General features: G+C 63.2%; 59 protein-coding genes (2 of these 59 running past the window's edge). 15 read left to right on the top strand and 44 right to left on the bottom strand.

Annotation, left to right across the window (positions count from 1 at the left end; genetic code table 11):
- Positions 1–216 carry the 3' portion of a hypothetical protein gene (locus JAB4_RS13585; RefSeq protein ID WP_070224840.1) on the top strand. The gene continues 237 nt to the left of window position 1, outside the view, so 216 of the gene's 453 nt are visible here — the last part of the coding sequence; the start codon falls outside the window, past its left edge; its stop codon occupies positions 214–216.
- Positions 217–334: 118 nt separating this feature from the next.
- Positions 335–2,509 carry an EAL domain-containing protein gene (locus JAB4_RS13590; protein ID WP_343216283.1) on the top strand — a complete coding sequence of 725 codons (2,175 nt, stop codon included), beginning with the start codon at positions 335–337 and terminating at the stop codon, positions 2,507–2,509.
- Here the strand turns inward: JAB4_RS13590 and JAB4_RS13595 are convergent.
- The 14 genes from JAB4_RS13595 to flgB all read right to left on the bottom strand — a co-directional run bounded on the left by JAB4_RS13595 (position 2,494) and on the right by flgB (position 14,635).
- Positions 2,494–3,594: a glycosyltransferase family 9 protein gene (locus JAB4_RS13595; RefSeq protein WP_070224841.1), complete on the bottom strand. Its 1,101-nt coding sequence runs from the start codon at positions 3,592–3,594 to the stop codon at positions 2,494–2,496. The genes JAB4_RS13590 and JAB4_RS13595 overlap by 16 nt on opposite strands.
- A 45-nt stretch (positions 3,595–3,639) precedes the next feature.
- Positions 3,640–4,608, bottom strand: coding sequence for an IS1595 family transposase (locus JAB4_RS13600; protein ID WP_070308439.1), 969 nt, complete (start codon positions 4,606–4,608; stop codon positions 3,640–3,642).
- A 170-nt stretch (positions 4,609–4,778) separates the two neighbouring features.
- A complete protein-coding gene (locus tag JAB4_RS13605; protein WP_070219884.1) occupies positions 4,779–5,822 on the bottom strand; it encodes a hypothetical protein in 1,044 nt (347 codons plus the stop codon).
- A 5-nt stretch (positions 5,823–5,827) separates the two neighbouring features.
- Entirely contained in the window at positions 5,828–6,739 is a 912-nt protein-coding gene (gene flgL / locus JAB4_RS13610) for a flagellar hook-associated protein FlgL (RefSeq protein ID WP_070219886.1), read from the bottom strand.
- Positions 6,740–6,749: 10 nt separating this feature from the next.
- Complete coding sequence (gene flgK, locus JAB4_RS13615; protein WP_070219888.1) at positions 6,750–8,111, bottom strand: flagellar hook-associated protein FlgK; 1,362 nt, start codon at positions 8,109–8,111, stop codon at positions 6,750–6,752.
- 81 nt (positions 8,112–8,192) lie between these two features.
- On the bottom strand, positions 8,193–8,582 hold the full coding sequence (locus tag JAB4_RS13620; protein WP_070219914.1) for a rod-binding protein: 390 nt from the start codon (positions 8,580–8,582) through the stop codon (positions 8,193–8,195).
- Entirely contained in the window at positions 8,582–9,694 is a 1,113-nt protein-coding gene (locus JAB4_RS13625; RefSeq protein ID WP_070219890.1) for a flagellar basal body P-ring protein FlgI, read from the bottom strand. Before JAB4_RS13625 ends, JAB4_RS13620 begins: the two co-directional genes overlap by 1 nt.
- A gap of 9 nt (positions 9,695–9,703) precedes the next feature.
- Positions 9,704–10,366, bottom strand: coding sequence for a flagellar basal body L-ring protein FlgH (flgH, locus tag JAB4_RS13630; protein WP_070219892.1), 663 nt, complete (start codon positions 10,364–10,366; stop codon positions 9,704–9,706).
- Positions 10,367–10,377: 11 nt separating this feature from the next.
- Positions 10,378–11,166, bottom strand: coding sequence for a flagellar basal-body rod protein FlgG (gene flgG, locus JAB4_RS13635; RefSeq protein ID WP_170909686.1), 789 nt, complete (start codon positions 11,164–11,166; stop codon positions 10,378–10,380).
- A 32-nt stretch (positions 11,167–11,198) separates the two neighbouring features.
- Positions 11,199–11,927: a flagellar basal body rod protein FlgF gene (locus tag JAB4_RS13640; RefSeq protein WP_070219896.1), complete on the bottom strand. Its 729-nt coding sequence runs from the start codon at positions 11,925–11,927 to the stop codon at positions 11,199–11,201.
- Positions 11,928–11,953: 26 nt separating this feature from the next.
- A complete protein-coding gene (locus tag JAB4_RS13645; RefSeq protein ID WP_070219903.1) occupies positions 11,954–13,132 on the bottom strand; it encodes a flagellar hook-basal body complex protein in 1,179 nt (392 codons plus the stop codon).
- 58 nt (positions 13,133–13,190) lie between these two features.
- The gene (locus tag JAB4_RS13650) at positions 13,191–13,844 is read right to left on the bottom strand and encodes a flagellar hook capping FlgD N-terminal domain-containing protein (RefSeq protein WP_070219904.1); all 654 of its coding nucleotides are present in this window, start codon (positions 13,842–13,844) and stop codon (positions 13,191–13,193) included.
- A gap of 3 nt (positions 13,845–13,847) precedes the next feature.
- Positions 13,848–14,264, bottom strand: a complete 417-nt coding sequence (flgC, locus tag JAB4_RS13655; protein WP_034757795.1) for a flagellar basal body rod protein FlgC — start codon at positions 14,262–14,264, stop codon at positions 13,848–13,850.
- Between the two features lie 8 nt (positions 14,265–14,272).
- Complete coding sequence (flgB, locus tag JAB4_RS13660) at positions 14,273–14,635, bottom strand: flagellar basal body rod protein FlgB (protein ID WP_034758109.1); 363 nt, start codon at positions 14,633–14,635, stop codon at positions 14,273–14,275.
- A 281-nt stretch (positions 14,636–14,916) separates the two neighbouring features.
- On the opposite strand from flgB, the gene flgA reads away from it, so the two are divergent.
- Positions 14,917–15,537: a flagellar basal body P-ring formation chaperone FlgA gene (gene flgA / locus JAB4_RS13665; RefSeq protein WP_227742151.1), complete on the top strand. Its 621-nt coding sequence runs from the start codon at positions 14,917–14,919 to the stop codon at positions 15,535–15,537.
- A gap of 7 nt (positions 15,538–15,544) precedes the next feature.
- Here the strand turns inward: flgA and JAB4_RS13670 are convergent, their stop codons facing one another.
- The 17 genes from JAB4_RS13670 to JAB4_RS13750 all read right to left on the bottom strand — a co-directional run bounded on the left by JAB4_RS13670 (position 15,545) and on the right by JAB4_RS13750 (position 29,260).
- Positions 15,545–16,297, bottom strand: coding sequence for a glucosaminidase domain-containing protein (locus JAB4_RS13670; RefSeq protein WP_070219908.1), 753 nt, complete (start codon positions 16,295–16,297; stop codon positions 15,545–15,547).
- Complete coding sequence (gene flgN, locus JAB4_RS13675; protein ID WP_083287147.1) at positions 16,284–16,724, bottom strand: flagellar export chaperone FlgN; 441 nt, start codon at positions 16,722–16,724, stop codon at positions 16,284–16,286. Before flgN ends, JAB4_RS13670 begins: the two co-directional genes overlap by 14 nt.
- The gene (gene flgM / locus JAB4_RS13680) at positions 16,721–17,011 is read right to left on the bottom strand and encodes a flagellar biosynthesis anti-sigma factor FlgM (protein WP_034757812.1); all 291 of its coding nucleotides are present in this window, start codon (positions 17,009–17,011) and stop codon (positions 16,721–16,723) included. The genes flgN and flgM overlap by 4 nt, the downstream gene beginning before the upstream one ends.
- A 16-nt stretch (positions 17,012–17,027) precedes the next feature.
- Positions 17,028–18,089 (bottom strand): flagellar motor protein MotB, encoded by a 1,062-nt coding sequence (locus JAB4_RS13685; RefSeq protein WP_070219910.1) that lies wholly within the window; start codon positions 18,087–18,089, stop codon positions 17,028–17,030.
- Positions 18,016–18,930 carry a flagellar motor stator protein MotA gene (gene motA / locus JAB4_RS13690; RefSeq protein WP_034757817.1) on the bottom strand — a complete coding sequence of 305 codons (915 nt, stop codon included), beginning with the start codon at positions 18,928–18,930 and terminating at the stop codon, positions 18,016–18,018. The genes JAB4_RS13685 and motA overlap by 74 nt, the downstream gene beginning before the upstream one ends.
- A gap of 56 nt (positions 18,931–18,986) precedes the next feature.
- Positions 18,987–19,730, bottom strand: coding sequence for a FliA/WhiG family RNA polymerase sigma factor (locus JAB4_RS13695; RefSeq protein WP_046684903.1), 744 nt, complete (start codon positions 19,728–19,730; stop codon positions 18,987–18,989).
- Positions 19,731–19,763: 33 nt separating this feature from the next.
- Positions 19,764–20,228, bottom strand: coding sequence for a flagellar basal body-associated FliL family protein (locus JAB4_RS13700; RefSeq protein ID WP_329957619.1), 465 nt, complete (start codon positions 20,226–20,228; stop codon positions 19,764–19,766).
- 11 nt (positions 20,229–20,239) lie between these two features.
- Positions 20,240–21,403: a flagellar hook-length control protein FliK gene (locus tag JAB4_RS13705; RefSeq protein ID WP_070308440.1), complete on the bottom strand. Its 1,164-nt coding sequence runs from the start codon at positions 21,401–21,403 to the stop codon at positions 20,240–20,242.
- Positions 21,400–21,678: a hypothetical protein gene (locus JAB4_RS13710; protein ID WP_227742152.1), complete on the bottom strand. Its 279-nt coding sequence runs from the start codon at positions 21,676–21,678 to the stop codon at positions 21,400–21,402. The genes JAB4_RS13705 and JAB4_RS13710 overlap by 4 nt, the downstream gene beginning before the upstream one ends.
- A gap of 31 nt (positions 21,679–21,709) precedes the next feature.
- Positions 21,710–22,099: a flagellar export chaperone FliS gene (fliS, locus tag JAB4_RS13715; RefSeq protein WP_070219791.1), complete on the bottom strand. Its 390-nt coding sequence runs from the start codon at positions 22,097–22,099 to the stop codon at positions 21,710–21,712.
- Positions 22,100–22,150: 51 nt separating this feature from the next.
- Positions 22,151–23,578 (bottom strand): flagellar filament capping protein FliD, encoded by a 1,428-nt coding sequence (gene fliD / locus JAB4_RS13720; RefSeq protein ID WP_070219793.1) that lies wholly within the window; start codon positions 23,576–23,578, stop codon positions 22,151–22,153.
- 89 nt (positions 23,579–23,667) lie between these two features.
- Positions 23,668–24,105: a flagellar export protein FliJ gene (locus JAB4_RS13725; RefSeq protein WP_070219795.1), complete on the bottom strand. Its 438-nt coding sequence runs from the start codon at positions 24,103–24,105 to the stop codon at positions 23,668–23,670.
- Positions 24,106–24,113: 8 nt separating this feature from the next.
- Positions 24,114–25,424, bottom strand: a complete 1,311-nt coding sequence (gene fliI, locus JAB4_RS13730; RefSeq protein WP_070219797.1) for a flagellar protein export ATPase FliI — start codon at positions 25,422–25,424, stop codon at positions 24,114–24,116.
- On the bottom strand, positions 25,421–26,110 hold the full coding sequence (gene fliH, locus JAB4_RS13735) for a flagellar assembly protein FliH (protein WP_070219799.1): 690 nt from the start codon (positions 26,108–26,110) through the stop codon (positions 25,421–25,423). The genes fliI and fliH overlap by 4 nt, the downstream gene beginning before the upstream one ends.
- Complete coding sequence (locus JAB4_RS13740; RefSeq protein WP_070219807.1) at positions 26,107–27,147, bottom strand: flagellar motor switch protein FliG; 1,041 nt, start codon at positions 27,145–27,147, stop codon at positions 26,107–26,109. Before JAB4_RS13740 ends, fliH begins: the two co-directional genes overlap by 4 nt.
- Entirely contained in the window at positions 27,125–28,861 is a 1,737-nt protein-coding gene (fliF, locus tag JAB4_RS13745) for a flagellar basal-body MS-ring/collar protein FliF (RefSeq protein WP_121669191.1), read from the bottom strand. The genes JAB4_RS13740 and fliF overlap by 23 nt, the downstream gene beginning before the upstream one ends.
- A 60-nt stretch (positions 28,862–28,921) precedes the next feature.
- Entirely contained in the window at positions 28,922–29,260 is a 339-nt protein-coding gene (locus tag JAB4_RS13750) for a flagellar hook-basal body complex protein FliE (protein ID WP_034787870.1), read from the bottom strand.
- A gap of 550 nt (positions 29,261–29,810) precedes the next feature.
- Here JAB4_RS13750 and JAB4_RS13755 point away from each other — a divergent pair.
- From JAB4_RS13755 to JAB4_RS13785, 7 genes are all read left to right on the top strand, one after another.
- Positions 29,811–30,689 carry a FliM/FliN family flagellar motor switch protein gene (locus JAB4_RS13755; protein WP_070220028.1) on the top strand — a complete coding sequence of 293 codons (879 nt, stop codon included), beginning with the start codon at positions 29,811–29,813 and terminating at the stop codon, positions 30,687–30,689.
- Between the two features lies 1 nt (position 30,690).
- Positions 30,691–31,056 carry a FliM/FliN family flagellar motor switch protein gene (locus JAB4_RS13760; protein ID WP_070220030.1) on the top strand — a complete coding sequence of 122 codons (366 nt, stop codon included), beginning with the start codon at positions 30,691–30,693 and terminating at the stop codon, positions 31,054–31,056.
- A complete protein-coding gene (fliP, locus tag JAB4_RS13765; protein WP_070220032.1) occupies positions 31,053–31,823 on the top strand; it encodes a flagellar type III secretion system pore protein FliP in 771 nt (256 codons plus the stop codon). The genes JAB4_RS13760 and fliP overlap by 4 nt, the downstream gene beginning before the upstream one ends.
- A 3-nt stretch (positions 31,824–31,826) precedes the next feature.
- Positions 31,827–32,099, top strand: a complete 273-nt coding sequence (locus JAB4_RS13770) for a flagellar biosynthetic protein FliQ (RefSeq protein ID WP_034757874.1) — start codon at positions 31,827–31,829, stop codon at positions 32,097–32,099.
- 11 nt (positions 32,100–32,110) lie between these two features.
- A complete protein-coding gene (locus JAB4_RS13775; RefSeq protein ID WP_070220034.1) occupies positions 32,111–32,908 on the top strand; it encodes a flagellar biosynthetic protein FliR in 798 nt (265 codons plus the stop codon).
- A gap of 137 nt (positions 32,909–33,045) precedes the next feature.
- Positions 33,046–34,185 (top strand): flagellar type III secretion system protein FlhB, encoded by a 1,140-nt coding sequence (locus JAB4_RS13780; protein ID WP_070220036.1) that lies wholly within the window; start codon positions 33,046–33,048, stop codon positions 34,183–34,185.
- Positions 34,182–36,269, top strand: coding sequence for a flagellar biosynthesis protein FlhA (locus JAB4_RS13785; RefSeq protein WP_070220038.1), 2,088 nt, complete (start codon positions 34,182–34,184; stop codon positions 36,267–36,269). The genes JAB4_RS13780 and JAB4_RS13785 overlap by 4 nt, the downstream gene beginning before the upstream one ends.
- 94 nt (positions 36,270–36,363) lie before the next feature.
- Here JAB4_RS13785 and JAB4_RS13790 read toward each other — a convergent pair whose 3' ends face one another.
- The 12 genes from JAB4_RS13790 to JAB4_RS13845 form a co-directional block, all read right to left on the bottom strand.
- Positions 36,364–37,470 carry a hypothetical protein gene (locus JAB4_RS13790; RefSeq protein WP_070220040.1) on the bottom strand — a complete coding sequence of 369 codons (1,107 nt, stop codon included), beginning with the start codon at positions 37,468–37,470 and terminating at the stop codon, positions 36,364–36,366.
- A 40-nt stretch (positions 37,471–37,510) separates the two neighbouring features.
- Complete coding sequence (locus JAB4_RS13795; protein ID WP_070220043.1) at positions 37,511–38,365, bottom strand: flagellin; 855 nt, start codon at positions 38,363–38,365, stop codon at positions 37,511–37,513.
- A gap of 191 nt (positions 38,366–38,556) precedes the next feature.
- On the bottom strand, positions 38,557–39,408 hold the full coding sequence (locus JAB4_RS13800; protein ID WP_070220045.1) for a flagellin: 852 nt from the start codon (positions 39,406–39,408) through the stop codon (positions 38,557–38,559).
- A 165-nt stretch (positions 39,409–39,573) separates the two neighbouring features.
- Positions 39,574–40,593 (bottom strand): Rieske 2Fe-2S domain-containing protein, encoded by a 1,020-nt coding sequence (locus tag JAB4_RS13805; RefSeq protein WP_070220047.1) that lies wholly within the window; start codon positions 40,591–40,593, stop codon positions 39,574–39,576.
- A complete protein-coding gene (locus JAB4_RS13810; RefSeq protein WP_070220049.1) occupies positions 40,590–41,222 on the bottom strand; it encodes a NeuD/PglB/VioB family sugar acetyltransferase in 633 nt (210 codons plus the stop codon). Before JAB4_RS13810 ends, JAB4_RS13805 begins: the two co-directional genes overlap by 4 nt.
- Before the next feature lie 8 nt (positions 41,223–41,230).
- Positions 41,231–41,989: an SDR family oxidoreductase gene (locus JAB4_RS13815; RefSeq protein ID WP_070220051.1), complete on the bottom strand. Its 759-nt coding sequence runs from the start codon at positions 41,987–41,989 to the stop codon at positions 41,231–41,233.
- Between the two features lie 3 nt (positions 41,990–41,992).
- Positions 41,993–43,048, bottom strand: a complete 1,056-nt coding sequence (locus tag JAB4_RS13820) for a ketoacyl-ACP synthase III (RefSeq protein WP_070300386.1) — start codon at positions 43,046–43,048, stop codon at positions 41,993–41,995.
- A 2-nt stretch (positions 43,049–43,050) separates the two neighbouring features.
- Positions 43,051–43,269, bottom strand: coding sequence for a phosphopantetheine-binding protein (locus JAB4_RS13825; protein WP_070221569.1), 219 nt, complete (start codon positions 43,267–43,269; stop codon positions 43,051–43,053).
- A gap of 44 nt (positions 43,270–43,313) precedes the next feature.
- Entirely contained in the window at positions 43,314–44,330 is a 1,017-nt protein-coding gene (locus JAB4_RS13830; RefSeq protein WP_070221568.1) for a ketoacyl-ACP synthase III, read from the bottom strand.
- Between the two features lie 43 nt (positions 44,331–44,373).
- Entirely contained in the window at positions 44,374–45,489 is a 1,116-nt protein-coding gene (locus tag JAB4_RS13835) for a DegT/DnrJ/EryC1/StrS family aminotransferase (RefSeq protein WP_070221567.1), read from the bottom strand.
- Positions 45,486–48,698, bottom strand: a complete 3,213-nt coding sequence (locus tag JAB4_RS13840; RefSeq protein WP_070221566.1) for a tetratricopeptide repeat protein — start codon at positions 48,696–48,698, stop codon at positions 45,486–45,488. Before JAB4_RS13840 ends, JAB4_RS13835 begins: the two co-directional genes overlap by 4 nt.
- Positions 48,699–49,012: 314 nt before the next feature.
- The gene (locus tag JAB4_RS13845; protein ID WP_175444748.1) at positions 49,013–50,689 is read right to left on the bottom strand and encodes an electron transfer flavoprotein-ubiquinone oxidoreductase; all 1,677 of its coding nucleotides are present in this window, start codon (positions 50,687–50,689) and stop codon (positions 49,013–49,015) included.
- Positions 50,690–50,953: 264 nt separating this feature from the next.
- Between JAB4_RS13845 and JAB4_RS13850 the strand changes: the two genes are divergently transcribed.
- The 3 genes from JAB4_RS13850 (at position 50,954) to JAB4_RS13860 (ending at position 53,236) form a co-directional block, all read left to right on the top strand.
- On the top strand, positions 50,954–51,730 hold the full coding sequence (locus JAB4_RS13850) for an SDR family oxidoreductase (RefSeq protein ID WP_070221564.1): 777 nt from the start codon (positions 50,954–50,956) through the stop codon (positions 51,728–51,730).
- 103 nt (positions 51,731–51,833) lie between these two features.
- Positions 51,834–52,412, top strand: a complete 579-nt coding sequence (locus tag JAB4_RS13855) for a methyltransferase domain-containing protein (RefSeq protein WP_070221563.1) — start codon at positions 51,834–51,836, stop codon at positions 52,410–52,412.
- An 8-nt stretch (positions 52,413–52,420) separates the two neighbouring features.
- Entirely contained in the window at positions 52,421–53,236 is an 816-nt protein-coding gene (locus JAB4_RS13860; protein ID WP_070221562.1) for a phytanoyl-CoA dioxygenase family protein, read from the top strand.
- Positions 53,237–53,245: 9 nt separating this feature from the next.
- Here the strand turns inward: JAB4_RS13860 and JAB4_RS13865 are convergent, their stop codons facing one another.
- Complete coding sequence (locus JAB4_RS13865) at positions 53,246–53,812, bottom strand: LuxR C-terminal-related transcriptional regulator (RefSeq protein WP_070221561.1); 567 nt, start codon at positions 53,810–53,812, stop codon at positions 53,246–53,248.
- A gap of 147 nt (positions 53,813–53,959) precedes the next feature.
- Between JAB4_RS13865 and JAB4_RS13870 the strand changes: the two genes are divergently transcribed.
- Both JAB4_RS13870 and JAB4_RS13875 read left to right on the top strand, forming a co-directional pair.
- Entirely contained in the window at positions 53,960–54,658 is a 699-nt protein-coding gene (locus tag JAB4_RS13870) for a CoA transferase subunit A (RefSeq protein ID WP_034752348.1), read from the top strand.
- Positions 54,659–54,679: 21 nt separating this feature from the next.
- Positions 54,680–55,267: the 5' portion of a CoA transferase subunit B gene (locus JAB4_RS13875; RefSeq protein ID WP_070221586.1), read on the top strand. It continues 63 nt past the right edge of the window; the window shows 588 of its 651 coding nt (coding positions 1–588); the start codon lies at positions 54,680–54,682; the stop codon falls past the right edge of the window.

A 55,267-nucleotide genomic window follows, 5' to 3' on the forward strand; every position in this document is an offset into this window, starting at 1 on the left:
GACGGCGCCGTCGTGCTCGACGTGACGCCGGACGCGGCGTGGGTGACTCCCCTGATCAGCGCCGCCACGGGCTGCGAGACGCCCGTTTCGTCCTTGTGGATATTGCCTGACGATAAGCTGATCCAGCTGATCGTGGGGCTATCGAGCCTGGTGGCCAGCACCTTGCTGGTGGTGGGCCATGATTTCGGCTTGCGCCGGCACCGCATGGGTCGCTGAATCGGCCTTGTTGCGGAAACGTTATCTGCGGCAGGCATGGCTCGACACTGCGCGTGACGCGTGCTAGTCTCGCTACTGCACCCACCTGTTTGCCAAGGCGGCCGTGCAAAGGACAGCCATGGATACAGCACCGCAAGCGGTACCTGCTCTGGATTCCTCCCCGCTCGGCCGCGACGGCGTGCCGCGCCATGTCGCGCCCCTGCTTGACGATGGCGTCTTCAGTCCGGAACGGATGAAGGCCGAACGCGAACAAGCTTATTTCAACGATTTATACCTGCTGGCGCCCGTCGCCTATTTCGTGCTCGGTCTCGATGGCGTGATCCTGCAGGTCAACCTGGTGGCGGCCGAACTGTTCGGCCTGGCGCGCGGACATCCCGGCCACGTGCTGTTCCGTTCCTTTGTCCACGAGGCGTTCCGCCACGATTACGACCAGTTCGTGCAGCGCGTGCTCAACAGCAGTGAACCCGAGCGCATCCAGCTGCAGGTACAGCTGCCGCCGCCGCGTCCCGGCACGCGCGAGGCCGGCTTGCCCGTCAGCCTGCTGGGCAGCGCCGATCCGAACGGCCAGGCGCTGCGCCTGGTGCTGGAGCAGGCCGAAGGCAAGCTGGCCGCGCTCGAACGCAGCGAAGAGCGTTTCCGGCGCATCGTGCACAGCGCCGAGGAGGGCATCTGGGAAATCGATGCGCAGGCGCTGACGAGCTTTGTCAATCCGAAGATGGCGCAGATGCTCGATTGCCAGATCGAGGATATGCTGGGCCAGCCGCTGGCCGCCTTCATGGATGAGGAGGGGCGCGCCATCCTGGAGCGCAATATTGCGCGGCGGCAGGACGGCATCGTCGAGCGCCACGAATTCAAGTTCCTGCGGCGTGACGGCAGCACCCTGTGGGCCACCCTGGCCACCAATCCCATCTTCGACTCCGCCGGCACCTACCTGGGCGCGCTGGCGCTGGTCAGCGACATCACGGCGCAGCGCGCGGCGTCCGAGCGCATCTGGCGGCAAGCCAATTTCGACCAGCTGACAGGCTTGCCGAACCGCCACATGTTTCTCGACCGCTTGCAGCACGAGGCGGCCCATGCCAAACGCGAAGGCGCTTGCCTGGCCCTGCTGTTCATCGACCTCGACCATTTCAAGCAGGTGAATGACCGCCTCGGTCACGAGAAGGGCGACATGCTGCTGCGCCAGGCGGCGCACCGCATCAGCGAGCGCGTGCGCGCCACCGATACGGTGGCACGCCTGGGCGGCGACGAATTCACCGTCATCCTGGCCGGCGTGGGGCAGCTGGGCGGCATCGAGCGCGTGCTGCAGGAGCTGACGGCCGCGCTGGCCCTGCCGTTCATGCTCGACGGCGACACGGCGCAAGTGTCGGCCAGCGTGGGCGTGGCCCTGTATCCGGCCGACGCCGAGGCGCCGGACACCTTGCTGCGGCATGCGGACCAGGCCATGTATGCGGCCAAGAGTGCGGGGCGCAACGGCTACAGCTATTTCACGCCGGCCTTGCAGCAGGCGGCCGAATTACGCCGCAGCACGGTGCGCGAGATGCGCCTGGCGCTGGCGCAGGACCAGTTCGAAGTGCATTACCAGCCCATCATCCGCCTGCGCGATGGCGCCATCGAGCGGGCCGAGGCGCTGTTGCGCTGGCGACATCCGCTGCGCGGCTTGCTGGTGCCTGCCGATTTCATCGCCTTTGCCGAGGCGAACGGTCTGATCATCGATATCGGCGAGTGGGTGTTTCGCCAGGTCGTGCGCCAGGCGCGCAAGTGGCAGGACGAGCATGGCGCTCCGTTCCAGATCAGCATCAACAAGTCGGCCATGGAATTTCGCTGCGACGCCGCGCTGTACCAGGACTGGGGCGGGCATCTGGCGCGCCAGGGGCTGGCGCCGGGCGCCATCGTCATCGAGACGAGGGAAGCGGTGCTGCTCGACGAGGGGCGCCAGGTGGTCGACCGGCTGCGCCAGTTCCGCGCCATGGGCCTGGCCCTGGCGCTCGATGATTTCGGCAGCGGCCAGGTGTCGCTCGCGTGCATCAAGAAGGCCGACATCGATTTTCTCAAGATCGGCCGTTCCCTGGTTGGCGAGCTGGGGCGCGATGGCGACGGGCAGGGCCTGTGCGAGGCGATCATCGCGCTGGCGCAGCGGCTGGGGCTGAAAGTCGTGGCCGAAGGCGTGGAGACGGCGTCGCAGCGCGACCTGCTGCGCGCCGCCGGGTGCGACTATGCGCAAGGGTACTTTTTTTCGCGCGCGTTGCCGGCGGGACAGATGGACCGCCTGCTGGCGTCTCAGCCGGCGGCCTGAAGCGTTTCCTGCGCCTGTCCGCCGCCTTCCATCAGCTCTTCCACGGCGGCCAGCGTCTCGGCGGCGCTGACCGAGGCCAGCGTCAGGCCCGGCGCCAGGATGACGCGGTAATGGCGGCTGGCCGGATAGAACCAGCGGTAGTTGTCGGTGCGTATGTAGTAGCCGACGATTTTCTTGTCGTATGCCGAGGCGATGTGGATCACCGACGTGTCGGGCGACAGCACCAGTTCGCAGCGGCGGATCAGGGCCGCCAGCTCCAGGATGTGGCCCGTGGGTGGCGCGCTCATCACGTTGGCATGGCCGGCGCCGCGCACGATTTCGGCGGCGCGCGCCTCGGTGCCCGGCGCGGCGATTACCAGCAGCGCATGGCGCGGATAGCGTGCCGCCAGGGCCGCGCAGCAGCGCTGGGCGTCGGCCACGCTGACCGTGCGCTGCGCATTGCTGCCCTGGAAATTGAGGCAGAACAAGCCTTCATGTGTACGCAGCAAGGTGTCGCAGGCGGCGTCGACCCGGGCCGCGTGCGCATCCACGCCGAACAGTTCATAGCGCGTATCGATGTCGCGCAAGCCAAATTGTTCGAAGGTGGCGAAAAAGCTGTGCAGGATGTGGCGGCTGCGGTCGCAGGGCACGGTATGGTCGAACATGCCCAGCTTTGCCGTCGAGGTGCCGTACTTGGGAATGGCAAAGCCCGTCAGATAGCGCGCACCGAGCCATTTGATACGCAGCAGCAAGGGAATCGAAAAGCGGTTGTAGGGATTGAAGATGACGTCGTAGCGGCGCCGGCGCAGCTCGGCGATGGTGCTGCGCAAGTCGCGCAGCAGCGGCTGCTTGTCCCAGATCAGGATTTCGTTCACATGCGGGTTGTCGGCGATGACATCGCGGTTGGCGCTGCTGGCGGCCACGTCGATCTGCCAATGCGGATAGTTTTTCTTCAGCTCGCGCAGCAGGGCCGAGGTGACGATCATGTCGCCGATCTTGTCGTTGCGCAAAATCAGTACCTTGCGCACCTTGGCGATATCGAGGGGCTGCTTGCCGGATTTGCCCAGCAGGGCATAGCTGATCAGCCGGGCGGCGGTTTTTATCAAGGAAACTCCGGAAGTAGATGGCGACAGCAGCATCTTACGGATTGGCTATGTCACCGTCAAATGTGGGAACTCGCCCAATGTTGCCTTCAATAATGTTTCCGGGGAGCGGATGCGCCCGGCGTCCAGTATCCAGCGCCACCCCAGGTAATTCGGCAGATAACGGCTGGCCACCCCCTGGAAGATGCGCAGCCAGCCGCGCAAGCGGCTGTGATACGCGTTGACGTTCTGCACGTGGGCAGCGCCCTGCACGCGGATGCCGGCGCGCACATTGACGGCCTGGTGGCTGATCCCCGCTTCCTTGGCAAAGGCGCGATAGGCAGCGTGGCCGTCGGTGACCAGCAAGATGTCCTTGTCGATCACCGGTGGCAGGCAAGCATGCAGCTGCGCCTTGGTCAGCGCCCCTTTTCCCGCGACGAAATCGCGGGTTTGTCCCGTGCGGTCGCGCGCCACCAGGATGCAGACCTGCTCATTGGAAATGCCGCGCTTGTGGGCATGGCTGCCACGGCGGCGCGCCGGACGGGTCAGATGCCGCGATCCCTTTTCCGATTCCAGCACATACAGCTCATCCGCTTCGGCGATGCCATGCAGGCAATGGGGCCGGTCCGTCTTGGCCAGGCTTAAAAACCGGTGGCGCCAGCGAAAGGCGGTGTTGCGGTGCACGCCCAGCTGGCTTGCCGCCTTGCGCACGGAAGCCGATTCGAGCAGGCAATCGGCGTAGTCGAGCCACAAGGTCTTGTGGCGCAAGCGCGCCAGCGGCGTGCCGGTGAGCGCATTGAAGGTGCGCCCGCACGGCACGCAGCGGTAGCGCTGCAGTCCGTGCGCATGACCGTGCCGGTGCGCATGGCTGCTGTTGCAGGCGGGACAGTGTAACCGCTGCCGGGCCACGCTTTCGATCAGTGCCACGGCGGCGTTCTGCGATCCTGCCCCGCGCAGCAGAGCAGTGCTCGCCAAACGCTGGCGACGGCTCAGTGCGGCAAACTGGGTGATGAAGGTTTTCCATTCGGCTGGCTGCATGGATGGCTCCCGTTTGTCTGCGATGCACAGTCAGACAGCCGGGCCTGGGGAAGATTCCTTGAGTTCCCCTATTTGTCGGGGACAGAGCCTACGGATTTCCACCGTCCTGAGCTAGGGGGCGTGCCCCATTATTGCCGCGTGCGCCAGGGCGGCGCACGCGCGGGGAGCGATTATTCGAGGCCCAGCAGGGCGACGACTCTCTCGCGGCTGATGCCGACCAATGCCGAGCTGATCGCCAGCAGCGATTCATAGCCGGGCTCGCTGGCCTTTTGCGTGAAGTTTTCCGCCAGGGTATCCATGCTGACGTGCACCTGCACCGGTTGAGCGCGGGCAACTCGTCCCGTCGCTTGCGCCAGGGCCAGACTGACGGAGCTGCGCGCCGCCTGCAACTGCGCCAGCGCCTGCACCACTTGCTGCAAGGTGGCGCGCAGGGCTTCCACGTCGCCGGTATGCCATTCTTCCGGGGCGATGGCGGCCGGCTCCGCATCCGTGCGCACGCGGCTCATCTGGCCGGTCGGATAGCGGATGCCGCTGCCGCGCACGGACAGGCTGTCGCGCACGTTGGCCCAGGCCGCTTCCGACGTGCTGAACACCAGTTCGCCATTCTCGCCCAGTTTGACGCCGATACCCGATGGCATCAAGGCGCGGTCGAAGCGCGAGACGATTTCGTTCGCGCTCAGGCCAGGTTCGATATTGACCGAGCGCAATGCCTGGTTCGCGCCGCCGACGGAAAACGCCAGCACTTCCTGCGGGCCTTCCTGCAGGCTGGCCATGGTCAGGCCGCGGATGCTGAAGTTTTGCTGTGCCGCGCGCGGGCTGGTATAGCTGAGTTGTGCGTCGAGCGTGCCGCCCGAGGCGCTGGCGCGCTGGCGCCAGGTATTGCTGAACTGGCGTACTCTCGCTTCGACTTGCCCTTCGCGGCCCTGGCGCGCGGCCAGCTTGGCCGCCAGCTCGCTTTTCAGCGCTTGCAACTGGCTGCTGCTGCGTTCCAGGTAGTCGAGCGTTTGCTGCGCGTTGGAAATCTCCCCCTGCAGCTGGTGATCCCAGTTGCTCAGGCCGCGTTGCAGGCTCGCCGTCGACCTCTTCGCCGCCGGCGCATCGCTGCGCGCGCTGGCGCTGCCGTTGATGGCGGCGGACGCGTCATCGACGACGCGGGCTGTGCCGGCGCCTTTGGCATTGACGCCGGAAGAGGAGGGAGTCTGAACGATTTGCATGATGGTCAGAGAAGATCAAACAGGGAAATGGTGCCAACCTTGGCGTATGCCTTGTATGTTGCCTGCAGGGCTGTCTGGTAGCCGGTCAGTTCGATGGCCGCCGCGCCCATGTCGGTCTTTTTCAGGTCCAGCAGGGCCGAATCGTTCGACAGCGAGACATTGGCCAGGTTGCCGGACAAGGTGGACAGAATGTTCTGCGCGCCGCCGAAGATGGCGATCTTGCCCGAGAGCAGATCCATGCCGTCGTCCGTGCCATTCAGGCCTGCGCCCACCACGGCCCGCACGGCCGGGTCATTCGGGCTGACGCCCGGCGTGCCGAGGGTGGTGATGACCTGGTCGATCTTGTTGAGCCATACTTCCAGATTCTTCACGTCGACGTTGGCCGCCTGCGTCACGCCATTGCCCACCACCACGGTCTGCGTGTCGGTATTGCCGATGTAGCTGTAGCGCGAACCGGCAGCCGCCGTCGCGTCGTACTTGATCGCCGGCTGGTCGGTGGCGGTGCCGGAAAACATGTAGCGGCCTTCCTGGTCCTTCAGGTTGGCCGTGTACAGCACGCTGTCTCGCATGGCGACCAGCGATTGCGTCATCGCATTCAGGTCGTCGGGGGCGTTGCTGCCGTCGGCCGCCCACACGAGCAGGTCGCGCGCCTGGCCCATGTCGGTAACCATGCTCGACAGGTAGTTTTCGTTTTTCAGCAGGCGCACTTTGACTGTGGCGATATTGTCCTGGTACTGGGTGACCATGGCTTGCTCGCGCGTCAGGCGCGAAATGCGCACGTTGCCGATCGGGTCATCCGACGGCAGCTGGATGCGCAAGCCCGATGCCATCTGCTGGGTCAGGTAATTGATGCGTTCTTGATTTTGCTGAAGAGAAATATTAATCAGCGATTGGTACTGGCTACTGGCAACACGCATGATCTTCTCCTTAACCCATCATTTGCAAAGTGGCGTCAAACAAGGTATTCGCCACGGAAATGACTTTCATGTTTGCCTGGTACATATTCTGAAATTCGACCAGGTTCATCGCTTCTTCGTCCTTGTTCACGCCGCTCGTGGATTTCCAGTCGTCGATCGCTTGCGCGCGCACCGTGCTGGCCGTTTTCAGCAAGGCCTGGTTCTGCTGGCTGTAGATCGCCAGCTTGCCGACCAGCTGCGTATCCGCGTCGCTCATCAGGACGGAACCCACCCAGCTGACGTTGATCGGTTGATTCTTGATGTCGATCAGTTTCTGCAAGTTGCCGCTGTCGCCGGCCTGGCCCGTCAGCGACAGGGCCAGGTCCTTGGCGTTGAAGCCAGGGGTAATGCTCAGCTTGCCATTCGCGTAGGCCAGCAGGGGACCGCCGGCCGTGCCGGCCATGGTTGTTCCCAGCGCCAGTTGCGCGTTGACCTTGCTGGTCAACTGGGTGGCCATGTCCTGCAGCGACTGCTGCAGCGGTTTCAGGGTATTTTTTTCGAATTCGCCCAGGCCGCCCATCTGGCCGCCGATGGCGACCAGATCGAGCGTGTACGAGGACTTGGCGAAATCGAGGCTCAGCGTCTGGTCGCCCGTGTTCGTCATGGTGCTGCTCAGGGTGCCGGCCAGGCTGCCGATGACCAGAGGCTGGCCCGACTTCAGCGAGACATTGCGCGAGCCGTCCGGCTGGTCGAGCACCTCGATGCCCATTTGCGAGGCCAGGCCATCGATCAGCTGGTCGCGCGCATCCATCAGCGACGACACGTTCGTGCCCGACGCCGTGGAGGTGCTGATACGCTGGTTCAACGCGGCGATATTGGCCAGGGTGGTATTGGCTTGCGGCACAATCGCTGCCCGTTGTTGCTGGACCGACAGCAATTGGTTGCCCATGACGGTGCTGATGCTGTTGAAGCGCTGCGCCATGGCATCGGCGGAAGTGACGATCTGCTGGCGCAGCGGCGTCGACGTCGGGTCGACGGCGGCCGCGTTCAGGGCCTTGAAGAAACCGTCGATGCCATTGCTGATGCTCGACGCATCGTCGCCCATCACGCGCTCGAGCTGGGTCAGGTAAGGCTGGGTCTGCGAGCGGGCGCCCTGGTCGGACGCGGCACGCCACATTTGCTGGCTCTTATAAGCATCGGCAAAACGCAGCAAGGCGGACACTTCCACGCCATTGCCGGCCGAACGCACGCCGGCGGTGGCGCCAAGCGATGACAGCAGCACACCCTGGCGCGTGTAGCCCGCCGTTTGCAGGTTGGCGATGTTCTGGCTGGCCGCATTGAGTGCGGCCTGGGCGGCGATGCTGCCTGACAATGCATTGCTGATGATGCTCATTGGGCAAGTTTCTTTCGTGAAGAGTGTGGCGCGTGCGGGTGGGCAGGCACTGAATCGTTGTTACCTTGTACAGGCGACGCTTCAGACGGATTTATTAAGCGGCGCCGCAATATTGTCGGTCTTGACAGCGCCACGGGCTGTCACCGGGGCGCCGGCAGGCGGCAGCAGCTGGCGCAGAATGGCGTCGGCGATGCCGAAGGCGCGCTGGCCGGCCATCTTGTCGGCCACCAGGTTATCAGCCATTTCCAGCATGTCGCTGTTGACCGGGTCCTTGAAGACGCTGTCTTCGCCCGCCATCTCGCGCGTGCCCGAACGCATCTGGCGCAGCATGTGCGAGATGAAGAAGGCTTCGAACTTGACGGCCGCCTCGGTGGCCTTGGCCGCATAACGGGGATCGGCAGGCGTGGCCGCGGCGGGCGTCTTGTCGTCGAGCGCCGAGGGCAGGGCGCCGCTGCTGTCGTTGATATTCATCATATGACCACCAGTTCGCCTTCGATGGCCCCTGCTTGGTCCAGGGCTTGCAGAATTGCCATGATGTCATCGGGCGAGGCGCCCAGGCTGTTGACCACGTCGATAATCGACTGCAGCTTGGCACCGGCCGGCCATTTGAACATATTGCCATTGCCCTGGTCGACGGACACTTTCGACTGCGGCGTAACGGTGGTCTGGCCGCGGCCGAACGGCGCCGGCTGGCTGACGGCCGAACTTTCGGAAATGACGACCTTGAGCGAGCCGTGCGTGACGGCGGCCGCCTTGACGCGCAAGCCTTCGGCGATGACCACGGTGCCGGTGCGCGAATTGAAGACCACTTTCGGCGTATCGACGCCGACATCGACGGAGAGCGCTTCGAGCTTGGCCATGAAGGCCACGCGCTGGGTCGGGTTTTCCGGCGCCAGTACTTCCACGCTGGTGGCGTCGCGCGTGGTGGCGACGGCGCCAAAGCGGCGGTTGACGGCTTCGACGATATTGATGGCCGTCTCGAAATGCGGGTGGCGCAAGTTCAGGGTGACGGTCGGCTTGGTCGAGAAATCGCTGAGGATTTCGCGTTCGATGTTGGCGCCGTTGGGAATGCGGCCTGAGGTCGGCGTGTTGACGGTGACGGACGAGCCGCTCTTGCCGGTGGCGTTCAAGCCGCCGACGACGACGTTGCCTTGTGCCAACGCATACGTTTCATTGTCGGCCGCGCGCAATTGCGTCAGCAACAAGGTGCCGCCGCGCAAGCTCTTCGCATCGCCCAGGGACGACACGGTGACATCGATGGCCTGGCCACGGCGGTATCCTGGGGGAAACACGGCACTGACCATGACGGTGGCGACGTTCTTGCTTTTTGCTTCGGCGCCGTCGGGCATCTTCACGCCGAATTGCTTGAGCATGTTGACCACGGACTGGCTGGAAAACTTCACCTGGGTGGTGTCGCCGCTGCCGTTCAGGCCCACGACGAGGCCGTAGCCGACCAGCGGGTTGTCGCGCACGCCCTCGATACTGACCAGGTTGCGCAGCACTTGCGCGGCGCTGGCGGGCAGGGCAAAGCCGGAGAGCGCGGCCAGCATGGCTGCCAGGGGCAGGGCGGAACGAAATTTCATGAGCTCACCTTAAAACGGCATCCATGGGCCGACGAAGAAGCGCGTCAGCCAGCCTGGTGTATTGGCTTCGGCCAGGGTGCCCTGGCCGGAATAGGCGATCTGTGCATTGGCGATGCGCAGGGACGAGACCTGGTTGTTCGAATCGATGTCGGCCGCGCGCAGGTAGCCGCGCAGGCGCACGAATTCCTCGCCCTGGTTCAGGGTCAGCGTTTTCTCGCCCTGCACGCGCAGCAAGCCGTTCGGCAGCACTTCCTGCACGATCACGGTGATGGCGCCGGACAGCGCATTTTGCTGCGTGCTGGTCGAGTCGCCGGCGAAGTTGCGGTCGGCCGACAGGTCGATGCCCGTCTTGGGTAAGGTCTTGCCGAGGATGTTGGCCGCATTCACGCCGACGGACGAACCTTTGTTGAACGAGGTGCCGGCCTTCTTGCTCGCCTGCGTGGTTTCCTGCAGGGCCACCGTGACGACATCGCCGACGCGGAAGGCGCGGCTGTCCGAAATCAAGTCCAGGCCCGCGTCGGGATTGAAAACGCCGCCGCCCACGCCGCCGCGCGCAGCGCTGCGCGGCGCCACGGGCAGCGGCGTATCGGAAAAGCTGGGCGCCACCGGCGCGGCCGGCTGGCTGGCGCAACCGGCCATCAACACCAGCAGCATGGCTGCCGTGGCTTTCATGGCGATTCTCATCAGCGTGCCGCTTGCGCCAGGTATTGCAGCATATTGTCGGCGGCCGACAGCACCTTGGTGTTCATTTCATAGGTGCGCTGGGCAGCGATCATGTCGACCATCTCTTCGACCACCTGCACGTTCGAGCCTTCCAGCGCGAACTGTTTCAGCTTGCCCAGTGCGCCTTCGCCGGGACGGCCTTCCGTCGGCGTGCCGCTCGATGCCGTTTCCTGGAACAGGTTTTCGCCCAGTGCCAGCAGGCCCGTCGGGTTGACGAAGCTGGTCAGGTTCAGCTGGCCCAGCTGGGTGCCGTTGACATTGCCCGGCACGGTGGCCGTGACCATGCCGTTTTCACCGATGGTGATCGCCGTCGCATTGTTCGGCACGGTGATCTGCGGCACCAGCGGCAAGCCCTGGGCGTTGACCATCACGCCGTTTTCATTGATGCCGAGCTGGCCGGCGCGCGTGTAGGCCGCTTCGCCGTTCGGGCGCAGCACTTGCAGGAAGCCGTTGCCGGTGATGGCGACGTCGAATTCGCGGCTCGTCGTTTGCAGGCTGCCGGTGGTAAACACCTTTTGCGTGCCGACCATGTGCGTACCGTTACCCAGCTGCACGCCCGATGGCGACAGGGTATTGTCGGCGCGCTGCGTGCCCGGCTGCTGCTCGACCTGGTAAAACAGGTCTTCAAAGACGACGCGGTCGCGCTTGAAGCCAACGGTATTGACGTTGGCCAGGTTGTTCGCGATGGCTTGCAGCTTGGCGTCTTGTGCCTGCACGCCGGTCTTGCTGATCCACATTGCTGGATTCATGATTTACTCCTGGTAATTGGTTGGCGTTGGGCTCAAGCGCCCAGCAGGCGGTTGCCGGACTCGGTCATCGCGTCGCTGGCCTTGAAAATTTTCATTTGCATTTCGAAACTGCGGTTCAGGCTCATGGTGGCGACCATTTCCTCGACGGCCGACACGTTGCTGCCTTCCAGGTGACGGTCGCGCAGGCGCACCGCCGGGTCGGCCTGCAAGTCTTCGCCGCTGCGTGCCACGATCAGGCCCGCCTCGTTCTTCGTCAACTCGCCCGATTCCGCATTGACCAGCTTGAGCTTGTCGACGGTCTGCATTTGCGCCGTTCCTGGCACCTGGATGGAAATCGTGCCATCGGCGCCGATCGACAGGCTGGTGTGCTCGGGAATCGTGATCGGACCGCCTTCGCCCAGCACGGGCCGGCCGTTGATGGTCAGCGCGCCCGTTTCATCGAGGTCCATGGCGCCGGCGCGCGTGTAGGCTTCACCGTTTTGCCATTGCACAGCGAGAAAGCCGGGGCCCGTGACGGCCACGTCGAGTTCGCGTCCCGTTTCCTTGATGGCGCCCGTGCGCGTGCCGACGGCGCTCGACTGCGTCTGCGTCATGTGGCGGTCGTCGTAGCCATAGCCGTTTTGCAGCGGCTGGGCAGTGGACACTTCCAGGTTGGCGCGAAAGCCGCCCGTCTCGATATTGGCCAGGTTGTTGGCGTGTACCTGCTGTGCCCGCAGGGCACGGTCGGCCCCGCTCATGGCGGTATAAATCAGCGCATCCATTGCTTTTTACCTTTGCGTATCGTGGATTACAGCGCTTGCATCAGCGATTGCAGCATGGCGTTCTCGGTCGAGATGACCTTCGAGTTCGCCTGATAGTTGCGCTGCGACGTCATCAGGCCCACCAGTTCGGAGGTGATGTCGACGTTCGACTGTTCCAGCGAGCTCGTCACCAGTTTGCCGGCCATGCCGACGCCCGGACGGTCATAGATGGCGGTGCCGGAGGTGGTCGAGGCGACCCAGCTGGTATCGTTGACGGCCGTCAGCCCGCCTTCGTCAGGGAAGGTGGCCAGGGCGATCACGCCGATGCTTTGCTTCTGGCCGTTCGTGTATTTCGCCACGACGGAGCCGTCGTCGGCCAGTTCCACGCCCGTGTAGGTGCCCGAGGCATAGCCGTCGGCGCGGTCGGTCGAGGTGGTCGCTTCACCGGCGAACTGGGTCGTGCCCGTGTAGTCGATGGCGATCGACAGCGCTGCGGCGCCAGGCGGCGTCGGGAACACCGGCGTGGCGGTCGTTCCGGTCACCAGCTTGCCGTTCGTGTCGAAGGTCATGCTCGTCACCGGCGTCACATCGGTATTGTCAAAGGTGTAGTGCACGTCCACGCCCGTCGCCGTCTTGACGAAGTACTGGCCCAGCGAGTGCTTGGCGCCCAGCGAATCGTAGACGATCGAGGACTTGGCGCTGTTGTAGCTCAGTTCGTTGGTCTTGTTGAAAGGCACAGCCTTGATGGTCCATTCGGACGACATGTTGGCGGCATATGCCAGCTTGGTCGATGCCACGGCGGGAATCTGGCCCGTCGGAATGTTCATGTCGCCCATGGTGCCCAGGGTGGTGCTGCCTTTGACGGCGGCATAGCCCTGTACCAGGCGGCCGTTCGAGTCGATCAGCTTGCCATCGCTGCTGGCCGAAAAGATGCCGACCCGGCTGTAGCTCATGGTGTTTTGCGCATCGCGCGCGACGAAAAAGCCGCGGCCGTCGATGGCCGCGTCGAGCGCGCGGCCCGTGTTCAGCACGCCGCCAGTGAGCGACATGCTTTGCGTGATCGAGCCGATTTCCGTGCCCGTGGCGCGCGAACCGGCATACATGGCCGAAAAGTTGGCGCGGCTGCTCTTGAAGCCGTAGGTGCCGGCATTGGCGATATTGTTACTGGTGCTGTTCAACTGTTGGTTGATGGACTGGATACCGGACAGCGCGATGTCGAAACTCATGTTGACTTCCTTTAGTGAAGGACGAGATTAGTGTTCAGGAAACGAAGGGGCGAGCGGATCAGGCCGTCTTGCCGTTGAAGCCGGTGATCGCGCCAGGGTTGACTTCGCCCAGGTTCGACACGCTCAAAATCATGCTGCCGCCGGACGACAGGCGCACGCTGTTGAGCTTGCCCGCGATGTCGACCGATGGTTTTTCGGTGCCATTGGTGGTGACCGCCATGGTGTACGTGCCTGCAGGCAAACCCAAGGCGACGGGATCGATGGTGAACGGCACCGTGCCGGCCGACTTGGCGCCCAGTTCGATCTTGTATTCCTTGTCGTCGATGCCTTTCAGGGTCACGGTGGTCTTGGTGGTGCCGGCCGCCAGCGCGATGCTGCCGCTGACCTTGCTCTTGTCGAGCTGCACCGTTTCGCTGTTGACCATGACTTCGGAGCCTACTTGCGCGCCCAGGGCCAGCACCTGCATCGATTGCAGCACGCTGGCATTGGCGCTGGTCAGCGTCGACAGGTTTTGCATCGCTTCCGTCTGCGCCTGCTGCGTCAATTGATTGACGAACTGGCTCGGATCGGTCGGCGCCAGGGGATCCTGGTTCTTGATCTGCGCGACCAGCAACTTGGTGAACATATCCTGGGTGGCATTGTTTTGCGATTTGACGGCATTGTTGTTGCTGCCGCTGCCGCTGGTGTTGTTTGTAAAGAGATTGGTTTCCATGGATTATGCTTCACCTAATTTGAGGAGCGATTGCTGCATCGACTTGATGCGGCCCAGAACTTCGACATTGGTTTCAAACGCGCGCGAGGCCGACATCATGTCGGTCATCTCGGCTACCTGGTTGACATTGGGGTAGAACACCATGCCGTCGGCGTTGGCCATCGGGTGGCCCGGTTCATACACCTTGCGCAGCGGCTCATCGCTTTGCACCACGTCGAGCACCTGAACGCGTCCGCCGGCGCCGCTGGCGCCCGGTCCATCCATCACGGCCGCAAACACGGGTTTGCGCGCGCGGTAGGTTTCGCCTTCGGAACCGGCAACGGAATCGGCATTGGCCAGGTTGCTGGCGATGGTATTGAGGCGCACGGTCTGCGCCGCCATCGCCGAACCGGCGATCTTGGAAATATCCTGGAAGCTCATGCTGATCCTTATTGTCCGGAAATGGCCTTGGACAGACCCTTCAGTTTCATGTTGACGAAAGTGAGGCTGGTCTGGAAGTCGGTGGCATTCTGCGAGAACGCCGCCTGCTCGACGCCGATTTCGACGGTATTGCCGTCGCGGCTGGGGTGGTAGGGTACGCGGTACAGGGCACTGGCATCGTCATCGGTCGACAGCAGGCCGGCCTCGTTATCCTGCAATTGTTGCAGGGCGCTGCCGAAATCCATGTCCATGGCCTGGAAGCCGGGCGTGTTTTCATTGGCGATGTTGGCCGCCAGCACGCGTGTACGGTCGGCACGCAGTGCGAGTGCATCGGCATGCACGCCCAGCGCATCCTTGAAATTAATCCCCATGGTCATCCTTTGTGTTGAATTCGATCGTGCTTTTTGCGGTTTGGTCCAGAAAACAAGTGGTGCAGAGGTAAAATCCCAGCCAAGTCATGTTGACGCATGGTAAGGTCATGCCGCTTCAGTATCTTTGATTAAGGTTAGCAATGATTTACTTTGAGAACTATTCCGTGATGTGGAACAAGGCGCAATGTCGTCACATACTGCTGCCAAGCCTATTTTTACTGACCAGCCTATATAGTAGTGCAGGTCGCGCAGAATTGCCAGCCGACAATATATTTTCACGTGTGGAACAGCTAGCTCGCGAGCAATTGACACAGCAGGCGGCCACGGCGGGACTGCTGGAACCCCAGTTTCAGGTGACCGTCGTGAAAAGCACGCGCCCCATGCCGGCGTGCGCCGCGCCCGTTGCGCTGGAAACGGCGGACAGCCGCTCGGCGCAGCGCATGCGCTTTGTCGCAGTGTGTCCTGGAAGCAACGGATGGCGTTACGAAATGCTGGCGCGCGGCAGCATCACGGCGCAAGTGGCCGTCACCAGCGCCCCCGTCACGGCCAATACGCCGTTGCAATCGGGTGACGTGGTGCTGGCGCGGCGCGACGTGACGATGGTGCCGGACAGCATTTCTGCCTTGCCTGGCGCGATTGGCCTGTCGAGCCGGCGCAGCTTGCGTGCCGGCGAAGTGCTGCGCCAGGGACAGCTGGCCTCGCCCGTGCTGATCAAGCGGGGCAGTGCGGTCAACATCGTGGCGCGCAAGGAGCAGGTGGAAGTGAGCATGGCCGGCGAGGCGATGGATCCGGGCGCGCTTGGCGAGCTGATCCGCGTGCGCAACGCCACCAGCGGCACAGTGATACGCGCCAGGGTGGTCGATGCGGGCGTGGTGGAGCCGGCCGAACTTCCCGGCCGTTAAAGGGAACTTACTCGGCGGCGGCCGTGCGCTGCAGACGTGTCGCCAGTTGGGTCAGCTTGGCGGCATAGTTGGGGTCGGTGGCATAGCCGCCGCGCGCCAAACCCTGCGCGAAGGCGCCTGCGTCGGCGCCCGTGTTGAGGGCGGCGCGGTAGCGTGGATTGTCGAGCAATACTTGCGCATAGTCGCGGAAGGCGCTGGCCTGATCCGGGTAGCTGCGGAAGCGCTCGGTTTTCTTCAGCGCCGTGCCGCTGCCGGCCTCGTATTCGGTCGTCAGGTTGCTGGCCACGTCGCCCTGCCATTTGCCGCCGGCCTTGATGCCGAACAGATTATTGGTGTCCGCGCCCGTGCCCTGGCGCAGCGGACGCTGGCCCCAGCCCGATTCCAGCGCCGCGTGGGCGGCGACGATTTCCGGCGCCACGCCCAGGCGCGCGCCCGTTTCTTCCGTCCATGGCTTGATCGAGGCGAGGAATTGCTGCTGCGTTTCGCCGATCTCGCCGCCCTGACTGATGGCGCCCAGCACATTGACGGGCTGGCTTTGCTCCAGGTAGGCGCGTCCTTGCGGGCTCAGGTTGGTGGCGTTGCCGCCGCCCTGTTCGATGAAGCGGGCCACTTCGCCCTGTACTTGCCGGAACACGCTGCCAAAGCCGCCGCTGGAGGCCGTGGATTCGGTGGCGCGCATATTGCTCTGCACGGCATGGGTCGCCGCCGTCGATGGCGTCGCCGCCGTGGCGCGGGTGGTCAGGAAATCAGCCTGGCGCATACGTATCTTCCTCGCCATGCAGCACGCGCTGCATGATGCTGTACTGCTCTGTTAATAAATCGCTGTTGCGGGCATTCAGGCGCTTGCATTCGAGCACCATCTGCTCGAGCGCGGCCCAGTCGCGCTGGGCGGTGGCACGCGCGTCTTCTTGTAACAGCGCAAACAATTGGGGCATGTCGCCTTGCGGGCCCAGCAGGGCGGTGACGAGACTGACACGCTGGCGGCGGCGTGCGTCGAGTGGCTCGACGGCGGCGACGACCTGGTCGGCCAGCGCCGTCAGCCGGGTGCTCTGGTGGTGCAAGGTGGCCTGAAATTGCTCTTCCAATAAGGTTTGCAGCGCGGCATAGCCGGCGCGGTCATCCGTCATGCCTTGCAGCACGCGGCGCACGGCTTCCTGGCGCGTGATGCCCTTGCGCGGCGCGGTCACGATTCGCCGCCGTGGAAACGCTGGATCAGGCCCGCCAGTTTCGATGGATCGAACGGCAACTCGCCCTTGGCCAGCGCATCGCGCAGCATGGCCACTCTTTCATGGTCGATCTCGGGCATGGCGCGCAGGGCGGCCATGGCCGGCTGCAGCACGGCCGATTGCAGTTCCGCCCCGGCCGACGAGCCTCCCATGGCGCCGGCGGCGCCCGCGTTCTCGGCGATCGCCTCGGCCGGCGCGACGGCGCTGCTGCGCACGGCAGCACCGGTGTTGCCGGAGGAGATTTTCATACGTTGTCCCTTGCCCTTAATTTGCATGCTCTTCCCGATCTTTCTTTGCGGGCAGGCCCAGTTTTTCGCGCAGGCGTTGCAGGGTGCCGGAGTCCGGTTCACCCACCTGCAGCTCGTCGCCTTGCGGCTTTTGTCCGGCCATGCCGAACATGGCGGCGATGCTGTCGGCCTGGCCACGCGTCAATATTAACAGTTCGATGCGGCGATTGATGCCGGCGCTGGCATTTTTCACGTCCAGCGGCGCGCGGTCGGCCATGCCGACCACTTGCAGCACGCTGTCCGGACTCATGCTGCCGATCAGCAATTGCGCGCGCGCCGACATGGCGCGGTTGGCCGACAGGGTCCAGTTCGAAAAGCCTTCATAGCCGGTATTGGCGTATTGCATCGAGTCCGTATGGCCGACGATCAGCATCTGGTTCTCCATTTGCGCAAACACGGGCCCCATCTGGCGCAGCAGCTTGCGGAAACGGTCGGTCGGCACGGCGCTGCCGCGCACGAACATGCCTTGCTTGTCCGTGTCGTGCAGCATGACGCGCAAGCCGTATGGCGTGATCACCGATTGCAGGTTGCTCTTCAGTCCCGCCTCGTCGCTGAGCTTGTCGAGCGCGCGCGACAGGGACAGCAAGTCTTCCGGCGACTGGTAGCTGACCTTGGTCTGGTTTTGCGGCGCGGCGCCAGCCTTGCCGTCCTGCGTCTGTTTGCCTTCCGTGCGCGTGTCGCCCGTGCCCTTGCGGGGCATGGGGAAGCGCTCGATCAGGCTGCCGCGCGGGCCGCCTTTCTGTTCCGGCATGACGCCCTGGCCTTCGCCCTGGCGGCTGCCTGCCGATGCGTCCATCATGATTTCCTTCATCGCCTGCTGCTCGCGCGCGGCCATCAGCCACAGCACGAGGAACAGCGACAGCAGGGCCAGGCAAAAGTCGGCAAACGCTACTTTCCAGGCGCCGCCATGGCCATCGTCGTCATGCTTGCGGCCGGCACGCTTGATGATGGCCTGTTCATGTTTCTCATGCGGCTTTAGCACGGCGGCCTCCCCGGCCTTGGCCTTGCTCTTGTTCGGCGCCGCCATCTTCCAGCGCATTGATCCAGCTTTCCAGCTGGGCGAAGCTCGGTTTGATGTTCAGCTGCACCAGGCGGCGGCCCGCATCGATGGCCAGCAGCGGCGGTTTGCCCGCCACGTGCGTGACCAGCACGACCTTCACGCATTCCATGGTCGAGCCTTCCTCGCCCACCAGCTGTTTCATCATGTTGCACATCGGATCGAGCACGCCGTAGCAAAAGAAGATGCCGATGAAGGTACCGACCATGGCAGCGCCCACTTTTTCCGAAATTTCCGCCGCGTCGGCGCCGTCGGCCACGGAATTCATGGCCATCACGATGCCGAGCACGGCAGCCAGAATACCGAAGCCGGGCATGGCTTCGGCGATCTTGTGCAGGGACTTCGACGGCTGCAGCAATTCGTCGTGGATGGCTTCGAGTTCCTGCTCCAGCACGCCTTCGAGTTCATGCGCGTTGATCTTGCCCATCGCCATCAAACGGAAGTTGTCGACGATAAAGGCCAGCAGCTTCGGCTCTTCCAGCACCAGCGGATAACGCTGGAACAGGGCGCTTTCGCGCGGCGCCTCGACGTGGGCGTCCAGCGCCTTCAGGCCGCCGGCGGCCGTTTGCAGCAGTTCATACATCAGCAGCAGCAACTGGCGCTGGAATTCCGAGCCTTGCTTCTTGTGCGTGACGATCTTGCGCATCTGGTGCAGCATTTCACCGAGTACATGCTTCGGGTTGCCCAGCACCAGGGCGCCGACGGCGGCGCCGATGATGATGATCAACTCGACCGGTTGCCAGATCGCGTGGACGGTGCCGCCCATCAGGGCGAAGCCTCCGAATACACACCCCATCACGATTAAGATACCGATAATTACCATGTCAACTGCCTTTCTGCGTCATTGTGCTGCGTCAATTTGATGGATAGTGCTGAAACTTATGCGTCTTGCAGCATGGCTTTCATCTTGCCCAGCGCCGTCTTGTTGAGCTGGCAGACGCGGGCGTCGCTCAGGTCCAGTACGGCGGCTATTTCCTTGTAGCTCAGTTCGAATTCGTAATACATCTGGATCACGCGCTGCTCGCGTTCGTCGAGCGCGCGCAGCGCCTGCTCCAGGCTGCGCCGCACCATCAATTGCTCTTCCGGGCTCGGTGCGCTGTCGGCCTGTCCCAGGCTTTCCTGCAGCACTTCATCGAAACTGGCGATCAGCTCGGCGTTTTCCGCCAACTGGTATTCCTGGAAAGCTTCCGGCGTCAGCTTCAGCGCGGCCATGATTTCCGCGTCCAGCGGCTCGCGTCCGAGGCGGCGGGTCAGGGCGCGCACGCTGTCGCGCAGACGGTGGCTTTCCTGGCGCACGGCGCGCGGGCGCCAGTCCTGGCGCCGCAGTTCATCGAGGATGGCGCCACGGATGCGCAGGCTGGCATAGCTGCCGAAAGACTGGTCCGGCACGCCGTAGCGGCGCAAGGCTTCGAGCAGGCCCATCAGGCCGATCTGTTCCATGTCGTCGCGGTCGATGGCGCCCGACACCTGCGAATTGAGCTGGCGCACGATGCGTTTCACCAAAGGGGAGTACGCCACCAGATGTTGTTGCTCTTCAGCAACGCTGAGCACGGCCGCGCAAGCGCTGGCGGCGGCATATTCGCCGGCGCCATACGCTTCCTGGTATTGCTCTACATAGGCCAAGGGATCTCCCACTAGGTCGGCTGGCGTGTTGGCTTATTCAATGATCAGCTTGCCGACCATGACTTCCGTGAACGGTTTTTCCATCTGTTCACGCTCGTAGCTGACATTGAAGGCTTTGTTGATCTGCTCGGCATATTGTTCCACGGTCATGGTCTGCGCCTTGTCCAGCGGAAAACTCGACAGGGTGCTGACGGCGATCGAGCGCATCAGCGGCAAGTGATCCTTGGTCAGCTTTTCCTTTTCCTCGGTGGTGGCGATCACCAGGTCGGCCGACAGGTAATGCGTTTCGCCTTCGCCGGGGCCGCGGCGCAACATCACGATGACTTTGTCCAGCGTGAGGAACTTGCGCGCCTTCTTGCCCGTGGCGGGCGGTGGCGGGGCTTTCGCTTCGGCGACTTCGGCATGGCCGGCGACCGGCTTGGCCAAATACCAGATGGCGCCGCCAGCGGCGCCGGCGGCCAGCACGGCCACGCCGACAAAGCCGGCTATCAGTTTCATTTTCATATTCATCAGGCGGTCTCTCGCTCGTGGCTGGCGTATGTGGTAGCGGCGGTGTTGCCGTCGGACAGGGCGCGTCCCGGCTCGGCGTCGTCCTGCTGGCGGCCCGGCTGACGCTGGCCGCGCGCATCGCCTTCGGCGAACGCCTGGGCAGCGGGGCTGCGCGGGGTGGCACTGATATTGACGGCCACATCGGTGTACTGGCGCTGCGCCAGGTCGCTGCGCATGTTCTCGCCGATGCCTTGCAACTGGCGCAACACTTCCGAATTCGACGCCGTGACGTTCACCTGCAGCGCGCCGGCCGTATGGCGGATGGAAATTTCAATGCGTCCCAGCATGGGTGGCTCGAGGCGGATCGTCGCGTGTTCGCTGTTGCGCCCGATCTGCGTCTGCAGGCGTTCGCCCAGCGCTTCGCGCAGCGGTTCCTGCCATTGCTGGGCTGGGCCGTTGAGCTTGATGGTGTCGCCGGCCGGGGCCGCTGTGGCCGTATTGCCGACCGCGCCCGTCAGGCCCAGGTTGGGCGTGGCCGGTGCCGGCGTCGCGGCGCCACGTTCGCCTTCGCGCGCGGCAACGGCAGGCGCGGCAACGGCGGTTGCCGGAGCGCTTTGCTGCAGCAGCGATTCGAACGGCTGTGCCGGCGCGCCGCCCTTGGCGGCCGTCGTCGGGTTGGCGGCGGCCAGCGGCTCGCGCGTGTCGCGGCCTGGCGCTGGCGCCGCTGCCGGCGCGTTCAGGGTGACCGCCGACGGATGCAGGCTGATGTTGAGTGCCGGATTGGCTTGCGCCGCATTCGCCTGCACCTGTGTCTGCGCTTGTGTCTGTACTTGCGCCTGGGCGGCGGCACGCGCCTCGGCTGCGGCCGCGTCCGTTGGCGGCAGCATGGTCACCGGCAAGCCGATAACGGGGGCGGCCATGGCCGGCAGGCTGCTGTCGGCCTGGCTGTCGCTGTCGCTCTCCTTCGCGGGAGCGGGCGTGTCGGCGTCGGCCGTTTCCACGCCCGTCACGTCAAGCACCTGCGCAAACAGGGGCAGGGCGGAGGGCACGGCGCCAGTAGCGGCATAGCCTGGTGTGCCGGGCAAGGCGGCGGCCTGTGACGGCGCTGCCGCCGGTGCTGGTGCAGCTGCCGCAGGGCTCGCCGGTGCCGGAGCGGCCGGCGCCGTGTTGAAGTTCATGATCATGCTTGATTCCCGTCCGAGTCGTATTCGCCGAGCGCGGCGTAGGCGACCCAACCTTCCTTATTTGCCTGTAATGCACCCAGGTGTTGACCCAGGCGTTCTTTTTCCTCAGAGCAAATTTTAACCGCTTGCGCGTGATTTTTGCGCAATTGCAACAATTCTGTTTGTTCCAGCGCACTCCATGCGCCCCGTTCGGCCAGCAGGGGGATGTTTTTCGCCAGGCTGGCGGACAGTTTTCCCATTGCTTCCCAATCCGCTTGCGCGATGGCGGCGCTCAATTGCCGGTTCAGCTGTTGCAGGATGCCGCGCCTAGGCATTGTTGGCCTGGACGCCCACCCAGCCGCGCTTGATGGTGGTCATCAGGGTCGTCACTTCGTCGATCAGGGTCGGGTCGAGCTTGATGCCGGCCGTGTACAGGCGCGCCACGCAATAGTCGTACAGGCGGGCCAGGTTGACGACCACTTCGCCGCCATTGTCGAAATCGAGCGAGCTCGACAGACCGTTGATGATCTGCGTGCATTTATCCAGGCTGATGGCCTTTTGCTCGTAGCGCTTGCCTACGATATGCCCGCGCGCGCGCGCCAGTTCTTCCAGCAGGCCGTCCGTCAGCACCAGTACCAGCTCGACCGGTGTGGCGCGGGCGGTCTGGGCATCCAGGTTGACGGCATGGTAGTTGCCGTAAGCTTCATTGTTTAACATGTCTTATTTCTCACTGTCTAAACTTGCGGCGGCGCGGCAGGCACGCTCGCCTTAGGATTTGTCGTTGCCAAACATGGCGTCGAACATGTCGACCGTCTTGTACATCTGTTCCTGCATGACTTGCAGGCGCGTATATTGATCCAGGAAACGCTTGTAGGCCGTGTTGTACTGGCTCGTCAGCAGGTCGGTGCTTTTGCTCAGCGACTTCTGCAAGCTGGTATTCGCATCGAGACGCTGCACCAGCTGGCCCTTGGTGATATTGCTCCATTGGCCCAACGCCTTGTCCAGGCCGCCTAACACGCCCGATGGGGCCGACAGGCTGTTGTTGCCAAACAACTTGTCCAGGTCGCCAGGGTTCGATGCCAGCTTGGCGGTCAGCTTGGCCGTATTCAGGCTCAGCGTGCCGTCGCGGTTGGCGGTCACGCCGTAGGAGACCAGCGAGACGCCGCCGACGCTCTGGCGCAGCAGATTGTTCAAATTGCTGCGCAGGGCGTTCAGGCCGGAATCGTGGGCAAAGATGCCGGCCGCGACGTTCTTGTCCGGGTCGCCGGAACTGGCCAGGCCGTCCAGCACGCTTTTCAGCTTGTTGTAGGCATCGACGAATGCCTGCACATTGGTTGCCGTGCCGCCGCTGTCGGTTGCCACCGTGACCGTCACGGGCGCGTCGCCCGTGTTCATGGCCTTGGTGAAGGTCATTTTCACGCCCGTCACGTTGGTAAAGGTATTCGACGCCTGCGTGATTTGCGTGCCGGTGTCCTTTGCGCCCAGCCAGACGATGGCGTCCTGCGCCTTGACGACTTCCTTGATGTTGGTGGCCGCATCCGTCACCAGGGCCTTGGTCAGCGCGGTATTCGTCACGCTCGACGCGTCCAGCGTGACGGCGTTTTCCTTGCCAGTCAGGTTCGATGTCAATACCAGCTGCGCCTGGTTGCCGATGGTGACGATGGAAGCCGTCACGCGCGAATTGTTCTTGCTGTTGCCATTGATGGCGGCGGCGATTTCCTGCGGCGTCAGGTTGCCGTCGGCATCCTTGTCGGCGGCGCTCAGGTCGATGTCAAAGCTGTTGTCTGCGGTGACGGGGGCCAGCGGATCGCCGATCCGCACGGCTAGCGTGCCGCTGCCGGCGGCGGGGCTGCTGGCGAGGCCGCTGTACGAAGTCTGGCTGGCTGTGGCCAGTTGCTGCACGAAAAAGGAATAGCTGCCGGCAACTGCCGTGGCATCGGCCGTGCCGCTGCCATAGGCGGTATTGCTGAAGGTGGCGGACTGGCTCAGCAGCGACTTGCTGCTGCTGCTCATGGTCGTCATCGTACTTTGGAAGGCGCTCATGGCCAGCTTCAGGTTGTTCAGCGCCGCGGCCGTGGTGTTGGCCAGTGCGGTTTGCTTAGTCAATTTGTCCTGCTGCGCCGCGACCGACTTGGTAGCCAGGTTTTTTGCAGTGACGAGCGGATCGTATTGCGGTGCAGTAATTACGTTTGCCATGCCAGACTCCTGAATAAAGGGATATACCGGTACAAGGCGACCCCCATTCCCGTTTTGTGAAGTTTTCCTGAAAGAAACTTACACCAACCTCATTTTACCTGTCCGCGGAACCAGAATTGCGTCGCCAGCTCGTCTTGCCGCTTGGCATCGACACGTTGTTGCTCATTTGCAACATATTTTTGTTTTTGCGTCAGCACCTGGTCCAGCACTTCGCGCTTGGCCCAGGCCGTATTGAGCGCGCGTTGCGAGACGGCCATGTTGGCCTCGTGCAAATGCAGGTCGGTACGGTGCTGGTCGGCCATCTGCATGACGGCTTGCTTGAAGTTGCCGCAGTTGACGGACAGCGCCAGGGGCAGGGCGCCACTGGGGCCGCTATCCGTGTACAGGCCCGTCAGGCGCTCCAGGTTTTTCTGGTAGCGCTCGCGCACGGCCGTCTGCGCCGCCATTTCGCCTTGCAGGCGTTCCACTTCGGTGCTGCGCAGGCCGACCAGGGTGGTCAGGTTGCGGATGGTATGCGAGTCGCTCACGTATGCTCCTAGGCCATGATCTGTTCAAGTTGTTCGATGCACGGCCCCATCGGCGCCTCTTCCTTGGTGCCCTGGCACAGGAAGGCTTCGATGGGCGCGTGCAACTGCACGGCGCGGTCGGTGATCGGGTCGGCGCCGGGCACGTAGGCGCCCAGCGGGATCAGGTCGCGCACGCGCGCATGGCGCGCCATCGATGCTTTCAGCGCGCGCGCCGCCTGCATGTGGGGGGGCGTGATCACCTGCGCCATGCAGCGGCTGATCGAGGCGGCGATATCGATGGCGGGGTAGTGGCCCCGCTCGGCCAGTTCGCGCGTGAGCACGATGTGGCCGTCGAGAATCGCGCGCGCCGTATCGACCACGGGGTCCTGCTGGTCGTCGCCTTCGGCCAGCACCGTGTAGATGGCGCTCATGCTGCCTTCCGGATGGGCGCCGTTGCCGGCGCTTTCCACCAGTTGCGGCAGGTTCGAAAACACGGACGGCGGGTAGCCGCGCGTGGCCGGCGGTTCGCCCAGGGCCAGCGCCACTTCGCGCAAGGCCATCGCATAGCGCGTGAGCGAGTCGACCAGCAGCAGCACGTGCTTGCCCTGGTCGCGGTAATGGGCGGCGATCGAATGGCACAGCTCGGTGGCCATGATGCGCATCAAGGGCGATTCGTCGGCCGGCGCGATCACCAGCACGGCCTTTTTCAAGCCTTCGGCGCCGAGCGACTTTTCCACAAATTCGCGCACTTCGCGGCCCCGCTCGCCGATCAGGCCGACGACGACGACATCGGCCACGGTCTGGCGCGTGATCAGGCCCAGCAGCACGCTCTTGCCCACGCCGGAGCCGGCCATCAGGCCCACGCGCTGGCCCTTGCCCAGGGTCAGCATGCTGTTAATCGCCCGCACGCCCACGTCCAGCGGTTCGACCACCGGTTGTTTCTTCAGGGGATTGATCTTCGGCGGCGTCACTTCCAGGATGTGTTCGCCGCCGAGGCGGCCCAGGTCGTCGATCGGCTCGCCCAGGCCATTGACCATGCGGCCCAGCCACGACGGGCCGATCTGCAGGCTGGCCTTGTCGGGCAGGGGCAGGACTCTGGCACCCGTGGTCAGGCCCGTCGCCTTCTTGAACGGCATTAAATACGACAGTTTTTCGCGGAAGCCGACGACTTGCGCATCGAGCCATTCGCCATTGACTGTTTCAATTTGACAACGCTGGCCCGTGTGCAGGCGGCAGCCGGCGCTTTCCAGCAGCAGGCCGGAGGCGCCGACCAGGCGGCCGGTGGGTGTCGCGACCGGGATGTCGCCGATCTCGAAGCTGCGCAGCGTGTCGGCGATCATGCAGGCGCGCCGTGGTCTGCGTGTTCGGCGGCCAGCGCCAGGTGGCTGCTGACCTGCTCCATGCAGGCCGACAGGCGCTGATGGCAGCCCGCATCGACTTCATTGTCGCCGGCCTTGATGCGGCATTCGCCCGCGTCGAGGCGCGCGTCGGCGATCAGGTTCCAGCGCTTGGCGCGCTTCGGATCGAGTTCGCTGATGCGTTTGAGTTCTTCCGGATTGAGGAAGACGTCGATTTCCTCGCGCGTGGGCGGCATCGAGGCTAGGGTCTCGTCGACCAGGGCCAGCAATTGCACCGGCTGCAGCGCCAGTTCCGCGCGGATCACCTGGCGCGCCACCTTGGCCACCAGGTCGACCACTTCCTTGCGCTGCGCTTCGCGGTAATCGGCGCGCACTTTTTTCAGGTCGCGCAAGATGGCGTCGACGGGGCGGGCCAGGCGGTCCAGCGCCACCAGCGTTTCATTGCGGCCTTCTTCGCGGCCCTGCGCCATGCCATCGCTGCGCCCGGCGTCGTAGCCATCCTGCTGGCCTTGCACCAGGCCCACTTCGTAGCCGTCGCGCTGGCCCTGCTCGAAACCTTCCGAGACGGACGCCTGCCACTGGCCATCCGTGTCCTCGTTGGAGGCACGCTGGCCGGCGGCGATGAATTGCGACAGCGGCGGGAAACGATACGAGCGGAAGTGTTTCATTCGATCACCGCTTCGGCAAACAGTTGCACTTCGATCTCGCCCGCATCGGCGAGGCCTTTGACGGTGGCCATGATTTCCTGACGCGTCTGTTCGATGCGCGACAGGGGCACGGGGCCGGAGCGGCGCATCATGTCTTCGAAACTCTGCGCCTGGCGGCGCGGCATGGTTTTCAGCACGGCGTCGCGGATCGACGGTTCCGCGCCCTTGAGGGCGATGGCCCACTGTTCCATCGGCACGTCTTCCAGGATGCGCGTGAGCGTGACATCGCTCTGCGTGGCCAGGATCAGGAAGTCGTACATGCTCAGTTCGATTTCCGACACGACGTCCGGGTCGTGCGCGCGCAGCAGTTCGACCAGCGCGGCGCGGTTGCCCGGCATGCGGTTGAGAATCTCGGCCGCCTGGCGGATGCCTTCCACGCTGGTGCTTTGCGTGTCGAGCGCGCCCAGGCAGCGGCCCACCAGTTCGTCGAGCTCGACCAGCAGGTCGCGGTCGATCTCGTCCAGGCGCGCCAGGTTCAGCAAGACCAGGTCGCGGCCTTCGGCGGGCAGGGCGTCGAGGATCTGGCCGGCCAGCGCGGGCGGCAGGAAGGCCAGGAACACGGCTTGCATCTGCACGTGCTCGTTGACGATGTATTCGGCCAGCCATTTTGGCGAGGCCCATTGCAGGCGCGCCATTTTGGGGCGGATGGCGTCTCCGTAAATGTTGTTGAGCACGCTATTTGCGATATCGCTGCCCAGCGCCATGTCCAGCGAGCGCTTCAGGTAGCTGCGCGAGGCGCCGTGCACGCCGCTTTGCTGGCGGTAGTCGTCGAAGAAGGTCTGCATGGCCGTTTTCACGGATTCGACCTTGATGCCGCTCATGCGCGACATTACTTGCGTGACTTCCAGCAATTCTTCGCGCGACAGGCAGCGCAGCACATTGGCGGCCTGTTCTTCGCCGATGCTCAGCAGCACGATGGCGGCCTGTTCCACTGGGTTCAGGCTGGCGCTTTCGTATTCGGCGCCGTCGGAGGGATTATTGTTGTTGAGTTCGGCCATTTTTCTGCATCCATTGTTTGACGACTTCGGCGACACGCTCGGGTTCTTTTTCCGCCAGCACTTTCAGGTGGTCGACCATCACGTCGACCGCCGAGCCTGGTGGCGGCAAGTCATAATTTTCCAGCAGCGGCACGACCGGCATGGCGTTGCCGGCGGCGGCTTCGCCCTCGAGCGCCAGCGGGCTGCCATTCACGCCCAAGGCCGGCGCGCCGGCGGCGGTCACGCCATTGGCGCCGGCGGCGGCGTTGCTGCCGCCCAGCGCCAGGGCCGGATCGAGCTGTTTCAGTGCCGGCGGCGCCAGGCGCGTGGTCAGCAGGCGCAGCAGCGGACGCAGGATCAGGAAGTAGCCGAGCACGGCGCCCAGGGCGTACAGCAGCCAGCTGCTGAAATCGACGACGGTGTCGCGCTCTTCCCACCACTGCGCCACGGGCGGCTTGGCAGGGAAGGGCAGCGCCGTCAGGCTCAGGCTGTCGCCGCGCTGGGCGTTGATGCCCAGGCCGCTGTTGAGCATTTTTTCGATATTGCCCAGTTCGGCTGGTGTCCAGCCCGTTTTCGGGTTCGGTGCGGCGGCGCTGTTGAGGACGACGGCGACGCTGAGTTTTTCCAGGCGGCCACGGCTGCGCTTGATTTGCGTGATGCTGCGGTCATACGCGTACTGGCGCGTGGTGGCGTTCTTGCGGGCCGTGCCGTCATCGGACGGCTTCGGCGCGCCATCGGCGGGCGCGGCGCCGGCGGCGTCGGCCGGTGCCGGCACGGCGGCCGCTGGCGGACGGTTCGACAGGCTGCCGGGAATGCCGGCCACGGTGCGGTTGCGTTCCTGCTCTTCGCGCATCGCTTCGCTCGTCACTTTCGGCGCTTCGCCGTATTTTTCCAGCGTTTCGTCCACGCGGTCGTTGTTCACGGCGGCCGTCACGCTGAGCTTGAAGTTGTCTTCGCCGATGACGGGGCCGAGCAAGCCCGTGACGTTGCGGCGGATTTCATCCTGAAAGCGTTTCGCGCCTTCATTGCCGGCGGCCGACGCATCGAAACCGTCCGTCAGGTCGACGTGCGAGGACAGCAGGTTGCCGCCCTGGTCGACCAGGCTCACGCGCGTGGGCGCCAGGCTGGCGACGCTGCCGGCCACCATGTTGATGACGGCGGCGATCTGTTCCGGCGCCAGGGTGCGGCCCGGTTTCAGCGCCACGACGATGGAAGCCGACGATTTGTCGCCGTCGCTGGCGACGAACGACGTCGACTTGGCAATCGACAGATGGACGCGCGCCGAAGCGATCGCGTCCATCGTCATGATGCTTTGCGCCAGCTCGCCTTCCAGGCCGCGGCGGAAGCGCACGTCCTGCACGAATTGCGATACGCCCAGCGGGTCATTCTTGTCCATCAGTTCCAGGCCGGCCGGCAGCTGCGCCGTCACGCCCTTCGAGGCGAGCAGCATGCGTACCTTGCCCAGCATGGCGTCGGGCACCAGCACCTGGCCGCTGTCCGGATGCAAACGGTAGGGGATGTGTTCGGCGTCCAGGGTGGCCATCATGTCCGTCACGGCCACTTTTTCGCGCGCGCCAAACACCGGCTTGTAGTTGGCCTGGTCGCGCCAGGCATACATGGTCACCATGGCGGTGATGCCGATGGCCAGCACGACGATGGGAACCAGGTTTTTCAGCAGGGCGGGCGGGATGGCGGGCTGGGCGCCAGGGCGCCAGCGCGCAAATGCGGACTTCATGGTGGTAATCACTTGGGGTAACTTTCGCTGGGAGGCTGGGCGTGGATCAGGACGTGAAGATTACAGAGGCAGTTTGATGAGTTCGTCGACCGCGCCCATGACCTTGTTGCGCACTTGCATCAACATGGAAAAGGACAGGCTCGCTTCCTGGCTGGCCAGCATGGCGCCGACCATGTCGTCGCTCTTGCCGCTGTCGACGTCGCTCATTTTTTGTGCAGCCATGCGGTCATCGCCGTTGACCTTGCCGATGGCGTCTTTCATGCTTTGCGCAAACGAGAAGCCGGATTGTTCCGGTGCGCCGAACTGGGCGGCCGGCGCGATGCTGGCGCCCAGGGCGCGCGCGTCATTGCTCAGTGCTGCCAGATCGGCCTTGATCAGACCTGCGAGTTCGTTGCTCATCTTGCCCTCTACTTTCAATATGCGGTGACGTATCAATCAGAAATTACTGGTGTTGCCATTCCGGCAGGCATTACATCCAATGCCATCTTGCCCGGCCCAATTGACAGGGCCCATCAGTTTTATCAGTTGCCACACCATCCGCTCAAGCAGATTCAACAAACCCGGCAGAACCGCGCCGAATGATTTACATGGCCATGATAACTAATAATTATCTGATAAAAGTTTCTTCTGGTGGCAATAAGAGGGGCTGGAAACTGCCATAAAAACCGGAATCAGGTAAGCGGAATGGCGCACTGCAAATCACTTTTTTCTCGCTATAAGCTTACCTCGAGGCAACTATAAAGTAAAGAGAGGATTGCCTCAAGGAATATTGATACATGGCAATATTTTGCTTTTTCATGTATTGTTCAGCACCGTAGTCATCCAGCATGCGATACGATGCGCAATCGTTTGCTCGCCGGCCGGTTGGCAAGGCCAAGATGATGCTGTATTTAATTTCGGGCGATCCGTATAATTTGTTCTGCCACCGCAATACCGACATGACCACTACATGACAATCATTACCAAGACAGATCAAACTGCGCGCCATCAAGTCCTCGATTCCTGTCTGCTTGGACGTCCTGTCCATTTGCTGCATGTATTCGGCGCCCAGCTGCGCGACGACCTGGCCGTGGCCCTGCGCCAGCCGATGAGCCGGCGCTACTGGGGCAATTTCCAGATCGATGCCGTGACCTTGTCGCGCGTGGAGAGCGAGGACAGCGCGAATCGCTGGCTGAGTTTTTCCACGCCGGCCGGTCAGCCGGGCTTTGCGCTCGAACGGCAGATCCTCTTGAGCGTGCTGAACTATCGCTACGGTAGTGCCGGCGCCAAGGGCGCGCTGCCCGATCCGGCGCAAGTGCGCGTGACGGCCACGGAAGAGCGCCTCGCTGTGGTGCTGGGACAACAGTTGGTGAACAGTTTGTTCACGCGCATCCACAAGAATCTGCAAATCCTGGGCAAGAGCAGCGACATCGACACCAGTGCCGAGGTGGCCGTGCAGTCCGGCGTGCACCCGGCGCGCGGCAGCTGGATCGTCACCGTGTCGCTCAGCGACGTCGAGGCGGGGCAGAGCGGCCAGTTCTGGTTCTCGCTGGACAAGCGCCTGATGGCCGATGTGCTGCGCGGCCTGCTGCCCGAACGCGCGCAAGCGAAGAAAGCCTTGCGTGGCAGCGTGCGCCCGCTCGCTTCGCGCCTGCAAGTGACCCTGGAAGGCCGGCTCGTCAGCAAGCAGATGCAGCTGGGCGCCTTGTTCGACCTGCGCGTGGGCGACGTGATTCCCGTCAGTCTGAGCCGTACTGACGTCATGCTGGACGACTCCCGTTTATTTACAGCGGCTGTTTCCGAACACAAGGGCAAGCTCTGTTTAACCTCATTTGAAGATGTCGAATAATATGAATATGACCGATACCAACCAGAGCGAAACCCTGCTGGAAGACCTGGGCGATGACATGATCATCGACCAGGGCGACGTTGCCGACGTGGCCAGCACCCGGGCGCGCCGCGACATTCCGCAGATGATGCGCAAGATTCCCGTCACCCTGACCCTGGAAGTGGGCTCGGCCCGCATTTCGCTGGAAGAGTTGATGGCCATCGGCCCGGAAAGCGTGATCGAACTCGACATGCTGGCCGGCGAACCGCTGGTGATCAAGGTCAATGGCACGCCGATCGGCCGTGCCGAAGTGGTGGTGGCCGGCGAGAACTATGGCCTGAAAGTCATCGACCTCGACGGCCTCAATCTCGACCTGATGACAGCATGAAGCTGGCGGTACCCGGCTTGAGCCGGCGCCGCGGCGCGCTGGCTGCCGCGCTGGCTGTCCCTGTTCTGATGCTGTGCTGCAGCGCCGCCGGCGCGCAGGACCTGCTCGCCGGCGTGGTGCCGGGCGCGAAGACCGACTTGTCGGTGAAGATGCAGATCCTCGTCGTCATGACCCTGCTCGGGCTGCTGCCCGTGATGGTCATGATGATGACCAGCTTTACCCGCTTCGTCATCGTGCTGTCCCTGCTGCGCCAGGCCCTGGGCCTGCAGCAGGGCTTGCCCAACCGTATCGTCACCGGCATCGCCCTGATTCTCACCTTGCTGGTCATGCGCCCCATCGGCGACCAGGTATGGAAGGACGCGTTCGTGCCTTACGACCGCGACCAAATCGGCATGCAGGAAGCCCTGAAGATCGCCGAAGTGCCGATTTCGCGCTTCATGCTGGCGCAGACGAGCAAGGCCGCGCTGGCGCAGATCGCGCACCTGGCCGGCGAACCGTCGACCATGCGCCCGCAAGACCACAGTTTCACGGTCAAGCTGGCCGCGTTCGTGTTGTCCGAACTCAAGACAGCGTTCCAGATCGGCTGCATGCTGTTCATCCCCTTCCTCATCATCGACCTGGTGGTGGCGTCCGTGCTGATGGCCATGGGCATGATGATGCTCTCGCCGCTCGTCATCTCGCTGCCGTTCAAGCTGCTGCTGTTCGTGCTGGTCGACGGCTGGACGCTGACCGTCAACACCTTAGTTACCAGCATACAGGGCTATTGACCGATGTTTACCCCTGAAGTCGCCGTCGACCTGATCATCGAAGCGCTGCATGTCGTCATGCTGCTGGTGGTGATTCTGGTCGTGCCGGGTTTGCTCATGGGCTTGCTGGTCGCGCTGGTGCAGGCTGCCACCTCGATCAATGAACAGACCATGAGTTTCCTGCCGCGCCTGCTGGTCACCCTGCTGGCCCTGATCCTGGCCGGACGCTGGATGGCCGGTTACCTGATGGATTATTGCGTGTCCATTTTTCAGCGCGCCGCCACCCTGGTCGGATAGCGCCGCGCGCCATGGATCAGATTTTCAATCAGGTGCTGCCGTTTCTGCTGGCCGTGTGGTGGCCGTTCTGCCGCATCCTGGCCATGCTCAGCGCTTCGCCCGTGATCGGCGACGCCATGGTGCCCGTCCCCGTGCGGGTGCTGCTGTCGCTGGTGCTGGCGATCCTGATGCTGCCCGTCATGCAGGCCTCGGGCGTGTCGCAGGACTTGTTGAAGATCGATCCGTTTTCCCTGCACGCCCTCGTCGCCACCCTGGAGCAGGCCATCATCGGCTTCGTCCTGGGCCTGGCTTTCCACTTCGCCATGTCCGTCATGTCGGTGCTCGGTTACCTCGTGTCGAGCCAGGTGGGTTTTTCCATGGCCGTCATGAACGATCCGCTCAACGGCACCTCGTCGGACGTGATCACGGGGATGCTCACCATCATGTGCATGATCGTGTTTTTCGCCATCGACGGCCACCTCGTGCTGACGGGCGTGATCGGCGCCAGTTTCAAGGCCTGGCCCGTGGGGCAGGGCTACGGGCCGCTGCTGCTGCAGACGGTGGCGTATAACGTGGCGTGGATTTTCGCCGCCGCCATGCTGCTGGCCTTGCCCATCGTCTTTTCCACCATGGTGGTGCAACTGGGCTTTGGCTTCCTGAACCGCGTGGCGCCGTCGCTGAACCTGTTTTCGCTGGGCTTTTCCATGATCACCATGTTCGGCCTGCTGATGCTGGGACAGATCGTGCGCTTTATCCCGGAGCACTACATCGCCATGACGAACCGCGTGCTCGACATGATCGCCGAACAGATGCGGGTGGCCCATGGATAGCGCACGTGCCAACAAGCTGCTGCGCAGTCCACTTCCGGGCATCCGTTGCTCGCTGTACCTCCGTACAGCTGCGCTACTCAACCCGGCATTGAACTTGCTCGCTACGCTTGTAGGGCACGTGCGGAAAGGTGTGACGCATGGCGGATAGCAGCACGGGCGACAAGACAGAAAAGGCGTCAGCACAGAAGCTGAAGAAATCGCGCCAGGAAGGGCAGGTGGTGCGTTCGCGCGACCTGTCGACGGCGCTGGGCATTCTGATCAGCATGAAGGTCTTCATTTACCTGCTGCCCGGCTATCTGGTGAGCTTTCGCGAGCTGTTCGCCATGGCCTTCATGCCGCTCGACAGCAAGGGCGCGCTGGACAATGCCATGTCGATGGCGTTTACCACGTCCGTGGGCTTGCTGATCAAGATGATCGTGCCGCTGTTCTGCGTGCCCTTGTTTGTTGTGCTCGGCTCATTGGTCCCTGGCGGCTGGGTCATCAGCACGAAGAACTGGATGCCGAAGATGGAGCGCCTGAGCCCGGCCAAGAACCTGGGCCGCCTGGTGTCGCCCAAGCATGGCTTTGAATTCGGCTTGTCGATCGCCAAGGCCGCCGTGCTGGGCATGGTGCTCGTGCACGTGAGCCGCTCCAGCCTGACGCAGTACGTGGACTTGCAACACCGGCCCCTGCAGCAAGCCATGCTCGACGGCTCGGCGCTGATGCTCGACGGCCTGATGGCGCTCATTTCCGTCTTCGTGCTGTTTGCCATCATCGACGTGCCGGCGCAGGCGTTTTTCTTTGCCCGCAACCAGCGCATGAGCAAGCAGGATGTCAAGGAAGAACATAAAAGCAGCGAAGGGCGGCCCGAAGTGCGCCAGCGCATCCGCCAGCTGCAGCAGCAGATCGGCCGGCGCAGCGTGCGCAAGACCGTGCCCGACGCCGACGTGGTGATCGTCAATCCCGAGCATTACGCCGTCGCGCTCAAGTATGACCAGGACCGCGCCGAGGCGCCGTTTGTCGTTGCCAAGGGCGTCGACGAGATGGCGCTGTATATCCGGCAAGTGGCGAAGGAACACAACGTCGAAACGCTGGAGTTGCCGCCGCTGGCGCGCGCCATCTACAACACCAGCCAGGTGCAGCAGCAGATTCCCGTGCAGCTGTACCAGGCCGTGTCGCAGGTGCTCAACTACATCCTGCAGCTGAAAGCATTCCGTACTGGGCAGCGCGCCGCCCAGCCCCCATTTCCCACCGAGGTGGTCGTGCCATCTCATTTGAGCGAGGTAGTACCTTCATGAATTTCCTGAACCGGTTGGTTGCCGAAATGCGCCGCCACAAGTTCGCCACGCCGCTGTTCCTGCTGGTGATCCTGGCGATGATCATCTTGCCGCTGCCGCCCGTGCTGCTCGATATCCTGTTCACTTTCAATATCGTGCTGGCACTGATCGTCATCCTCGTCAGCGTGTCGGCCAAGCGGCCGCTCGACTTCTCCGTCTTCCCGACGGTGATTCTGGCCACCACCATGCTCAGGCTGACCCTGAACGTGGCGTCCACGCGCGTGGTGCTGCTGCACGGCCATACGGGCGCGGATGCGGCCGGTAAGGTGATCGAGGCGTTTGGTAATGTGGTCATCGGCGGTAACTTCGTCGTCGGTATCGTGGTCTTCGTGATTTTGATGATCATCAACTTCGCCGTCGTCACCAAGGGCGCCGAGCGTATTTCCGAGGTGTCGGCGCGCTTCACCCTCGATGCCTTGCCGGGCAAGCAGATGGCGATCGACGCCGACCTGAACGCCGGCCTGATCAACCAGGAAAAAGCCCAGATCCGCCGCAAGGACGTGGCCGCCGAAGCCGACTTCTATGGCGCCATGGACGGCGCATCGAAGTTCGTGCGCGGCGACGCCGTCGCCAGTATCTTGATTTTGATCATCAACATGGTCGGCGGCGTGGCCATCGGCTCGCTGATGCACGACCTGTCGTTCGGCGACGCCTTCCGCCAGTACGCACTGCTGACCATCGGCGATGGCCTGGTGGCGCAGATTCCGGCTCTGCTGCTGTCGGCCGCGGCCGCCATACTGGTGACCCGTATCAGCGATTCGGGCGATTTCGAGCAGCAAGTGGCGGGCCAGGTGCTGACCTCGCCAACGGTGATCTACAGCGCGGCCGGCATGATGGTGGCGCTGGCCCTGATTCCGGGCATGCCGTGGTTCATGTTCATGACCTTTGCCGCCGTGCTGGCCTTTGTTGCCTGGCGTTTGACCAAGCGCGTGAAGGGGCCCGACGCGGCCGGCATGGCGGCCATCGAGGCGGCCTTGCGCGACGACAAGCCCGCCGAACTGGAGTGGCAGCAACTGCCCGCCGTGCAGCCATTGATGGTGATGCTCGGCTATAAACTGGTCGGCATGGTGGATAAAACGCAAGGCGAACCGTTGACCAAGCGCGTCAAGGGCGTGCGCCAGAGTTTGTCCGAGGCGATGGGCTTGCTGCTGCCGAATATCGGCGTGCGCGACGACCTGGCCCTGAAGCCGTCGCAGTACGCGATCGTGCTGTCGGGCACCGTGGTGGCGCAGGCGGAAGTGCAGGCCGACCGGCTGATGGCGATCCCGTCGCCGAACGTGTATGGCCAGCTGGACGGCATTCCCGGCATCGAACCGGCCTACGGCATGCCCGTCACGTGGATCGAGCCGAGCGAAAAGGCGCATGCGCTGGGCCTCGGTTACCAGGTCATCGAGGCGCCCAGCGTGATCGCCACGCACTTGTCGAAAATGGTGCGCGAATACCTGCCGGAACTGTTCCGCCACGAAGACGTGTCGAACCTGATGGAGCGCCTGACGGCCCTGTCGCCGAAGCTGGCCGGCGCGCTGGACAAGGCGCTGACGCACACGCAGATGCTGCGCGTGTTCCGTGTCTTGTTGGCGGAAAATGTGTCCCTGAAGGATATCGTGCCCATCGCCACCACCTTGCTCGACAGTTCGGAAACGACCAAGGACCCGATCCTGCTGGCGGCCGAGGTGCGTTGCGCGCTGCGGCGCCAGATCGTCAGCGGCCTGTTCGGCCAGAAGATGGAAATGCAGGCGTTTAATCTGGGCGGCGAACTGGAAAACATGCTGCTCGGTTCCTTGAACCAGGCGCGCCAGTCGGGCAAGGTGACGCTCGATAACTATCCGATCGACCCGCATCTGCTGTCGCAGCTGCAAGTGAACATGCCGGTGGCGCGCGAGCAGATGAAGCAGCAGGCCACGCCGCCGCTGCTGCTGGTGCTGCCGCAGATCCGTCCGCTGCTGGCCCGCTACGCGCGCCTGTTCGCGCCGGGCCTGCACGTGCTGTCATACAATGAAATTCCGGAAAACCGCGAAGTGAGCATCATCGGCACGGTGGGCTAGTACGGTGAATTGAAAGAAAAACGGCGCCGCGGGCGCCGTTTTTTTATGCTGCATCATTCCTGCTGCATCAATCCTGCTGTAGCAATTCTGTGCATCAATCCTGCTCGTCGATGGGCGGCAGCAGGTCGTGCTCCTGGCCGTCGGCCAGCAGCAGCACGGTGCCGCCCTGCGCCGCGTCTTCCGCGTCGCCATAGTCGTAGCCGAGCGGCGCCGCCACTTCCTTCGAGACAAAGATGGCCTCCTCTTCGGCTTCGGCTTCGGCCGCGGCAGCCGCGGGCGCATCGGGATCGGCCGCCGCTTCCGCTTCCGGCTGCGTCAGCAGCAGGGCCACTTCGGCCATGGCGCGGAACAGGGGCAGCGACAGCGAGGCGGCGCCCGCCTGCATCGGGTAATTGCCGTGCATGCGCTGTGCATGCAGCTGGCGGTTCAGGCGGCAGCGCACCAGGCGCAGGCCCGCGCGCCGCACGGCGTCGGCGATCTCGGGCAGGGCCAGGCGCAGATGGCGCAGCGCGGCTTCCTCGTCGGCGGCCAGTTCCAGCAGCACGCCGTCGCCGGACGGCTCCATCTGGATCACGACCCGGCCGATGCCGATGATGATCAGCTCGACGCGCAGCGCCACCTTGCCGCGCCGCCTCGGCGTTGCCTCGTCGTCTACGTCGCTGGCCAGCACGCGCAGCAGCAGGCGCTGGCCGCCCCAGCCATACACGGCAAAGCGCCACGCTTCGCTGTCGACCGTCAGGGGCGGACGGGCGCCTTCGCGCAGCAGGGCCGGTTGCTGCTCGGCCATGAAGAGGTTGCCCGGCACGTGCTGGCCGCGCGCCTGTTCCTGCAGGGCCGCATATTGTTCGCCATAGGTCCTGACCATCACGCGCCACGAGGCGGCCAGCTGCGCCGCGTCGGGCGGCTGCCAGACGAGCTGGCGCGTGAAGAACAGCTGATTGACCTGCATGGCGCTGCTGTCGCGCGGCAAGGCGCCGCCCGTGCCGTCGGCATTGGGCTTGATGAGGGACGCCAGGCTGTCCTGGCCCTGCTGCTGCAGCTGGGCGGGCAGGGTGCCGGCGTCGGGCGCGGGCGCCATGTAGGGGCCGATCGGCACCAGCGGCTGCACCACGCCCGGCACCATCGGCGTCGCGGGGCTGACGTCGAAGCGCTGGGTAATCAGGGGCACCGGATTGCCCGATGAAATGCGGTCTATCGCCATGCCACTATGTCCAGATCTGGTTCCATCAAAAAGCCTGCCGTCATGGCTGCAACAGGGAGAGTATCATTTTGTGCATGCTCTGGCTTTGCTTGAGCATTGCCGTGCTCGCTTGCAGCAACATTTGCGCCGACGTCATGTTCGCGCTTTCGGCCGCGTAGTCGACATCCATGATGCGGCCGATGGCAGCCTTGGTGTTGGTGACCATGTTCGACAGGTTGGTGTGCACGTGGTCCAGGCGGTTGCCGGCGGCGCCCAGGGCCGAGCGCACGCCGCCCACATCGTCGATGGCCGCTTCCAGCAGGGCGATGCTGGCATTCGCGCTGCCCGTCAATTCGTTGCCGGTGGCGGGCGCGCCGAAGTTGGCGCTGGCCGCGCCGAGCGAGGCCAGCACGCCGGCCATCTTGCCCGAGATGTCGAACACCATCGTTTCGCTCTGGCTGGCGCCGATCTGGAAGGTCATCGACGACGCCAGCGTGCCGCCGGCCAGCAGTTTGTTGCCGCCATAGCTGGTGTTTTTCATGACGTTGGCCAGTTCCAGGCCCAGGGCGTCGTATTCGGCCTGCATGGCGACCTTGTCCTTGGCGCCCGACGATGCATCGGCGGCCTGGGTGGCCAGGTCTTTCATGCGGATCAGCATGGTGTTCACTTCGTCGAACGCGCCTTCGGCCGTCTGCAGCATCGAGGTGCTGTTTTGCGTGTTGCGCATGGCGACGGCCATGCCGCTCGCCTGTGCCCGCAGCCGGGTCGCGATTTGCAGGCCGGCGGCGTCATCCATGGCCGAATTGATGCGAAAGCCGGTGGAGAGCCGCGTCATCGAGGTCGACAGCAGCGATTGCGCGCGTGCGGCGGCATTTTGTGCGGCCAGTGCTGCGATATTCGTATGGAGACTGAGCACTCGGCGATTCCTGTGGATGACGGCTGTTGGGCGGGCTTGCCCATCAAACAGGCGACCATGCGTGCCGCATCGTTAAAGATTGCCAGCAAATAGTTACTCTTGCGTGCAAAGGCGAGATACCGGGGACGAAAAAAAACCAGGCCAAGGCCTGGTTTTCAGCGACTGGCCGCGAACGGCCAGGCAGGGACATATTATTGCAGCAGGGACATGACCATCGAGGACATGCTGTTGCTTTGTTTCAACATTGCGGTGCCAGCTTGCAGCAGCATTTGCGACGACGTCATGTTCGAGCTTTCGGTAGCGAAGTCGACGTCCATGATGCGGCCGGTAGCGGCTTTGGTGTTGGTGGCGATGTTGGACAAGTTGGTGTTGACGTGGTCCAGACGGTTTGCAGCAGCACCCAGTGCCGAGCGAACGGTGCCGACGTCGCCGATTGCCGTTTCCAGCAGGGCGATGGTGGCATTGGCGGAGCTGGTCAGCTCGGTGCCGGTCGCAGCCGAAGCGTAGTTGGCGGTAGCCGAACCCAGCGATGCCGTCAGGCTGGTCATTTTGGCCGAAACGTCAAATGCCATCGTTTCGGTTTGGCTTGCGCCGATCTGGAACGTCATCGACGAGGCCAGCGTGCCGCCTACCAGCAGCTTGTTGCCGCCGAAGGTGGTGTTTTTCATCACGTTCGACAGTTCCAGGCCCAGTGCATCGAATTCCGACTGCATGGCGGTCTTGTCTTTGGCGCCCGACGAAGCATCGGCTGCCTGGGTTGCCAGATCCTTCATGCGGATCAGCATGTTGGTGACTTCGTCAAACGCGCCTTCAGCCGTTTGCAGCATCGAGGTGCTGTTCTGGGTGTTCGACATTGCAACGGTCATGCCGCTGGTTTGTGCTTTCAGGCGGGTTGCGATTTGCAAGCCTGCTGCGTCATCCATTGCCGAGTTGATGCGGAAGCCGGTGCTCAGGCGCGTCATCGAGGTCGACAGTTGGTTTTGGGTGCGGGTGATCGAATTTTGTGCGGACAGTGCAGCGTTGTTAGTGTGAAGGCTCAGCATGGTGTAACTCCTGGTTTGGTGGGTTCAGTCCGGAGCAACGGTTCTTTGTGCTCTCCCAAGTACAAGACGACCATCCGCATAAGCTTATTAAATGCTTTGTGGAAATTTTTTAAAATTCTTTTTAAAAAAAGTTTCACATCGGCCGGCGAGGCCGCCGCCAGCCCCCTAAGACTGGCTTGCCGCCGCGAGGCAGGCCCGGAAATGCGCGATCTTTGCCTCGTCGCTGGAAAGGATCTTGAAGCGCGCGCTGTCGGCCGCCTGCACGGCTATGCGCTTGCAGATGGCATGGTCTTCCTCGAATACCTGGCGATTCATCTGCGCGCTCGAGTCGAAAAAGCCCTGCAGCGTGGCGCTGGCGGCGGGCTTGGTTGCGGCCATGAGCAGGCGGCTGGAGAAATGCGTGCGCTGCGCTTGCGTTGACGGAAAGAAATGCTGCAGCGAATACGAATATGAAAACGTCGACGAGAGCATGGTAAACGGGAACAGGTACAGGCTCTGGTAGCCCTCGAACTGGCTGTCGAGCTGGAACAGGCGTTTGACGGAGCGCAGTTTCCTGGCCATGCCGGCGTTGCCCAGGCCCGCTTCCCATGTCGACGTCCAGTCCGTGAAACGGTTTTCGCCGTCGTCCAGTTGCAGTTGCGCCAGCGATTCCGGGTGCACGAACGGCACGTGCAGCGGCTCGAGCGCATTTTCCAGCGCGATGCGCCAGTCGCACTCATAGACATAGGCGTTGAAATCGCCCAGGCCGGCGACGTTGAAGGAAATGTTCTCCAAGGTGGCCTGGGTCTCGCCCAGCTGCGCTTCGAGTGGCATGCGCGGCTGTGGCGAGGCGAACAGGAAATCGGCGCACCAGTCCAGCTGCAGCACCTGCAGGCGGGCATTGTCCAGCTCGGCCGGCGCGTAGCGTTCGCGGCAGGGGATGTGCATGGCGCCGGCCCGGTAGGCCCATCCATGGTAGGGGCAGGCCAGCGGCGCATTGCCGCGTTTTTCGGTGAAGAAGCGCGTGCCGCGGTGCGGACACAGATTGTCGAAGGCGATCAGCTCGCCCTGGTCGTTGTAGACGACCACTTCCTCGCCCAGCCAGTCGAGTTTCAGATAGTCGCCGCTGGCCGGCAATTCGCTGCGGTGGCACAGCAAGTGCCAGAACTGGTCGCGCAGCTGGCGCGTCTCGGAGATGGTGCTCATAATGTCTTTGCCGGTGGCGTGTAAACGGTGGCGCCGGCGGCCACGCGGCGCATGACGACGGCGCCGGCGCCGACCGTGGCGCCGGCGCCGACGCTCACGCGTGGCAGGATGGATGCGCCCGAGCCGACCATGACGGCCTGGCCCAGATGCACGCCGCCCGTGATGTCGACGTGCGAGCTGAGCGTGCAGCCCCGTTCCAGCACCGCGTCATGGCCGACGCTGGCGTAGCTGTTGATGGTGACATAGTCGCCCAGTTCGCTGCCCGCCGAGACGAGGGCGAACGGGCAGACGACGGCGCCCTGGCCGATGCGGGCCGTGCGCGCGACCACGGCGCTGGGATGGATCAGCGTATGGAAACGGGCGCCGCGCGCGGCCAGCGCCAGCGCCACTTCCAGCCGGGCTTTCGGTGCGCCGATGGCCAGCAGCAGCGCCTCGCCGGCCGCCGGCCGGTAGTCGCTGATGCTGCCCAGCACGGGGTACGGGTAGTCGGCGTCGAGCATGGGCGCGGGCGGCAGCGTGTCGTCGAGCAAGCCGCCGATGCGGGCCGTGGCCGGGTCGAGGCTGTCTTCCAGCCAGCACAGTAATTCTCGGGCGAAGCGTCCGGCGCCGACGATGAGGATGGTTTGCATGAATACTCCTAACGGGCCAGGTAGCCGCCGTCGACGGCCCAGGTGGCGCCGCTGACCCAGCGCGCCGCCGGCGACAGCAAAAAGGCCGCCGTCTGCGCGATGTCGCTGCTGCGGCCGAAACCGAGCGGATGGCGCTCCGCGTAGGCGCGCATGGCCTCGTCAGGCAAGCCACGGCTCAGGCGCGCGTGCATTTCCGTTTCGACGGCGCCGGCGGCAATGCTGTTGACGCGCATGCCGCGCGGCGCCAGTTCCACGGCCAGGGCGCGCACCAGGCCGTCAATGGCGGCCTTGGCAGCCGAATACACGCTCATGCCGGACTGGCCGCTCTGGCCCGCCACGGATGACATGAAGAGCAGGGCGGCGCCATCGCTGAGCACGCCGCGCAGGGCGGCGCCGCGCGCCAGCGCCAGCGCCGTCTTGACGCTGGAGGCGAAGACGTCGTCAAACTGTTGCGCCTTGGACAATTTGACCGGGCGCAATAACTCGATGCCGGCCGCATGAAAGATGCCGCTCAGGGGCGCGTCAAGCGTGGCTTGTCTGAGGAAGTCGACGATGTGGTCGCCGCCGTCGAGTTCGAGCACTTCGGCCCGGTGGCCGCTGCCGTCGAGGGCCTGCAGGGTTTGCTCCAGGCGAGCCCGGTCGCGTCCGCTGATCAGCAGTTGCGCGCCGCAGCGTGCCAGCAGCAGGGCCGTGTCGCGGCCGATGCCGGACGAGGCGCCGGTGACGAGGATGCGCTGGCCGGCCAGCATGTCGGGTTGAAAGATCATGGTTCAGACTTCGATAAGGCGGTTGACGGTCAGCGATTGCAGGCCCAGCACGGCCGCCGACCAGGAATAGCCGACGCCAAAGCCGAACATGGCGATGGTCTGGCCCTGTGCCGCCGCTCCCAGGCTGTCGGCGATCAGCAGGGGGATGGAGGCGCTGGAGGTGTTGCCATAGCGGTCCATGTTGATCGGTGCGCGCCCGGCTGGCAATTTGGCTTTTTTGATAATGTGCTTGAGCATGAAGGTATTTGCCTGGTGAAACAGGAAGGCATCGATTTCGTCGCTCGTGCGGTTTGCCAGGCGCAGCAGGTCCGCCACCAGCGGCGGAATGCTCTTCAGCGTGAAATTGAAGATCTCGCCGCCGTCCATGTACAGCTTGGCGGGATCGCGCTGCGCCAGGCGCGCATCGTCGCCGGCGTAGGGGCGGCAGGCGCTGGCAGCCATCATCAGGTGCCGTTCGCCGCCGCCGTCGCTGCCGACGATGAAATGGGCGGGCGCCGCCGCCGCATCGAATTCCAGCGCCGTGGCCGTGCCGGCGTCGCCAAACAGCAGCGCGGTGGCGCGGTCGGTTTCATCGACGGTCTTGCTGATGGTGTCGCCCACCAGCAGCAGGATGCGGCACATGGCCTGGCCGTCGAGCATCTTCGCCGCCAGCCACAGGCCGTACGCGTAGGCCGAGCAGCCGAGATTGATGTCGAAGGCGGCGCAAGCCTTGTGCAGGCCCAGCCGTCCATGCAGGGCGCAGGCGGTAGCCGGCAGCACGTAATCGGGGGTTTGCGAGATGAAGATCAGGGCGTCGATGCTGTCGCGCTCCCAGCCCAGATCGTCGAGCAGGGTTTGTGCCGCCGCCTGGCACAGGTCGGCCGTCGTCTGGCCATCGGCGGCGCGGCGGCGCGACTGCACGCCGATCATCTTGCTCACGTCGGCCACCGCCTCGGCGCCGAAGCGCTCGGCCAGGTCGGCATTGTGGACTTGCGTGCGCGGCAGCGCGCACACCACGCCGCGCATGGCCAGATGGGCGGTGCTGAAGGGCAGTCCCGATTCCAGGCGCTGGCTGGACATGGTCAGACCTTGACGGCGATCAATGCCAGCACGTCGGCCAGGGTCTCGCAATTGGCCAGGGCCTGGCCTTCGAGCATCTGATCGAACAGCTCATCGGCCAGGGCGATGGTGGAAATGATGGCCAGCGAATCCCAGGCGTAATCGCCCAGTTTCAGGGACGGCACGACTTTGTCGGCGTCGATTTCCAGGATGTCGGCCATGCCGTTGAAAAATTCTTGCATTGTGTTTCCTTTCAAAGAAGTTCAGTACGCAGATGCGCGGGCGCCTACAGGCGCGCCAGCGTGCCGGCCCAGGAATAGCCGACGCCAAAGCCCAGCAGCAGGGCCGTGTCGCCCGGCATGATGCGTCCCGAGGCGCGCGCGCGGGCAATGGCGATGGGAATGGTCGAGGAGACGGTATTGCCGACAGTATCGATTTCAATCACAAATTTGTCTTCCGGAATGCGTATTTTGCGGCGCAAGGCGTCAAGCATGAATTTGTTTGCCTGATGGAAGATCACATGATCGATGTCATCGAGGGTCTTGCCGGCCGTGTCCAGCAGCTCCTGCATTGTACGCGGCACGGCGCCCAAGGTGAACTGGACGATCTGCGCGCCATCCATGAACAGGTCGTCCTGGCTGCGCCAGTTGCCGGACGCGTCTTCGACGGGCATGGCGGTGGCCGCGCTGCGGGCCGTGCGCATGCCGCCGGCCGGCACGATCAGGTTGTTCGCGCCGCTGCCGTCGGTGCCCAGGACGAAAGGCCCCAGCGCCAGTTCGGGCGCGCCGCCGGCGATCACGCTGGCGGCGGCGCCGTCGCCGAACAGCGTGCGTACGCTGCGGTCGCGCGCGTTGATGTACTTGGAATAGGTGTCTGCCGTCAGCAGCAGCACTTTCTTGCGGATGCCGCTCTCGATCAGGCCCTTGGCCATGGCCAGCGCGTAGACGTAGCCGGAACAGCCGAGGTTGATGTCGAGCGCGCCGCAGGAGGTCGGCAAGCCAAGCCGCTGCTGCAGCACGCAGGCGCTGCTGGGCAGCAGGTAGTCGGGCGCCTGCGTGCACAGGATCAGGAAATCGATGTCGCCACGCGCGACGTCATGCGTGGCGAACAGCTTTTCCGCGGCATGGAAGGCCAGGTCGCTGGCCGTTTCATGTTCCGCGGCGATATGCCGTTGCGCAATGCCCGTCTTGTCGAGGATTTTTTGCGCCGGCCAGTCGATGAACTCCTGTTCCAGCGCGGCATTCGTCAGGATCGCCTGCGGCAGGTGGTAGGCGATCGCGGTAAGGTGGGCGTAGTGGGGCATGCGGTGGCCGTTCGGTCTGGGTCAATAGGGAAGGGCGGGGCGCTCAGGCCGCCCCGGCGATCAGGGCGGTGATCGCGTCCACGCTCGACAGCTCGAGGGCCGGGTAGATCGGCAGGCAGATCACCTGGGATGCGGCCTGGCGCGCGACCGGCAGATTGGCATGCGCGGCGGACGGCATGCCGCGGTACATGGGGAAATCGCTGATGAGCGGGTAGAAATAGCGCCGCGCGTAGATTTCGTGATCGCGCAGCCGCTGGAACAGCGCGTCGCGCGCCAGCGGATACCCGGGCCCGACGAGGATGGGAAAATAGGCGTGATTGGCCGCTTCGGCGTCGGCCGCTTCCAGGCAGGTGATGCCCGCGACGCCGGCCAGACGCTCGCGGTAGTGGGCGTCGATGTTGCGCCGCTGTTGCCGCGCCTGGTCGATGCCCTTCAGCTGCAGCAGGCCGAAGGCGGCATTGATTTCGCTCATCTTGCCATTGATGCCGGCGGCGACGACGGTGACTTCGTCGACAAAGCCGAAATTTTTCAGATGGTCGATGCGCTGCTTGGTCTTGGCGTCTGGGCAGACGATGGCGCCGCCTTCGAAGGTGTTGAAGATCTTCGTCGCATGAAAGCTGATCACGGACAGGTCGCCGTAATTGAGGACGCTGGTGCCCCCGTGGCGCACGCCGAATGCATGCGCGGCGTCATAGATGACCTTCAGATCGTAATTGTCGGCAATCTTCTGGATGGCGTCGACATCGCAGGGCTGGCCGTAGCAGTGCACGGGCATGATGGCCGTGGTCTGCGCCGTGATGGCTGCCTCGATGCGCGCCGGATCGAGGTTCAGCGTGCGCGCATCGATGTCGGCGAAGACGGGCTTGATGTCATTCCACAGCAGCGAATGGGCCGTGGCAACGAAGGAATACGGCGTCGTGATGACTTCGCCCTTCACGCGCAAGGCTTGCAAGGCCGTCATCAATGCCAGCGTTCCATTGGTAAACAGGCAGATATGCCGCACGCCCAGGTAGTCGCACAGCGCTTTTTCCAGCTGCTGGTGGAAGGGGCCGCCATTGGTGAGGATCTTGTTTTCCCAGATGCTTTCCAGGTAGGGCAGGAAATCCTGCAGGTCCGGCAGCAGCGGCTGGGTGACGTAGATGGGTTTGGCGTCGCTCATGCCGCTATCTCCCCGGGCAACTGACTGTCGAGCGGCGCGTCGAAGCTGACTGGCGGCAAGTCTTCGCACCAGCGCTGCCAGGCCAGGCGCAGGCTGTTGGCCAGGCCTTCCGCAATCAACTTCGGCTGGCCCAGCGCCGTTTGCGCCAGGCGGTGCCGGGTGCTGAAGCGGTAGGCGCCCAGCAGCATGGGGTTGGCCGCCATGTACAGGGCCTTGCTGACAAATTCCTCGTCATCGCGGGCGATGAATTCCTCCAGCTGCACGTGGCGCAGAATCGAGGTGCCGGCGCGGCTCGGTACGGTCGGTCCGGCAACGGTGAGGGTGGGCACGCCCATCCACAAGCCGTGGAAGGTGGTGGTGCCGCCACCGTATGGCGCCGTATCGAGGCACATGTCGACGCGGTGATGCATGGCCAGGAAGCTGGCCATGTTGGCGCGCGGTTCAAAAATTAGCCGGTCGGCGCTGATGCCTTCTTCGGCGAACCACGCCGTCAGCCCGGGGTGGGGACCGGGCGCCGGCATGGCGGCCAGCAGCATCCTGGCGTCCGGGATGGCGCGCAAGACCCTGGCCCAGCGCGCGATGGTTTGGCGGTTGAGCTTGTTAGGGCGGTTGAAGCTGCCGAAAGTCAGGTATTTGTTCTTCAGCACGGGCGCCGGCAGGATGCCGTCCGCATTTTCGGATGGCAGGAATGGGGCGATGGTCGGCAGGAAGATCAGTTTTTCCGTGAAATGGCTGGCGAATGTCTCCGGCGGCGAGAAATGACGGTCGCTCAGGTAGTAATCCATGGCCTGCAGGCCCGTGGTCAGCGGATAGCCGATCCAGCTCATCTGTATGGGCGCCGGCTTGCGGGCAAAGGCCAGCAGGCAATTCTTGGCCGTATGCCCGGACAGGTCGATCAGGATGTCGATGCCGTCGGCGCGGATGCGCTCGGCCAGCTTTTCCTGGCTCAGGTGGGTCACCGGCAGCCAGTTGGGCAGCAGTTGCGCGATACGCATGGTGACATTGTCGACGCGGCTATTGTTATAGTACGCATACAGCGAAAACTGCGGCATCGCCACCAGTTCCTCGAGCAGGGGCGTAATGAAATGTGCCACGGCATGGTTGCAGAAGTCGCCCGAGACCAGGCCGATCTTCAACTGGCGCTGCGGGTCGCGCTCGTTCGCGTGCGGCTGCCACGCGGCGCGCAGCGGCGTTTCGTAGCGCTCGCCGAAGCCGAAATGCTCGGCCACCATGGCGGCAGGGTCGTCGGCATGCATGTGCGACAGGCCGAACAGCATGTTGCTGTAGACCTCATCGTACTGCGGATACCTGGCCAGAGCCGTGCGGCATGCCTGGACGGCGTCGTCGGTGCGGCCCATCTCGCTGTAGGTCGCGCAGGTATTCAAGTGGGAACCGATGAAGTCGTCCTGGATTTCCAGCGAGCGCGCATAGCTGGCCAGCGCTTCGTCGTAGCGCTTCAGCGAGCGCAGGCAATTGCCCATCGTAAAGTGAACGCGGCTGGAGTCGGGCGCGATGTCGCGTGCGCGCTGCAGATACTCGAGCGCCTGTTCCGACTGGCCGCTATCCTCGAACGCCACGCTCAGGTTGCAATGGATCAGCGATGAGCGCGGGTCCAGTTCCAGCGCGTGCTGGTAGATGCGGATCGCCTGGGGATAATCGCCGGCGTCCTGCACGGCGATGGCCAGGTCATTGTGCAGGTTGGCGACATCGGGCGCCAGGGCGAGCGCTTGCCGGTAAGCGACTTGCGCTTCCTCAAAGCGGCGCATTTGCTTGAGGCAATGTCCGAGGCAGGTGTGCGCCTGCAGCTTGTCTGGCGCCAGCTGTACCGCACGCTGGTGCAGGGCCAGCGCTTCGTCGAGTTCGCCGACCGATTGCAGGCCCAGGCCCAGCTGGGTGTGCGCGTCGGCGCTGTCCGGCTGGAGCTCCAGGGCGCGGCGATAGCTGGCGATCGCCGCATCGAATTCGCCCAGACTCACCAGCACGCCGCCCAGGTTGGAGTGGGCCTGGGAATAGTCGGGCTGCACTGCCAGCGCCTGACGATAGGCATCGGCGGCGTCGTCGAGCCGCTGCTGCGACTGCAGGCTGTTGCCCAGGCCATTCCACAGGTCCGCATGGCGCGGCGCCAGCGACAAGGCCGTGCGATAGCTCGCTTCCGACTGCGCGTACTGCTCCAGATTCTGTAGCGCGGCGCCGAGGTTGCTGTGCGCCATCACCAGCCGGGGCTCGAGCGCCAGCGCGCGGCGATAGCTGTCGGCCGCTTCCTCATTGCGCTCCAGCGCCTGCAGGGCATTGCCCAGGTTGCAGAGCACTTCGGCGTCGCCGGGCATGCTTGCCAGGGCGGCATTGTAGGCGCCGACGGCACCGTCGAGGTCGCCACGCGCCTTGCGCGTATTGCCCAGGTTAAAGTGCGCCATGCCATAGTCGGGCCGCAGGGCAATGGCCTGCAGATAGGCGTCTTCCGCTTCCGCCAGGGCGCCGAGCGCCAGCAGGGCGCCGCCCAGGTTGCTGTGCGCTTCGGCGAATGCCGGATTGAACTGCAACGCCTGCTGGTAGGACTGGACCGCTTGCGCATGTTCCCCGCGTGCCTGCCACGCATTGGCCAGATTGCAATGGGCTTCGGCGTCATACGGGGTGAGCTGGACAGTGGTTTGCAGCGCGTCGAGGGCATCCTTGCCCTGCGCCTGCAGGACGGTGCCGAGTACGCTCCAGGCAAAATCGGAGGTGGGGTAGCGCGCAATCAGCGCCCGGGTGGCCGTTTCCATTTCCACATACCGTGCCGCCTGGTACAGCGCCACCACGTGCTGGCATTCGTCGGCCGTGGGCGCGGCAGCAATCGCCGTGGCGATACGTGCGCGCAAGGTTTGCGCCTGGTCGTTATCGAGGCCGCGGCCGATGGCCGTATCGATGATGTCGAGCGCTTCGTCCCGTTCGCCCGCCTTGAGCAAGCCGTCGGCAAGCGATAGCCAGAACTGGCCTTCATCGGGATTGACCGACAGCGCCTTGCGCAGATACGGCAGTCCTGCCCGGAACTGGCCTACCTGGCCGGCCAGCAAACCCATATTGTGGTTGGCGATGGCATGGTAGGGCTGGGCTTGCAGGATGGCGACATACAGGTCTTCCGCCTCTTCCAGGTGGCCCGCCTGATGCGCTTTCAGCGCCAGCGCCAGTTGGGTGTCGAGTTGCGTTTCCAGGGTGGCGTCAGCGTTCATGAGAGGGAAGAAAAGTGTACCAGCGGCAATTGTAACTGCTGGGAGTGGCGAATAGAAAATTTCCCCAAGGAATTTTGCCCTAGTGCATCATTGAACAAATTTTGGTGTTCCTGGCAGGCCACAGCGGCAAGAAAGATTGCAATAAAAGTAAAAGATTCCGGCATCGGCAAGTGGGGGATGCCGGAATCTTGCCTGGGCTGTGCTGTCTGACGCTGCAGTGACATCGCCAGATAAAAAAAGCGCGGCCACCCGAGGGTGCCGCGCTGTTGTCCAGCTACGCGTGATGACGCGATGATGCGATGACGCGATGACAATTACATATTCGGATAGTTCGGGCCGCCGCCGCCTTCCGGTGTCACCCACACGATGTTCTGCGTCGGGTCCTTGATGTCGCAGGTTTTGCAGTGCACGCAGTTTTGCGCATTGATCTGCAGGCGTTCGGCGCCGTCGTCGTTCTTCACGAATTCGTACACGCCGGCGGGACAGTAACGCGCTTCCGGACCCGCATACGTGGCCAGGTTGACATCGACGGGCACGCTGGCGTTCTTCAAGGTCAGGTGGATGGGCTGGTCTTCCGCGTGGTTCGTGTTCGAGATGAACACGGACGACATCTTGTCGAAGGTCAGCTTGCCATCGGGTTTCGGATACACGATCGGTTTCGACTGGGCCGCCGGTTTCAGGCATTCGTGGTCGCCATGCGAGTGGTGCAGGGTCCACGGCGCCTTGCCGCGGAAGATCAGCTGGTCGATGCCCGTCATCAGGCTGCCCAGGTACAAACCTTTCGACAGCCATGGCTTGACGTTGCGCGCCACGTGCAGTTCTTCATGCAGCCAGGATTTCTCGAACGCGACAGGGTAGCTCGTCAGTTCGTCGTGCTGGCGCTGTTCGCCCAGCGCGCCGAAGGCCGCGTCCGCCGCCAGCATGCCGCTCTTGATGGCCGCGTGGCTGCCCTTGATGCGGCTCATGTTCAAAAAGCCCGCATCGCAGCCGATCAGCGCGCCGCCGGCAAACACCAGCTTCGGCAGCGATTGCAGGCCGCCGGCCGCAATCGCCCGCGCGCCGTACGAGATGCGCTTGCCGCCTTCGAAGAACTTGCGGATTTCCGGATGCGTTTTATAGCGCTGGAATTCCTCGTACGGCGACAGGTAGGGGTTTTCGTAGTTCAGGCCTACCACGTAGCCGACCATCACCTGGTTGTTTTCCAGGTGGTACAGGAAGGAACCGCCATAGGTTTTCGTGTCCAGCGGCCAGCCGCTCGAGTGGATCACCAGGCCCGGCTTGTGCTGGGCCGGGTCGATTTCCCACAATTCCTTGATGCCGATGCCGTACGATTGCGGGTCCTTGCCGGCGTTCAAGTCATACTTGGCCATCAATTGCTTGCCCAGGTGGCCGCGCGCGCCTTCGGCGAACAGGGTGTATTTGGCGTGCAATTCCATGCCCAGCTGGAAGTCGGGACCCGGCTCGCCGTCGCGCTTGACGCCCATGTTGCCGGTCGCCACGCCTTTCACGGAGCCGTCGTCGTTGTAGAGGATTTCCGCGGCAGGGAAGCCGGGGAAGATTTCCACGCCCAGGTTTTCCGCCTGCTGGCCCATCCAGCGCACCACATTGCCCAAGGAGACGATGTAGTTGCCATGGTTTTCAAAGCAGGCCGGCACGGCGAAGCCTGGCGTCTTGTACGCTTTCGTTTCGGTCAGGAACAGGATGCGGTCTTCCGTCACTTCGGTGTTCAGGGGCGCGCCCAGTTCTTTCCAGTTCGGAATCAATTCCGTCAGCGCTTTCGGGTCCATGATGGCGCCCGACAGGATATGCGCGCCCAGTTCGCCGCCTTTTTCCAGCACGCAGACGGACACTTCCTGGCTCTTTTCAGCGGCCAGCTGCTTCAGGCGGATCGCCGCGGCCAAGCCTGCGGGGCCACCGCCGACGATCACCACGTCATACTCCATGGTTTCGCGCGGTCCGTACTGTTCAACTAAGTTATTAGGCTGTGTCATGGTCTCGATTTATAGTCACTCAATTAGGTAGCAAGGATAGGGAATAAAGCATCATCGGGGAAATTTAAGCACGAGTGTGCTTGTTTTTGACGAGGATTGCAACTTTGGCGCCATTTTGCGTGACATTGCCCCTCGCCGCAATCTAAATCCGGCCATTTTGTGTAATGATGGCGTTTACTTTTGCTCGAGTGCGCGGCGGGGGAATTTGCCCGATTGCCATGGGCATGGCGTAAAGTGTTGTTTAAAATAAAACAGGAGTAGCTCGTGGGCATAGAAGTCAATTTCGAGGGCAAGATTGCCCTGATTACCGGCGCATCGAGCGGCCTCGGCGCGCGCTTTGCGAAAGTGCTGGCCCAGGCCGGCGCGCAGGTCGTGCTGGCGTCGCGCCGCACCGAACGCCTGAAGGAATTGCGCGCCGAAATCGAGGCGGACGGCGGCGCCGCGCACGTGGTGTCGCTCGACGTGACCGACTTTGCCAGCATCAAGTCGGCCATCGCCCATGCGGAAACGGAAGCGGGTCCCATCGATATCCTCGTCAACAATTCAGGTGTCTCCACCACGCAACGTCTGGTCGACGTCACGCCCGAAGATTACTCGTTCGTGATGGACACCAATCTGCGCGGTTCGTTCTTCGTGGCCCAGCAGACGGCCAAGCGCATGATCGCGCGCGCCAAGGGCGACCCGAAGAAACAGCACCGCATCATCAATATCGCCTCGATGGCCGGCTTGCAGGTGTTGCCGCAGATCGGCGTGTACTGCATGAGCAAGGCGGGCATGGTGCACATGACGCGCGCCATGGCCGTGGAATGGGGTAAATATGGCATCAACACCAACGCCATCTGCCCCGGCTACATTTCCACCGAGATCAATGAAGATTATTTCGCTACCGAGCAGGGCAAGAAACTGATCGAAATGCTGCCGAATAAACGGCCGGGCAAGCCGGAGGACCTCGACGGCCTGCTGCTGTTGCTGGCGGGCGAGGATTCGCACTTCATCAATGGCGCGATTATCTCCGCCGATGGCGGCATGGCCAGCATGTAAGCGGCAGAGGGAAGGTATTGTTGCCACAGGGAAAATTAGCGGCTATGATGTTTTTGCTTGCGGCATAGCGTCCGGGCATAACCACTATACGAGAATTTTTACGATGGCAACTCCTTCGAAGTTTGACAATGACACGTTTCAGCTGGCACGCGATCACTTGAACGCTTTTGTGGCAAGAACGGCCGCCAAGCTTGCCGGTGAGACGGGCAAGCTGCTGGAAGTGGGGCCGCAGGACCGCTCCACCGTGCGCGAAAACTTCAGCAATTTCAGCGTCGACACCTTTGATATCGTCGACACTTACAGCCCCACGCTGGTGGGCGACATCACCAAGGTCAATTCGGCGATCGCCGACAGCGCGTATGATTGCGTCGTCTGCCTGGAAGTGATCGAACATACGCTCAACCCCTTCGACACCGTCAAGGAAATCCGCCGCATCCTCAAGCATGAAGGCTATCTGCTCATTTCCGCCCCCTTGAACTGGCGCATCCATGGTCCGATTCCGGACTGCTGGCGTATTACCGAGCATGGCTGGAGCGCCTTGCTGCGCGATTTCGACATCATTGAAATTGATATTCTGGAAACGCCTGACCGCGAGCTGTTTCCTATCAAATATAACGTGCTGGCGAAGTGCAATAAGTTCAAAAACACGCAAGACAATGAACTGACGTTCCGCTTTATCTAGGAGTGGCGATGACACTGGCTGTAGTCAATGAGCAGACCCAAGACGTCTTGCAGCGCATCAGCGGGGAGCAGTTCCTGCCGGAGGTTTTCCGGGAGACAGGCGTTTTTGTCGTGCGTAATGCGATTGCACCGGATCTGCTGGCGCAATGGCAGCATGAGTGGGATATTTTTTATGATGCCAAGCTACGTGCCGGCCGCAATGTCAGCCAGGCCAATCCCGTTTCGCTGACCGAGGAATTGCCGCAGAAACTGCTGGAAATGTACCGCGCGCCGGTGTATGCCGCAACGCTGTCGCGCATATTCGGTCCCGACGTGGCGCTATACAATCACCGCTTCGTCATCAAGGATGCATTCAGTCCGAACAAGGTATTCCTGCACCAGGATAGCTGTTACCACCTGGGTAACTTGAACAAATGCAGCATTTTTACCGCATTGAGCCGTGTGGACGAGGATAACGGTGCGATGAGTTTTTATGTCGGCTCGCATAAACTCGGTTATCTCGGCGATGCCGGCGAAATCAACCCTGACAGTTTCAACATCCAGTTCGTCAAAGTCACGCCTATCCTCAATCCCGGCGATTTCGTGGTCATGCACAGTTCGACGTGGCATGAGTCGGGACCGAATGTGTCGGGTGTCCATCGCATTCTGGCAGATACGATTTTCCAGCCTGCGGACGACCCGACAGGCAAGGAATTGATCGCGGGCGAATGGAAGACCGATATTTTCTATTCGCCGCTCAATTGCATCCAGTATTTCGCCAACTCCAGGGTACTGAAAATCATCAAGTATGAGCAGGCAATGCGGGAGCAGGCCAGTTCGCCGTAAATTCCGCCGCTAGCGCTGCAGCTGCAGTCCCACGAGCTTGTGCACCAGCTCCGACGACGTCGAGGCGGCAAATTTGCGCATCAGCTTGGCGCGGTGCATTTCCACCGTGCGGGGGCTGAGGTCGATCTGGCGGGCGATGACCTTGCTGGTCTTGCCTTCCACCAGCAGGGCGGCGATTTCGCGCTCGCGCGGGGTCAGTTCCGCCGTTACGGGGCGTTTCTCGCTGACATCTTCGAACGTCCAGATGCCCGCTCCCAGCGGTTGGTTCGGCAGCATGGCGTGGCCCGTCACGTGACACCAGAACAATTCTCCATTACTGCGGCGCATGATGCGCTCGTCCGAATAGCGGCCCCTGGCGTTCATGATGGGGATGATGCGGTCACCGGTGCGCAGGAATTCGTCGTGCGTGGGGTAAAGTACTTCGAAGGACTGGTCGTCGAGCTGGGCGCGCGCATAGCCGAACATGGCCGCCAGCGCTTCGTTGCAGCTGCGCATGATGCGGTTTTCCGACATGCACATGCCCACGGGCGCGTGCAGGAAGATGCTTTCATAATCGATGGCTGACGCGGCGTTCATCTGATGCGTATCACTCTCACAGGGGGATTGCCGGCACGGCGCCGGTAGTTCTACGGTATTGTACTTTCCACTCGCGTATTTTATGCTGAGACGCTGCCTGAGTCATGGACTCAAGACCAAAGCTTAACAAAAGATAGAGGGACACCCATGAATAAAGTTTATCCTGACGCCGCCTCGGCGCTGGCCGGTATCGTCCAAGATGGCCAGACCATCGCCGTCGGCGGCTTCGGCCTGTGCGGCATTCCCGAAGCCCTGATCGGCGCCTTGCGCGATTCGGGCGTGACGGGCCTGACCGCCATTTCCAACAACGCGGGCGTGGACGGCTTCGGCCTGGGCCAGCTGCTCACCACGCGCCAGATCAAGAAAATGATCGCCTCCTATGTGGGTGAAAACAAGGAATTCGCGCGCCAGTACCTGGCCGGCGAACTGGAGCTGGAATTCACGCCGCAAGGCACCTTGGCCGAGAAACTGCGCGCCGGCGGCGCCGGCATCCCCGCCTTCTTCACCAAGACGGGCGTGGGCACCATCGTTGCCGACGGCAAGGAACTGCGCGAATTCGACGGCGAACAATACGTGATGGAACGCAGCCTCGTGGCCGACGTGGCCCTGGTCAAAGCCTACATGGCCGACCGTGCCGGCAATTTGGTCTACCGCAAGACGGCGCGCAATTTCAACCCGAACGTGGCCATGGCGGGCAAGATCACCATCGTGGAAGTGGAAAAACTGGTCGAAGTGGGCGAGATCGACCCGGACCAGGTCCACACGCCGAGCATCTTCGTGCACCGCATCGTGGTCAACGCGAACCCGGAAAAACGCATCGAGCAGCGCACCGTGCGCGCCGACTAAATACAAGATTGGGAGATGATCATGGCTTGGACAAGAGATGAAATGGCCGCGCGCGCGGCAAAGGAATTGCAGGATGGCTTTTATGTGAATCTGGGTATCGGCTTGCCGACCCTGGTGGCCAACTATGTGCCGGACAATATCGAAGTGTTTTTGCAGTCGGAAAACGGCTTGCTGGGCATCGGCCCGTTTCCCACCGAAGATGAGGTTGATGCCGACCTGATCAACGCTGGCAAGCAGACGGTGACGGCCTTGCCCGGCGCCGCTTACTTCAGCTCGGCCGATTCGTTCGGCATGATTCGCGGCGGCAAGATCAACCTGGCTATCCTGGGCGCCATGCAAGTGTCGGAAAAGGGCGACCTGGCGAACTGGATGATTCCAGGCAAAATGGTCAAGGGCATGGGCGGCGCGATGGACCTCGTCGCCGGCGTCAAGCGCGTCGTTGTGCTGATGGAGCACGTGGCCACGGCCAAGGATGGCACGACGTCGCACAAGTTGCTGAAACAATGCGACTTGCCGCTGACGGGCGTGGGCGTGGTCGACGTCATCATCAGCGACCTGGGCGTCATCGACGTGACGGAAAACGGCTTGAAGCTGGTGGAACTGGCGCCG

Origin of the sequence: Janthinobacterium sp. HH102 (genome assembly GCF_001758625.2) — a bacterium.
Lineage (GTDB): Bacteria > Pseudomonadota > Gammaproteobacteria > Burkholderiales > Burkholderiaceae_D > Janthinobacterium.

Coding starts and splice junctions, on each gene's coding strand:
- JAB4_RS13590 (WP_343216283.1), top strand. CDS start 335: ATGGATACAGCACCGCAAGCGGTACCTGCTCTGGATTCCTCCCCGCTC.
- JAB4_RS13600 (WP_070308439.1), bottom strand. CDS start 4,608: ATGCAGCCAGCCGAATGGAAAACCTTCATCACCCAGTTTGCCGCACTG.
- JAB4_RS13605 (WP_070219884.1), bottom strand. CDS start 5,822: ATGCAAATCGTTCAGACTCCCTCCTCTTCCGGCGTCAATGCCAAAGGC.
- flgL (WP_070219886.1), bottom strand. CDS start 6,739: ATGCGTGTTGCCAGTAGCCAGTACCAATCGCTGATTAATATTTCTCTT.
- flgK (WP_070219888.1), bottom strand. CDS start 8,111: ATGAGCATCATCAGCAATGCATTGTCAGGCAGCATCGCCGCCCAGGCC.
- JAB4_RS13620 (WP_070219914.1), bottom strand. CDS start 8,582: ATGAATATCAACGACAGCAGCGGCGCCCTGCCCTCGGCGCTCGACGAC.
- JAB4_RS13625 (WP_070219890.1), bottom strand. CDS start 9,694: ATGAAATTTCGTTCCGCCCTGCCCCTGGCAGCCATGCTGGCCGCGCTC.
- flgH (WP_070219892.1), bottom strand. CDS start 10,366: ATGAAAGCCACGGCAGCCATGCTGCTGGTGTTGATGGCCGGTTGCGCC.
- flgG (WP_170909686.1), bottom strand. CDS start 11,166: ATGAATCCAGCAATGTGGATCAGCAAGACCGGCGTGCAGGCACAAGAC.
- JAB4_RS13640 (WP_070219896.1), bottom strand. CDS start 11,927: ATGGATGCGCTGATTTATACCGCCATGAGCGGGGCCGACCGTGCCCTG.
- JAB4_RS13645 (WP_070219903.1), bottom strand. CDS start 13,132: ATGAGTTTCGACATCGCGCTGTCCGGTATCCAGTCCATCAACCAACAG.
- JAB4_RS13650 (WP_070219904.1), bottom strand. CDS start 13,844: ATGGAAACCAATCTCTTTACAAACAACACCAGCGGCAGCGGCAGCAAC.
- flgC (WP_034757795.1), bottom strand. CDS start 14,264: ATGAGCTTCCAGGATATTTCCAAGATCGCCGGTTCGGCGATGGCGGCG.
- flgB (WP_034758109.1), bottom strand. CDS start 14,635: ATGGGGATTAATTTCAAGGATGCGCTGGGCGTGCATGCCGATGCACTC.
- JAB4_RS13670 (WP_070219908.1), bottom strand. CDS start 16,297: ATGCGCCAGGCTGATTTCCTGACCACCCGCGCCACGGCGGCGACGCCA.
- flgM (WP_034757812.1), bottom strand. CDS start 17,011: ATGAAAATCTCCTCCGGCAACACCGGTGCTGCCGTGCGCAGCAGCGCC.
- JAB4_RS13685 (WP_070219910.1), bottom strand. CDS start 18,089: ATGCGCTGGAAGATGGCGGCGCCGAACAAGAGCAAGGCCAAGGCCGGG.
- motA (WP_034757817.1), bottom strand. CDS start 18,930: ATGGTAATTATCGGTATCTTAATCGTGATGGGGTGTGTATTCGGAGGC.
- JAB4_RS13700 (WP_329957619.1), bottom strand. CDS start 20,228: ATGAAACTGATAGCCGGCTTTGTCGGCGTGGCCGTGCTGGCCGCCGGC.
- JAB4_RS13705 (WP_070308440.1), bottom strand. CDS start 21,403: ATGATCATGAACTTCAACACGGCGCCGGCCGCTCCGGCACCGGCGAGC.
- fliS (WP_070219791.1), bottom strand. CDS start 22,099: ATGTTAAACAATGAAGCTTACGGCAACTACCATGCCGTCAACCTGGAT.
- fliD (WP_070219793.1), bottom strand. CDS start 23,578: ATGGCAAACGTAATTACTGCACCGCAATACGATCCGCTCGTCACTGCA.
- fliI (WP_070219797.1), bottom strand. CDS start 25,424: ATGATCGCCGACACGCTGCGCAGCTTCGAGATCGGCGACATCCCGGTC.
- fliH (WP_070219799.1), bottom strand. CDS start 26,110: ATGAAACACTTCCGCTCGTATCGTTTCCCGCCGCTGTCGCAATTCATC.
- JAB4_RS13740 (WP_070219807.1), bottom strand. CDS start 27,147: ATGGCCGAACTCAACAACAATAATCCCTCCGACGGCGCCGAATACGAA.
- fliF (WP_121669191.1), bottom strand. CDS start 28,861: ATGAAGTCCGCATTTGCGCGCTGGCGCCCTGGCGCCCAGCCCGCCATC.
- JAB4_RS13750 (WP_034787870.1), bottom strand. CDS start 29,260: ATGAGCAACGAACTCGCAGGTCTGATCAAGGCCGATCTGGCAGCACTG.
- JAB4_RS13755 (WP_070220028.1), top strand. CDS start 29,811: ATGACAATCATTACCAAGACAGATCAAACTGCGCGCCATCAAGTCCTC.
- JAB4_RS13760 (WP_070220030.1), top strand. CDS start 30,691: ATGAATATGACCGATACCAACCAGAGCGAAACCCTGCTGGAAGACCTG.
- fliP (WP_070220032.1), top strand. CDS start 31,053: ATGAAGCTGGCGGTACCCGGCTTGAGCCGGCGCCGCGGCGCGCTGGCT.
- JAB4_RS13770 (WP_034757874.1), top strand. CDS start 31,827: ATGTTTACCCCTGAAGTCGCCGTCGACCTGATCATCGAAGCGCTGCAT.
- JAB4_RS13775 (WP_070220034.1), top strand. CDS start 32,111: ATGGATCAGATTTTCAATCAGGTGCTGCCGTTTCTGCTGGCCGTGTGG.
- JAB4_RS13780 (WP_070220036.1), top strand. CDS start 33,046: ATGGCGGATAGCAGCACGGGCGACAAGACAGAAAAGGCGTCAGCACAG.
- JAB4_RS13785 (WP_070220038.1), top strand. CDS start 34,182: ATGAATTTCCTGAACCGGTTGGTTGCCGAAATGCGCCGCCACAAGTTC.
- JAB4_RS13790 (WP_070220040.1), bottom strand. CDS start 37,470: ATGGCGATAGACCGCATTTCATCGGGCAATCCGGTGCCCCTGATTACC.
- JAB4_RS13800 (WP_070220045.1), bottom strand. CDS start 39,408: ATGCTGAGCCTTCACACTAACAACGCTGCACTGTCCGCACAAAATTCG.
- JAB4_RS13805 (WP_070220047.1), bottom strand. CDS start 40,593: ATGAGCACCATCTCCGAGACGCGCCAGCTGCGCGACCAGTTCTGGCAC.
- JAB4_RS13810 (WP_070220049.1), bottom strand. CDS start 41,222: ATGCAAACCATCCTCATCGTCGGCGCCGGACGCTTCGCCCGAGAATTA.
- JAB4_RS13815 (WP_070220051.1), bottom strand. CDS start 41,989: ATGATCTTTCAACCCGACATGCTGGCCGGCCAGCGCATCCTCGTCACC.
- JAB4_RS13820 (WP_070300386.1), bottom strand. CDS start 43,048: ATGTCCAGCCAGCGCCTGGAATCGGGACTGCCCTTCAGCACCGCCCAT.
- JAB4_RS13825 (WP_070221569.1), bottom strand. CDS start 43,269: ATGCAAGAATTTTTCAACGGCATGGCCGACATCCTGGAAATCGACGCC.
- JAB4_RS13830 (WP_070221568.1), bottom strand. CDS start 44,330: ATGCCCCACTACGCCCACCTTACCGCGATCGCCTACCACCTGCCGCAG.
- JAB4_RS13835 (WP_070221567.1), bottom strand. CDS start 45,489: ATGAGCGACGCCAAACCCATCTACGTCACCCAGCCGCTGCTGCCGGAC.
- JAB4_RS13840 (WP_070221566.1), bottom strand. CDS start 48,698: ATGAACGCTGACGCCACCCTGGAAACGCAACTCGACACCCAACTGGCG.
- JAB4_RS13845 (WP_175444748.1), bottom strand. CDS start 50,689: ATGACACAGCCTAATAACTTAGTTGAACAGTACGGACCGCGCGAAACC.
- JAB4_RS13855 (WP_070221563.1), top strand. CDS start 51,834: ATGGCAACTCCTTCGAAGTTTGACAATGACACGTTTCAGCTGGCACGC.
- JAB4_RS13860 (WP_070221562.1), top strand. CDS start 52,421: ATGACACTGGCTGTAGTCAATGAGCAGACCCAAGACGTCTTGCAGCGC.
- JAB4_RS13865 (WP_070221561.1), bottom strand. CDS start 53,812: ATGAACGCCGCGTCAGCCATCGATTATGAAAGCATCTTCCTGCACGCG.
- JAB4_RS13870 (WP_034752348.1), top strand. CDS start 53,960: ATGAATAAAGTTTATCCTGACGCCGCCTCGGCGCTGGCCGGTATCGTC.